This window comes from uncultured Bacteroides sp. (assembly GCF_902472605.1).
Classification (GTDB): domain Bacteria; phylum Bacteroidota; class Bacteroidia; order Bacteroidales; family Bacteroidaceae; genus Phocaeicola.
Map to the genome: position 1 here is coordinate 1 of NZ_CABROP010000004.1, position 57,671 is coordinate 57,671.

General features: G+C 46.3%; 44 protein-coding genes (1 of these 44 running past the window's edge). 35 read left to right on the forward strand and 9 right to left on the reverse strand.

What is annotated here, in order from left to right; genetic code table 11:
- Positions 1–211 precede the first annotated feature (211 nt).
- Positions 212–1,051: a type II pantothenate kinase gene (gene coaW, locus RDP42_RS01590; protein ID WP_308762247.1), complete on the forward strand. Its 840-nt coding sequence runs from the start codon at positions 212–214 to the stop codon at positions 1,049–1,051.
- Between the two features lie 354 nt (positions 1,052–1,405).
- Positions 1,406–2,536: an ATP-binding protein gene (locus tag RDP42_RS01595; RefSeq protein ID WP_308762248.1), complete on the forward strand. Its 1,131-nt coding sequence runs from the start codon at positions 1,406–1,408 to the stop codon at positions 2,534–2,536.
- A gap of 185 nt (positions 2,537–2,721) precedes the next feature.
- Here RDP42_RS01595 and RDP42_RS01600 read toward each other — a convergent pair whose 3' ends face one another.
- Complete coding sequence (locus tag RDP42_RS01600) at positions 2,722–4,878, reverse strand: tetratricopeptide repeat protein (RefSeq protein WP_308762249.1); 2,157 nt, start codon at positions 4,876–4,878, stop codon at positions 2,722–2,724.
- Positions 4,879–5,207: 329 nt separating this feature from the next.
- On the opposite strand from RDP42_RS01600, the gene RDP42_RS01605 reads away from it, so the two are divergent.
- The 23 genes from RDP42_RS01605 to RDP42_RS01715 all read left to right on the forward strand — a co-directional run bounded on the left by RDP42_RS01605 (position 5,208) and on the right by RDP42_RS01715 (position 39,708).
- Complete coding sequence (locus RDP42_RS01605) at positions 5,208–5,837, forward strand: hypothetical protein (protein ID WP_308762250.1); 630 nt, start codon at positions 5,208–5,210, stop codon at positions 5,835–5,837.
- A 31-nt stretch (positions 5,838–5,868) separates the two neighbouring features.
- A complete protein-coding gene (locus RDP42_RS01610) occupies positions 5,869–6,429 on the forward strand; it encodes an RNA polymerase sigma-70 factor (RefSeq protein ID WP_308762251.1) in 561 nt (186 codons plus the stop codon).
- Positions 6,430–6,431: 2 nt separating this feature from the next.
- On the forward strand, positions 6,432–7,400 hold the full coding sequence (locus tag RDP42_RS01615; RefSeq protein WP_308762252.1) for a FecR family protein: 969 nt from the start codon (positions 6,432–6,434) through the stop codon (positions 7,398–7,400).
- Positions 7,390–9,825 carry a TonB-dependent receptor gene (locus RDP42_RS01620; RefSeq protein WP_308762253.1) on the forward strand — a complete coding sequence of 812 codons (2,436 nt, stop codon included), beginning with the start codon at positions 7,390–7,392 and terminating at the stop codon, positions 9,823–9,825. Before RDP42_RS01615 ends, RDP42_RS01620 begins: the two co-directional genes overlap by 11 nt.
- An 88-nt stretch (positions 9,826–9,913) precedes the next feature.
- Positions 9,914–13,294 carry a transcription-repair coupling factor gene (gene mfd / locus RDP42_RS01625; protein WP_308762254.1) on the forward strand — a complete coding sequence of 1,127 codons (3,381 nt, stop codon included), beginning with the start codon at positions 9,914–9,916 and terminating at the stop codon, positions 13,292–13,294.
- Between the two features lie 137 nt (positions 13,295–13,431).
- On the forward strand, positions 13,432–14,715 hold the full coding sequence (locus RDP42_RS01630) for a histidine-type phosphatase (protein ID WP_308762255.1): 1,284 nt from the start codon (positions 13,432–13,434) through the stop codon (positions 14,713–14,715).
- Positions 14,716–14,876: 161 nt separating this feature from the next.
- Entirely contained in the window at positions 14,877–17,531 is a 2,655-nt protein-coding gene (locus tag RDP42_RS01635) for a TonB-dependent receptor domain-containing protein (protein WP_308762256.1), read from the forward strand.
- 40 nt (positions 17,532–17,571) lie between these two features.
- Positions 17,572–18,987: a hypothetical protein gene (locus RDP42_RS01640; protein ID WP_308762257.1), complete on the forward strand. Its 1,416-nt coding sequence runs from the start codon at positions 17,572–17,574 to the stop codon at positions 18,985–18,987.
- 126 nt (positions 18,988–19,113) lie between these two features.
- Complete coding sequence (locus RDP42_RS01645) at positions 19,114–20,058, forward strand: metallophosphoesterase (protein WP_308762258.1); 945 nt, start codon at positions 19,114–19,116, stop codon at positions 20,056–20,058.
- A 341-nt stretch (positions 20,059–20,399) separates the two neighbouring features.
- The gene (accC, locus tag RDP42_RS01650; RefSeq protein ID WP_308762259.1) at positions 20,400–21,911 is read left to right on the forward strand and encodes an acetyl-CoA carboxylase biotin carboxylase subunit; all 1,512 of its coding nucleotides are present in this window, start codon (positions 20,400–20,402) and stop codon (positions 21,909–21,911) included.
- Positions 21,912–21,935: 24 nt separating this feature from the next.
- Positions 21,936–22,457, forward strand: a complete 522-nt coding sequence (locus tag RDP42_RS01655; RefSeq protein ID WP_022354532.1) for a biotin/lipoyl-containing protein — start codon at positions 21,936–21,938, stop codon at positions 22,455–22,457.
- The gene (locus tag RDP42_RS01660) at positions 22,454–23,986 is read left to right on the forward strand and encodes an acyl-CoA carboxylase subunit beta (RefSeq protein WP_308762260.1); all 1,533 of its coding nucleotides are present in this window, start codon (positions 22,454–22,456) and stop codon (positions 23,984–23,986) included. Before RDP42_RS01655 ends, RDP42_RS01660 begins: the two co-directional genes overlap by 4 nt.
- 108 nt (positions 23,987–24,094) lie before the next feature.
- Positions 24,095–25,000, forward strand: a complete 906-nt coding sequence (locus tag RDP42_RS01665) for a DMT family transporter (protein ID WP_204474298.1) — start codon at positions 24,095–24,097, stop codon at positions 24,998–25,000.
- On the forward strand, positions 24,988–26,616 hold the full coding sequence (locus RDP42_RS01670; RefSeq protein WP_308762261.1) for an AAA family ATPase: 1,629 nt from the start codon (positions 24,988–24,990) through the stop codon (positions 26,614–26,616). Before RDP42_RS01665 ends, RDP42_RS01670 begins: the two co-directional genes overlap by 13 nt.
- Complete coding sequence (locus RDP42_RS01675) at positions 26,543–27,913, forward strand: VWA domain-containing protein (RefSeq protein WP_308762262.1); 1,371 nt, start codon at positions 26,543–26,545, stop codon at positions 27,911–27,913. The genes RDP42_RS01670 and RDP42_RS01675 overlap by 74 nt, the downstream gene beginning before the upstream one ends.
- 1,016 nt (positions 27,914–28,929) lie before the next feature.
- The gene (locus RDP42_RS01680; protein WP_308762263.1) at positions 28,930–29,967 is read left to right on the forward strand and encodes a WYL domain-containing protein; all 1,038 of its coding nucleotides are present in this window, start codon (positions 28,930–28,932) and stop codon (positions 29,965–29,967) included.
- 95 nt (positions 29,968–30,062) lie between these two features.
- Positions 30,063–30,650, forward strand: a complete 588-nt coding sequence (locus RDP42_RS01685; RefSeq protein WP_308762264.1) for a hypothetical protein — start codon at positions 30,063–30,065, stop codon at positions 30,648–30,650.
- A 63-nt stretch (positions 30,651–30,713) separates the two neighbouring features.
- Complete coding sequence (locus tag RDP42_RS01690; protein ID WP_308762265.1) at positions 30,714–32,717, forward strand: class I SAM-dependent DNA methyltransferase; 2,004 nt, start codon at positions 30,714–30,716, stop codon at positions 32,715–32,717.
- Between the two features lie 2 nt (positions 32,718–32,719).
- Positions 32,720–33,604, forward strand: coding sequence for a protein adenylyltransferase Fic (fic, locus tag RDP42_RS01695; protein WP_308762266.1), 885 nt, complete (start codon positions 32,720–32,722; stop codon positions 33,602–33,604).
- A gap of 5 nt (positions 33,605–33,609) precedes the next feature.
- The gene (locus RDP42_RS01700) at positions 33,610–34,917 is read left to right on the forward strand and encodes a restriction endonuclease subunit S (protein WP_308762267.1); all 1,308 of its coding nucleotides are present in this window, start codon (positions 33,610–33,612) and stop codon (positions 34,915–34,917) included.
- Between the two features lie 94 nt (positions 34,918–35,011).
- Positions 35,012–38,746, forward strand: coding sequence for a DEAD/DEAH box helicase family protein (locus RDP42_RS01705; protein ID WP_308762268.1), 3,735 nt, complete (start codon positions 35,012–35,014; stop codon positions 38,744–38,746).
- 118 nt (positions 38,747–38,864) lie between these two features.
- On the forward strand, positions 38,865–39,485 hold the full coding sequence (locus RDP42_RS01710) for a hypothetical protein (protein WP_308762269.1): 621 nt from the start codon (positions 38,865–38,867) through the stop codon (positions 39,483–39,485).
- A gap of 1 nt (position 39,486) precedes the next feature.
- Complete coding sequence (locus RDP42_RS01715; RefSeq protein ID WP_308762270.1) at positions 39,487–39,708, forward strand: DUF2188 domain-containing protein; 222 nt, start codon at positions 39,487–39,489, stop codon at positions 39,706–39,708.
- Between the two features lie 73 nt (positions 39,709–39,781).
- Here the strand turns inward: RDP42_RS01715 and RDP42_RS01720 are convergent, their stop codons facing one another.
- Both RDP42_RS01720 and RDP42_RS01725 read right to left on the reverse strand, forming a co-directional pair.
- The gene (locus tag RDP42_RS01720) at positions 39,782–40,195 is read right to left on the reverse strand and encodes a hypothetical protein (RefSeq protein WP_308762271.1); all 414 of its coding nucleotides are present in this window, start codon (positions 40,193–40,195) and stop codon (positions 39,782–39,784) included.
- Between the two features lie 326 nt (positions 40,196–40,521).
- Complete coding sequence (locus RDP42_RS01725) at positions 40,522–41,175, reverse strand: DUF1349 domain-containing protein (RefSeq protein ID WP_204474283.1); 654 nt, start codon at positions 41,173–41,175, stop codon at positions 40,522–40,524.
- A gap of 136 nt (positions 41,176–41,311) precedes the next feature.
- Between RDP42_RS01725 and RDP42_RS01730 the strand changes: the two genes are divergently transcribed.
- Both RDP42_RS01730 and RDP42_RS01735 read left to right on the forward strand, forming a co-directional pair.
- Positions 41,312–42,076 (forward strand): LuxR C-terminal-related transcriptional regulator, encoded by a 765-nt coding sequence (locus RDP42_RS01730; RefSeq protein ID WP_308762272.1) that lies wholly within the window; start codon positions 41,312–41,314, stop codon positions 42,074–42,076.
- Positions 42,077–42,116: 40 nt separating this feature from the next.
- The gene (locus tag RDP42_RS01735; protein ID WP_308762273.1) at positions 42,117–43,895 is read left to right on the forward strand and encodes a glycoside hydrolase domain-containing protein; all 1,779 of its coding nucleotides are present in this window, start codon (positions 42,117–42,119) and stop codon (positions 43,893–43,895) included.
- A gap of 82 nt (positions 43,896–43,977) precedes the next feature.
- Here RDP42_RS01735 and RDP42_RS01740 read toward each other — a convergent pair whose 3' ends face one another.
- Together RDP42_RS01740 and RDP42_RS01745 are read right to left on the reverse strand one after the other, a co-directional pair.
- On the reverse strand, positions 43,978–44,574 hold the full coding sequence (locus RDP42_RS01740) for an OmpH family outer membrane protein (protein ID WP_204478766.1): 597 nt from the start codon (positions 44,572–44,574) through the stop codon (positions 43,978–43,980).
- A 38-nt stretch (positions 44,575–44,612) separates the two neighbouring features.
- Positions 44,613–44,843: a hypothetical protein gene (locus RDP42_RS01745; protein WP_204478764.1), complete on the reverse strand. Its 231-nt coding sequence runs from the start codon at positions 44,841–44,843 to the stop codon at positions 44,613–44,615.
- 142 nt (positions 44,844–44,985) lie between these two features.
- Here RDP42_RS01745 and RDP42_RS01750 point away from each other — a divergent pair, with 142 nt between their 5' ends.
- Entirely contained in the window at positions 44,986–46,443 is a 1,458-nt protein-coding gene (locus RDP42_RS01750; RefSeq protein WP_308762274.1) for an aminoacyl-histidine dipeptidase, read from the forward strand.
- A gap of 5 nt (positions 46,444–46,448) precedes the next feature.
- The gene (locus RDP42_RS01755; protein WP_374046895.1) at positions 46,449–47,459 is read left to right on the forward strand and encodes an endonuclease/exonuclease/phosphatase family protein; all 1,011 of its coding nucleotides are present in this window, start codon (positions 46,449–46,451) and stop codon (positions 47,457–47,459) included.
- Between the two features lie 35 nt (positions 47,460–47,494).
- On the opposite strand, the gene RDP42_RS01760 is transcribed toward RDP42_RS01755, so the two are convergent.
- The 4 genes from RDP42_RS01760 to RDP42_RS01775 are packed head-to-tail and all read right to left on the reverse strand — an operon-like array spanning position 47,495 to position 51,493.
- On the reverse strand, positions 47,495–48,850 hold the full coding sequence (locus RDP42_RS01760) for a dipeptidase (RefSeq protein ID WP_204474270.1): 1,356 nt from the start codon (positions 48,848–48,850) through the stop codon (positions 47,495–47,497).
- An 11-nt stretch (positions 48,851–48,861) separates the two neighbouring features.
- Positions 48,862–49,941: a chorismate synthase gene (gene aroC, locus RDP42_RS01765; RefSeq protein ID WP_308762276.1), complete on the reverse strand. Its 1,080-nt coding sequence runs from the start codon at positions 49,939–49,941 to the stop codon at positions 48,862–48,864.
- A gap of 27 nt (positions 49,942–49,968) precedes the next feature.
- Positions 49,969–50,898, reverse strand: a complete 930-nt coding sequence (locus tag RDP42_RS01770) for a TPM domain-containing protein (protein ID WP_308762277.1) — start codon at positions 50,896–50,898, stop codon at positions 49,969–49,971.
- 13 nt (positions 50,899–50,911) lie between these two features.
- Complete coding sequence (locus RDP42_RS01775; protein WP_308762278.1) at positions 50,912–51,493, reverse strand: LemA family protein; 582 nt, start codon at positions 51,491–51,493, stop codon at positions 50,912–50,914.
- Between the two features lie 105 nt (positions 51,494–51,598).
- Between RDP42_RS01775 and lepA the strand changes: the two genes are divergently transcribed.
- The 6 genes from lepA to rsxC all read left to right on the forward strand — a co-directional run.
- Positions 51,599–53,380 (forward strand): translation elongation factor 4, encoded by a 1,782-nt coding sequence (gene lepA, locus RDP42_RS01780; RefSeq protein WP_308762279.1) that lies wholly within the window; start codon positions 51,599–51,601, stop codon positions 53,378–53,380.
- Positions 53,381–53,663: 283 nt separating this feature from the next.
- Positions 53,664–54,266, forward strand: a complete 603-nt coding sequence (locus RDP42_RS01785; RefSeq protein ID WP_308762280.1) for a sigma-70 family RNA polymerase sigma factor — start codon at positions 53,664–53,666, stop codon at positions 54,264–54,266.
- Between the two features lie 122 nt (positions 54,267–54,388).
- Complete coding sequence (gene ilvA / locus RDP42_RS01790; protein WP_204474253.1) at positions 54,389–55,585, forward strand: threonine ammonia-lyase; 1,197 nt, start codon at positions 54,389–54,391, stop codon at positions 55,583–55,585.
- Between the two features lie 144 nt (positions 55,586–55,729).
- Entirely contained in the window at positions 55,730–56,155 is a 426-nt protein-coding gene (locus RDP42_RS01795) for a SoxR reducing system RseC family protein (RefSeq protein ID WP_303912227.1), read from the forward strand.
- A gap of 17 nt (positions 56,156–56,172) precedes the next feature.
- Positions 56,173–57,129, forward strand: a complete 957-nt coding sequence (locus RDP42_RS01800; protein ID WP_308762281.1) for a Fe-S cluster domain-containing protein — start codon at positions 56,173–56,175, stop codon at positions 57,127–57,129.
- 33 nt (positions 57,130–57,162) lie between these two features.
- Positions 57,163–57,671: the start of an electron transport complex subunit RsxC gene (gene rsxC, locus RDP42_RS01805; RefSeq protein WP_308762282.1), read on the forward strand. 829 nt of this gene lie beyond the right edge of the window; 509 of the gene's 1,338 nt are visible here — the first part of the coding sequence; the start codon lies at positions 57,163–57,165; its stop codon lies off the right edge, out of view.

A 57,671-nucleotide genomic window follows, 5' to 3' on the forward strand; every position in this document is an offset into this window, starting at 1 on the left:
TCGTTTTTTACGCATGTCGCTAAATAAATTGTGTCAACTTATTTAGTACACTACAAGGTGAAAAAAGGATTTTCACGTTCTTTAAAGGAGAAAGTTCATGAGAATTTAATCTAATTTTTTATTAAAAAAAGAAGGCGACGTACTTACTTTCACGAAAAAAGTTTGTAGACTTGCGTCCATATTGTGAAAATTAAGATTTGGAACTAAAGTTATGATTATAGGAATCGATGTAGGAGGAAGCACCACCAAGATTGTCGGTGTGAAAAACGGGTGCATCAACCATCCCATGTTTGTGAAAGCGGCCGACCCGGTCACTTCCTTGTTCGGGGCTTTTGGCAAATACATATACGATCACTCCATTTCGCTCTCGGAGGTGGAGCAGGTGATGCTCACCGGAGTGGGAAGTTCGTACATCCAACAGCCTTTATACGGGTTGCCCACTACCCGTACGGACGAGTTTATCGCCAACGGACTGAGTGCGCAGTATGCCACCGGGCTGGACAAGCTGATGGTGGTGAGCATGGGCACAGGTACTTCGTTTGTACGGGTGGAGAATGAGGAGATTCGCCACGTGGGCGGTATCGGCATCGGAGGCGGTACCTTGATGGGCTTGTCGCGTCTGTTGCTGCATACGCAGGACATTCTGTGGGTGTCGGAACTGGCAGAGAAAGGTGATTTGCGGAACGTGGACTTGCAGATTCAGGACATTTGCCGGACATCCTTGCCCGGTCTTCCCTTGGATGCGACGGCTTCCTTGCTGGGCAAACTGGACAACAATGCCTCGCCGGAAGACCTGGCCTTGGGCTTGATGCACATGGTGTTGCAGTCTATCGGGCAGGCAGCCGTGTTGTCGGCTATGGAGATGGGAATCCGCGATTTCGTGCTGATAGGCAACCTGACGCAGCTTCCCCAGTGCCGTCCGGTATTTGAAACCATCGGGCAGATGTACGACGTGCGTTTCATCATTCCGGAATATGCCGAATACCAGACCGCGATAGGTGCGGCGTTGGCTTATATCAAAAAAATAGAAACCAGTCTGGTAAGGGAATGAACCTTATCGGGCTGGTTTCGGTCTTAACCTAAAACGGTTGAAAATTCTCCTTTTATCCTTGCTAAGTAGGGCACAAGAAGGTTTTTGAGGATTGTCTTGTGCCGCTGAGTTAGACTCTGTTTGGCCTATAAAATATAATTTTGTTCCAAGAAGCTCGATGGAGATTGAAGTTGGCAAACTTTTAGTTTCTAAGAGAGTCTATTATACCTGGGATATTTGATTATTATTTTATAAAGTGATAGTTGATAATGAGATAGATTCCTTGTTTCGTTAGCGTAATATTTTTATTAGTAATAAAGTTGTTAGTAATAATGATATTTCTTATCTTTGCTTTAGAATAAAATTTGCGTACACATGGAAAATAAACCTTTTACATTCGGTGTTGCAACTTCCGGAGATAATTTTACTGATCGGAAAAAAGAGACGGAACGTTTGTTGTTGAACTTTCGTCATGGCGTAAACACGGTGCTGATTTCTCCTCGCCGTTGGGGCAAGACCTCATTAGTGCAGAAAGTATGTCATCTGGCTCAATCCGATCAGTTGAAGGTTGTATATCTTGATATTTTTTCTTGCCGTAGCGATAAGGATTTCTATGATGCATTCGCTTCTGCAATCCTCAAACAAACTTCTTCAAAATTGGAGGAGTGGATTGAAAATGCCAAACTGTTTTTGGCGCGTATCACTCCCAAAATCTCAATCGGGACTGATCCTATGACGGATTTTTCCATATCACTTGAAATAAATCCCAAAAGTAACGATATCGATGAAATCCTGCAACTTCCTGAGAAAATAGCTCAAAAGAAAGGGTGTAATATTGTTGTTTGCATTGACGAATTCCAACAGATTGCAGAATTTAAGGATTCCAAAACTTTTCAGAAACGTTTGCGCTCGGTTTGGCAGTTGCAGAAACCTGTATCCTATTGCCTTTTCGGGAGTAAGAAACATCTGATGAATGAACTTTTTGAAAAGAGGAGTTATCCATTTTATAAATTTGGAGATGCAATTTATCTGACAAAAATTGGTACACGAGATTGGATAGAATATATTTGCAGTCGGTTTGAAGTGACTGGTAAACAAATTTCAGAAGAGTTGGCTGAAAAAATTTGCCAAAGAGTGGATAATCATTCTTCGTATGTACAGCAGTTAGCATGGTTAGTATGGATTCATACAGATAGAGTTGCAACAGAACAAAATTTAGAGGCTGCATATCAGGATATCATCGACCAGAATACTCCCTTGTTTGAGAAGCAGACTGAGAGTTTGACAACTTATCAAATGAATTTTTTGAGAGCTGTTATAGATGGAATTCACAGTGAGTTTACTACGCAGGAGATTCTACATAAATACCAGCTTGGTTCATCAGCCAATGTCAGTATCGTCAAGCGGGCTTTGGTTAAGAAAGAACTTATAGAAATTGAGAAGAGCCAGGTCGTGATTCCAGATCCGATTATGGTGGTATGGTTAAAACGAGAATTAGGAATGTAATAAGGAGGGAACGTGGGTTATATAACTAATACATTTCAGGCCGATATTCGCGAAAATGAAATATTTGAACAGTCGCCTGAGTTACTTTCAATATTGTTGATGGATCGAACTGTAAGTTCAGAAAATTGTCAAGTCAATATTTCCTAGGCGACTGTATGTTTTATTAAGTTTATGGTACGCTATTTTTAGCGAAGAATATCCGCAATCAGGTAAATCTGACTTTCCGCCACCTTTTGTGATTCCAGGGCCGCTTTGTCGGCCAGGAACAAGGCGATGAAGTCCTCTTCCGATTCACATCCGTCCTGAGCCTTCCGATAATGGGTGAGCGCCTGGGGAATGTTTCCCATGGCCAGGTAGACGTGTCCGGAGTTCAGCCAGTCGTTCACCTGCGGAGTTTCCAGTGCAAGCAGTTTCTCGTAGATTCGGAGTGCCTCTTCGTATTTACCGGACATGAAATAGCACCAGCCGATGGCCCGGCGTGCTTTCTCCGGATGAGTTTCCATGAATTCCACCTTGTAGAATACCTTAATAGCTTCCGGATAGTTCTTGAGTGCTGTAAGGCATTGTCCGGTCTGCATCAGGAGGTGCAGGTTGTCAGGGTCGGTCTCCAGTACTTTCCGGTAGAAGGTGGCCGCCTGCGCATACTCTCCCGACAGCTTGTAACATTGCGCCAGTTGCTTGAGGGTCCATGTATGGTTGGCTTTCAAGGCATCTGCCTGCAAGTAGGCTCGGATGGCCTTCTCGTAGTTCTTGTCTTTCTGATAAGCGAATCCTAATTTCTGCCAGGTCTCGGCGTGGGCCGGATCTTTTTCGGCCAAGGTTTCATACAGGTGGGCCGCTTCCGTCATGTAGCCTTTGGAGAACAGGTAGCCGGCAATCTGTCCGTGATATTCCCCTTTCAGGAGCAAGGGGCGCAACAGGTCGTTGTTCCAGAAATCCAGCTGGTCCTTGAAGATGTCGTGCATCTCCTGTTTGAATCTCCACAGCTTGTAGAACCGGTACAGGTTGTGGATGTATTGCCGCTGGAGGGCATTGAGCTTTTGTTCTTCCAGCATCTGGTTCAGCTCGTTCTGGGAGGGCATTATCTCGTCTCCGCTCAGCTTGGAACGCATGAGGGTCTGCTGGTCCTGAGGCAGTGACTGCAAGGCCAGGCAGAAGGAGAATTTGTCGGAGTCACAGAATGCCGGAGAGTTGACCATCAGGCCTAACAGGGACTTTTCATTGAGGGGAGTCCCTTTGTAGATTTTGTACAAGTCGGGCACTTTCAGGCTGAACAGATAGAACCAATGTGCCGCTTCCTGGAAGAACGGGAAGGTCTTCAGTTGGGAGAAAGCCATCATGTAGGTATCGGCACCTTCCATCTGCAGTTCCCCGAGTTCGTGTATTTGCTGGTTCATCTGCTCCATGTCTTTTTTCCATTCCGGATTCAGGTCTTCCAAGTCTTCCATATCGATGACCTTCAGTTCCGGATCGCGAAGTTTCGGGTTGCGCATGATGTGAGGAATGATTTCCTCTCTCATCTTTTTATCGATTTTCTCCGTTTCGCGGGAAAGAAGGAAAATAATCTGTATGTCGTGCAACTGTTTCAGGGTCGTGTCATCGTCTTTCATCAGTTTCAAGGCAGAAACCAGTTCCGGATACAGGCGCACACGGTCTGACTGGAAATAAGTGGCCAGGGCGATACCCGTCAAAGCCCGTTGCGTGACGGTCGGTTCCGGATCTTGCTGATAGGCAAAGAGCAACAGCAGGAATTTCCGCTGGTCGAAAAGTTGCAGCAGGCTCAATGTGATGGCGCTGACCATCACCGCCCGGTCGTTGGCGGCCATGGAGGAACTGGACAACAGCTCGCGGGCCTCCTGAAGTTCTTCTTCACTCCATTGGGTGGAAACCCATATCTTGTTAAACAGTTCGTCGACGGTGTTCTGGTGCAGGGTATAGTTCTGCAGCACCTGGTTCTCTTCCTCCGGAGTCTGTGGAGTGAAGGACGGCTGCTTGGCTGCTTCCAGCATGAAACCGATTTCCTTGAAGGAATGGGCCGGCGTCTGGGCAAATTTCCGGAATTTGTCGGCAAAGTAGCCGTAGGCCTTTTCCTGCTCTTTCAGAAAATAGGTTTTGTCGGCCAGCTCATATCCCTTGCATAGCAGTTGCTGGTAGATGGCTTCACGCTGAGGGTCTTGCGTACCCATCTCCGTATATTGAAGCATATAGTGATAAGTGGTCTGCTGGGCTTCAATCTGCGACTTCAGTTCCCAGTTGTTGAGTGTCTCGGCAGCCTCCTTGATTTGGGCAAAAGCTTCTTTTAATCTTTTCTCGTTTAAAAGTTGAATGATTTCCTTGTGCATGATTTCTTTTCTGTCTCTGTCCTTTTGAGACAAAAGTAATAATTATTTCTTGTTTTTCGCTTTTTGAGGGGTGATAAAAGAAAAAACAGCACTTTTTTGAGAATTTATTTCCATCTGATATTGAGGATGTTATGGATGTGTTCGGCACTTTTTCTCCGGAAAAAGGAATTTTTTTTCTTTTCCGGATAGGGGTTTTCTTTCCAGGCTGCGTTATGAAGACGAAATCACCTAGCTAAGTGGAACAACAGAAAAACTAAACGCAAGACTTTTCAAGGATAGGATTTGAATAAGAATTGCATATTATTTAATGATTAAAAAAACTGGAACTTATGAAATTTAAATTTATTGCATTATCTTTGTGTGTGTTGGCAAGTGTAAACCTGGTAAGAGGACAAGAACATAGTAAAAATTTCACACCGTCTGAAAACCGACATGACATCCGTTTGTCAGTGAGTGACGGTCTGACACAAGGTTCGGTCGACGTATTGGGCATGGGATTGCTGGATGCAGTGACTGGCAGCAAGCGTACGGATTCAAATTATAGTCTGGTGTATGGCTTGGGTTACCGTTACTCGCTGGGACGTTTCAGAGTGGGTGCTGATTTGGGATTTTCCAAGTCGAACAGCAAGCTGACTTTGGCGGGAGAAACAAATCCTTCTTTGAAAGAAAGCGACGTGAACTTCCTGGTACTTCCGGCGGCAGAGTTCGTGTACTTTAAAAGAGGCTTGGTGGAATTGTATGGTTCTGCGGCTGCCGGTGTAAACTTGTGCCGTCACAAGGAAAACGCATTGACCGATGCCGGAAAGATGGCAGTGAAGAAAGCCGACCTGAGCACCTCTTTTGCCTATCAGGTGAATCCGATTGCGTTGAGAGTAGGTAATGACCGTGTGGGAGGTTTTGTGGAAGCCGGACTGGGACACAAAGGCTTTGTGACAGCAGGTGTAAGCTTGAAATTTTAACCTTAAACAGTATATTGACTGAATCACGAGAATGAAAGCCAATAGAAAGGACATATTCAAATCCCGTTTTCAGGAACATTATTCAAGGCTATGTCATATAGCCTATGGATATGTTTCTGACGCGGATGATGCGGAAGACATTGTGCAGGAACTCTTTATCAATGTGTGGAACAAGCAATTGGACGACATGCCGGAAAAAGAGTTTGCGGCCTACCTGACCACTTCCGTAAAGAATAGCTGCATCTCCTTTCTTCGCAAACGGAGGGAAGATACGGTGTCGATTGACGACCATCCGGCTTCTGCCAGCTGTCTGCCGGATGATATGCCGGAAGAGGGAGAACGTTCTCCCGAAGACCTGTTGCAGGCGGCATTGGCTACCTTGCCTCCCAAATGTAAGGAGATTTTCTTATTGGCCAAGCTTCAGGGCTTGAAGTATCGTGAAATAGCCGGAAAACTGGCTGTGTCGGAGAAAACCGTGGAGAATCAGATGACAAAGGCCATCAAGTTGCTGCGTGTCTATGTGGCTGAACATGGTTTTCTGCTGGCTACGGTCGTGGTTTCCATTTTATCCATGATTCTAAATCGTAAATGAGTATGAACAAGGAAGAAGATATAAATGAATTGCTGGCCCGTTATTTTGCGCATGAATCGTTGACTCCTGTTCAGCAGAAGGCTCTGGATAAGTGGAGGACGGCGAACAGTCAGGAGTTTGAGCGAATGCGAAAACTGATGGAGACACCGGTAAAGACCGCAGAGGATATCCGTTTCGATGCCGAGAAAGCCTGGCAGAAAATCGAGCCTCAGTTGAAGGAACGTCCAAAGACGGTGGCCTTCCGGCGGAAGATGACCTTCGTGTGGTCGGCGGCTGCGTGCTTGCTGCTTTTGTTGGGAATCGGGACTTTCTATTTTTTCCGTTCGGGTGTGGAAGACAATTTCATCCGCTATGCCAATGCCGGCACGACGGAAAAACAGATTCTTCTGTCCGACAGTTCGGAAGTCATCCTGTATCCGAATGCTACTTTGGCTTATCGTTTTGCGGATAAGAAAGAAGGGCGTCAGGCTAAACTGCAGGGCAAGGCTTTCTTTCAGGTGAAAAAGATGCACGGGATACCTTTCAAGGTAGAGACGGACTTGTTGAACGTGGAAGTGCTGGGTACTTCGTTTCTGGTCGATGTGGCCCGTAAAGAAAAGGCCGGAGTCTTTGTGAAGACCGGAAGGGTACGGGTGGAAGCTTCCCGTCAGGAAGTGGTGATTGAGGCCAACGAGAAAGCTGAACTGAAGAACGGCGTGCTGCAGGCAGACACGATTGCCCGTCCGCAGGAGCTGTTTGGCGCAGACAGGCAGGAACTGGTGTTTGAGAGAACCCCGATTACGGAGGTGGTCAAAGTGATTGCCGAACAGACGGGTATCCGGATTGACTTGGAGAAAGGATTGGAAAAGAACCTGATTACTACCCGCATCCAGCTGACGGAAACGGATATTGCCGGAGAACTGGCTTTCCTTTGTGGATGCAAGTATGAAACATTGGTAGAAGGAAAACATTACAGGCTTTATGAAAAGTAGAGGACTGTTGCTCCTCTGGGGAATGATGAGCGTGCTCGGATTCCTGCAGGTGAGGGGACAGGAAGTCAAATCAGACCATACGGTAGCGGAAGAGTGGATGCAGGTTCCTGCCTCTTCCGCTACCGTATTGCAGTGGTTTGGATGGATTGAGAAACAGACAGGCCTCGTCTTGTCATACAATGCGGCACAAATCGACCTGGAGGAAGTGTGTCGGGTGACCCGGAGCGGAAAAAGAACTGTACAGGAACTGCTGGACGAAATTCTTTCGGACTATCGGGTGCATACCGCCTTCGTACCTCCCCGGAAACTGGTGATTCAGGCGCAGCGGATAGAAAATTATTATGTCCGCGGCACGGTGTGCGAAGAGGGGAGTGGAGAACGGTTGTACGGGGCCGTGGTGACCTTGGAAGACAAATCGGGCAAGCAATGGAATACGATCTCGAATGACAACGGTGTCTTCCGCCTGTATGTACCGGAAGGAACGTACACCTTGAAAACTTCTTATATGGGATATACGCCTCAGAGTCGTGCAGTCAGGGTGAGTAGGGATTGTTTTGTTCGTACGCAACTGAAACCCTTGCTCTTTGAGATAGAGGAGGTGACGGTAAAGTCCGGAAAACGGGAAAATGAGCTGACGGAACTGACGCCTTCCAATCTGCTTTCTTTTAGTGGAAATGACTTGTTCGCCCAAATCTGGATTCTGCCGGGAGTCACTTCTTCTTTAGCGGGCAATAATTTGATGGTCGACGGAGGAGGTTACGACGAGAACCAGCTGCTGCTGGACGGCATACCTATCTTCCATCCGGGGCATCTCAACTCGCTGCTGCCCGTCTTTAATGGCGATGCGGTGAAAAACATGGTGTTTCATAAGGGCTTTTTCCCGACCCGGCTGGAGGGCCGGATTTCCTCGGTGACGGAAGTCAATCTGAAAGAAGGGAACAAAGAGGAACATGTGCGTACGCTGACATTGGATATGCCGGCAGCTTCGGTGATGCTGGAAGGACCGATTCTTAAAAACAAACTGTCGTATATGGTGAGTGCACGGCGCAGCTGGCTGGACTTTTTTGACGGCCTGCTGTCGGAAGACAACCGCTTGAACCATTCCATGTACGATTACAATGCCAAACTTTCGTATAGCTTTTCTCCGGTTAGTAACTTGAGCTTCCTGGCCTACGGGGCACGCGACGATTATCATCTGCCCATCAAGGAGAATGGAGAAGATGCCTCGGTGCTGCGCTGGGACAATCAGGCTTATCAGCTTTCGTATGCCACGCAAAAAGGCAACCTGGGAAATACGACGTCTGTCTTTTATTCGGCACACACCAACCGGGCCTATATGGGAGAAATAGGTTATGAGGCGGAAAGTTATGTGCATAGCGGCATCAAGTCGCTGAATGCCGCCACCGATTTCAGCTATGCGTATGAGAATCTTTATCATGCCCGTTGGGGAGTGAAATATGCGTATGAGATTTATGACCTGGTCTCCCAGCGGGAAGACTTGGCGGTGCGTCATGAGCCCGTGAGCCAGGTCTCGGTGTATTATGACAACTTGTTGCGTATCTCTCCTGGGTTTTCCGTGCAGGTGGGTGTGCATGGCGTAGGCTATTATCCGCAGCACAGCCGTTCGTATTATAGCATCCAGCCCCGGTTGTCGGTGAAATATTTCCCGTCGGAGAAGAACCTGCTGTATGTGAATTTCTCGAAGATGGAGCAGTTCTATCATTTCCTCCGTTTTGACAGCTTTGCCTTGCCGACCGATTTCCGGATGCCCAGCATTGACGGGTTCAAGCCTCGTTCGTCCGAGCATTATGAGGTGGGATGGAAACATTTTCTGGAAGGCGGACAACTGGAGCTCTCGGCTTTCTACAAGACGAGAAGGAATGTGCTGGCCCTGCGTCCGGATACGTGGCTGGAAGGAGAGGAGTGGTCGCAGTACCTCATGACGGGAAAAGGAGAGAGCTACGGGGTGAAAGGGTATTTCTACCAGCGTTGGAAACGATGGAACCTGCAACTCTCGTATGCGTATTCCCGGAGCAAGGAATGGTTTGGCGAGATGCCGGAAAGGGGCAGGATGCCTTCGCTGTATGATGTGCCTCACCAGCTGGCAGGTGCTGTTTCTTATCAGTGGACGAAACGCTCGTCCTTGTCCGTGGGCGGCATGTTGCGTTCAGGAAAGGTCATGCAGCTGGATGAGAATTTCGAGTTGCTGCCTGCCGGAGAATTCCGGAAAAGACGGGAGCCGCTCAACTATCGGGTGGACGTGGGATACTCCTACCGGAAATCGTTTGGCGAAAAACTGTTTCTGCTGCGTCTGGGAGTCTATAATCTGGTGGGAAATCCTTCGGAAGAGGACATCCTGAACTTTTATTCCGTGCATTGGCGCGGCAATTTTCTACCCTACGGAAGTGTCAGCTTTAAGTTCTGACGGGTGAGCCTTTGTGCCATTCTTTGCCTTTTTTGTGTGCATATTCAGGCAAGATTTGCTATTTTTGCAACGTCTTATGGAGTGAAAGATGAGTATAAAAGAACTGCAAGATATTTATGCCAAACATCCGAACGTCACGGGTTTGGCTTCTTTGTGTAAGGATAAGAGCGTAAGAAATGTATTTTTAGAAGGCATGCACGGGTCGTGCGCTTCTTTGTTCGCCTCGGTGTGCATCCAGTCGGTACCGGGTATTCATGTGTTTATTCTGAACGACCTGGAAGAAGCCGGGTATTTTTACCATGACATGGTGCAGGCGAACGGCGATGCCGATATTTTGTTCTTCCCCTCTTCTTACCGGCGGGCCATTAAATATGGTCAGAAAGATGCGGCCAACGAGATTCTCCGTACCGAGGTGTTGAGCCGTCTGGAGCGGCAGGAGCCGGTGACGGTGGTCACTTATCCGGAGGCGCTGGCCGAGAAAGTGGTTTCCCGCAACCAACTTTCCGAGTCCACCCTGACGCTGAAGGTGGGACAGCAGGAGGATACGGGAAAACTCATGGAGAAGCTGTCCGGTTGTGGCTTTGAGCACGTGGACTATGTGTACGAACCGGGACAGTTTGCCTTGCGAGGCAGTATCCTGGACGTGTATTCCTTTGCTTCGGAATATCCATACCGAATCGACTTTTTCGGCGATGAGATTGACAGTATCCGTACGTTTGAGGTAGAGACTCAGCTGTCGAAAGAGAAGAAAGATTCGGTCAGCATCGTACCGGAGTTGTCGGCCTCGGAGAGTTCGGAGATTTGTTTCCTGGATTTTATGTCGAAGGAAGCCATTCTTTGGGTAAAGGATTTGCTGTGGGTGCGTGAGCGCATTCAGGCGGTACACGATGAAACCGTGTCGCCACAGGCATTGAAAGCCTACGAAGGGGAGGAGCAGACCGAATTGCTGGAACTTCCCAAAAAACTGATTGACGGGGCTGAGTTCACGGTGCGGGCCCTCGAATTTTTCCGGATTGATTTCGGACACAAGGCAGTCGGTACTCCGGAGGCACGGATTACCTTTGAAACGTCTGTGCAGCCTATCTTCCATAAGAATTTTGACCTGGTGTCCAGCTCTTTCACGGATTTCCTGCAAAGAGGATACCGCTTGTATATCTGTTCCGACAGCGCCAAGCAGACGGAACGGTTGAAGGATATTTTTCAGGAAAGAGGCGACCAGATTACGTTTGAGCCGGTGGACCGTACGTTGCACGAGGGCTTTGTGGACCACACTCTTCGGATGTGCATCTTTACAGACCATCAGATATTCGACCGTTTCCATAAATACAACCTGCGTAGCGACAAGGCCCGTAGTGGAAAGGTGGCGTTGTCACTGAAAGAACTGAATACGTTTGAACCGGGAGACTATGTGGTACATATCGACCACGGTATCGGCCGTTTTGCGGGACTGGTACGTATTCCGAACGGGAACACTACGCAGGAGGTCATCAAACTGGTGTATCAGAATGACGACGTGGTGTTCGTGTCCATCCATTCGCTGCATAAGATTTCCAAATACAAGGGCAAGGAAGGTGAACAGCCGCGTATCAGCAAGCTGGGAACCGGCGCCTGGGAGAAAATCAAGGAACGGACCAAGACCAAAATCAAGGACATTGCCCGCGACCTGATCAAGCTGTATTCACAGCGTAAACAGGAAAAAGGATTTAAATACAGCCCCGACAGCTTCTTGCAGCACGAACTGGAGGCCAGCTTCCTGTACGAGGATACGCCCGACCAGCTGAAGGCGACCCAGGAGGTGAAGGCGGACATGGAGAGCGACAAGCCGATGGACCGTCTGGTGTGCGGTGACGTGGGCTTCGGAAAGACGGAGGTGGCCATCCGGGCGGCTTTCAAGGCGGTGGCCGACAACAAGCAGGTAGCGGTGTTGGTACCGACTACGGTGTTGGCATTCCAGCACTACCAGACCTTTAAGAAACGTCTGGAGGGGATGCCTTGCAAGGTGGAATACCTGAGTCGTGCGCGTACGGCCAAAGATACCAACCGCATCTTGAAGGAGTTGGCCGAAGGAAGCATCAATATCCTGATTGGTACGCACAAGATTATCGGGAAGAGTGTAAAATTCAAGGACCTGGGACTGCTGATTATCGATGAGGAGCAGAAGTTCGGGGTAAGCGTGAAAGAAAAACTCCGTCAGATAAAGGTAAACGTGGATACCTTGACCATGACGGCCACGCCGATTCCGCGTACGCTTCAGTTCTCACTAATGGGAGCCCGTGACTTGTCGGTCATCCAGACTCCGCCGCCCAACCGTTATCCGATTCAGACAGAGGTGCACACGTTTAATGAGGAAATCATTACCGAGGCCATCAACTTTGAGATGAGTCGTAACGGACAGGTCTTTTTCGTGAACAACCGGATTCAGAACCTGGCGGAACTGAAGGCCATGATCCAGCGGAACATCCCGGACTGTCGGGTGTGCATCGGACACGGGCAGATGCAGCCGGAGGAACTGGAAAAGATTATCTTCGACTTTGTCAACTACGACTACGATGTATTGCTGGCGACCACCATCATTGAGAGTGGCATCGATATTCCGAATGCCAATACCATCATCATCAACCAGGCACAGAACTTCGGATTGAGCGACCTGCATCAGATGCGTGGCCGTGTGGGACGAAGCAACAAGAAAGCTTTCTGCTACTTGCTGGCTCCTCCGTTGTCGTCTTTGACTCCAGAAGCCAAACGCCGTTTGCAGGCCATCGAGAATTTCAGCGATCTGGGAAGCGGCATTCACATTGCCATGCAGGATTTGGACATCCGTGGAGCCGGTAACATGCTGGGAGCTGAACAGAGCGGTTTCATTGCCGACTTAGGTTATGAAACTTATCAGAAGATTCTGAACGAGGCGGTGACCGAGCTGAAGAACGAAGAGTTTGCCGATTTGTATGCGGATGAAATCAAGGCCGGCGAAGAGAAAATCAGCGGCGAAGAGTTCGTGGATGAATGTACCGTGGAAAGCGACCTGGAGTTGCTGTTCCCGAATGAATACATTCCGAGCAGCAGTGAGCGTATGCTGTTGTATCGGGAGTTGGACAAGCTGGAACTGGACAAGGATGTGGAGGCGTTCAGGGCCCGGCTGCTCGACCGCTTTGGCAAGATTCCTCCCGAAGGGGAAGAGTTGCTGCGCATTGTGCCGTTGAGGCGGCTGGCCAAGCGCTTAGGCGTGGAGAAAGTGGTGTTGAAGGCCCAGCGCATGACCCTCTTCTTTGTCAGCAACCTGGACAGCCCGTATTATCAGAGTATAGCTTTCGGAAAGATTATTGCCTACATGTCAAAGAATCCTCGTTACTGCAATTTGCGGGAACAGAACGGCCGCCGCAGCATGGTGGTTTCCAAGGTGACCAACGTGCAAGATGCCGTCGGCATTTTGCAGGAAATTGTCAGCATGGAGGGCGAAAAGGCCCGGTAGGTCCCGGTTATCTCAATCGGGTGACAGTGTGATTGCATTTTTGTTTCAGTAAGCTTGGGGTGATTCTTTTTCGGGCTGGAAGGAAAGGACCGAGAGGAATAAACGGCTATTTTTATGCCTCAAACTAAAAAAGGCTTATGAAAAAAATAGGATGGATACTGCCGTTCCTGGTTTTCCCTTTGTGCATGCAGGGGCAGACGGCGCGTGAAGAGATTGATGAGAATCCGGCACTGGCGGGAGGAAAATACTATGCTTATGAGGCACCCGATGTGCAGCTCACCCCTGCGCCCGCAGGTTATACACCTTTCTATATTTCTGTGTTTGCTCGTCATGGCTCGCGTTATCTGACGAAGGAAAAGAAATATACACAGCCTTTGTCGCTTCTCCTTGCAGCGGATGAGGCCGGGGTGTTGACTGCAGACGGAAAGCGGGCTTTGAAAGTGGTGGCTGCCTTGGCGCAGGAAGCGGAAGCCCGTTATGGCGAGCTGACGCCGAAAGGGGCGCGGCAACATCGGGAGCTGGTCAATCGCATGTACCAGCATTATCCGGAGGTCTTCACTGACGGTGTGCATGTGGATGCACGTTCTACCTATAAAACGCGTGCCTTTCTTTCCATGGCAGCGGGTTGTGTGGAATTGAAAGGGTTGAATCCGAAGCTGCATATCACCACGCAGGCCAGTGAGGCAGATGCCTATTATATAAAGTACAAGAATCCTTTGTATGAAGCGCAGCATCTGGAGAACAGTGACTCGGTGTATCGTGTGGCAGATAGCGTGTATGTGCATCCGGCACGTTTGATGAAACAGCTGTTTCGTGATTCTTCTTATGTGGAGGCTCATATCCAGCCGGTGAAGCTGATGACCGATTTGTTTGAACTGCACGGCATCAGCCAGAGTAGCGACTGTCAGCCGGATTTGTCTTTCCTGTTTACTCCGCAGGAACGGTATGACTTGTGGCAGCGCAACAACTTTGAATGGTACTATGAGAAAGGAGCTTCCCCATTGAGTGACGACTGCATGTACAAGATCGAAAAAAATCTGTTGGAGAATTTCATTGAAACGGCTGATACCGTGATTGCTTCCCGAAAGAATGGGGTGACATTGCGTTATGGGCATGACACGAACTTGGCTCCTTTGGCGGTACTGATGGGCATCAATGACTTGCAGGCTTCCACGGCGGACTGGCAGCGCATTGCAGATACGTACCGTACCTATCGTATCATTCCGATGTGTGGAAATGTGCAACTGATATTTTATCGAAAGAAAGGGGTGAAAGAGGTGCTGGTCAAGGTACTGTTGAACGAACGTGAGGTGAAATTGCCGCTTTCCAGTGAGAGTGCTCCCTATTATGCTTGGAAAGACGTACGGAGTTATTGGAAAAAAGTAGTGGACGGTATCCGGCTTCCGGCAGAAGTGAAGTAATCCGAAGTTATTATCATATTGTATAGAAGAGGTATTTCTTTTTGAAAGGGATACCTCTTTTTTATGCACGTATCTCTTGTCTAAATGTAACAAAAAAGAAATTTCTATGCAATAAGGATGAAAATAGGATAGGATACTTTTGCGGCAAATAAGAAAAGGAAATGAAAGCAAGTATCGTTTTGGCGTTGTTGTCACTGATGTCTGCAGGTGTGCAGGCCAGTGTGGTAAAAGGAAAGATTAAGGATGCACAGACAGGAGAGGAGATTATAGGTGCATCGGTCATGGTAAAGGAAGAGCCCGGAAAGGGGGCGGTTACCGGACTGGACGGCAGTTTTAATCTGTCTGTCAATCGGGATAAATATACATTGGTGTGTTCTTATGTGGGGTACAAGAAATATGAGGTGACCATCACCCCGGACAAGAAAGAAATCGTGATTCCACTGAAAACCGATGATGTGGCACTGGATGAAGTCGTGGTGGTGGCTTCCAATCCAGGGAGAACGGAAGCTGGCGCACGCGGCATTGAACGTCAGGCCATGAATGTGGTCAACGTGATGAGTGCCAAGGCCATCGAGCTTTCACCGGATATCACCGTAGCGAATGTGATTCAGCGTATGTCGGGCGTGACCATCGAACGGAATAGTAGTGGAGAAGGTCAGTATGCGATTCTGCGGGGTATGGACAAGCGTTACAATTATACCTTGATTAATGGGGTGAAGATTCCGAGTCCGGACAACAAGAACCGTTTCGTGCCGCTGGATATTTTCCCGTCGGAAATGCTCGACCGTCTGGAGGTCACCAAATCATTGACCGCCAATATGGAAGGCGATGGAATCGGAGGAGCGGTCAACCTGATTATGAAGGATGCACCTACGGAACGTCAGTTTACCGTGAATTTGTCGACCGGTTACAATGCCATGTATTTCGGGCGTGACTTCCAGTCGTTCAATCATGGGGCCATCGTCAAACAGTCACCGTATGAACAGATGGGGATGCCGGAGGACAACCGGGTGACTATGGATAATTTCACAACCGATAACTTACGGATGAGCTGGAAAAAGCCTTTGCCGGATTTGACTGCCGGGATTTCTTATGGCGACCGTTTCTTTCAGAACAAACTGGGTGTGATGCTGGCCGGAAGTTTCCTGAATACCTATCGCGGCAAGGAAAGCCAGTTGTATTATCAGCCGGGCACCACTCACAACGGCATTGAGTATCGTAATTACTCTTCCCAGCAGACCCGTATCGGGGCGCATGCCAAACTGGATTATTATATCAATGAACATCATAAGCTGACCTGGTACAACGGCTACATGGATATGCGTGAGGCGGAAGTGCGCGACGGGCATGACGACAAGGAAGGAGCCGTACGTATGAAGTGGAATCACCAGTATATCATCAATTCTACCTTGAAAGGTGAACATTCCTTTTTGGACGATGGAGCACTTCGCCTGAACTGGTCGGCTGTGATTTCGAAAGCCTACAGTGAGACTCCGGACAATGCGGAAATTTTCTTGCAGGGCACCCACGTACAGACTTCTGGGGCGGCAACCCGGCGTTGGGAACACAATTCAGATAAAGATAAGGCGGGGTATGTAGACCTGATGTACAAGCTGAAACTGGACGGCGGTTCTGTCTTTGATTTCTCTGTCGGAGGTATGTACCGTGACAAAAAACGGGACAGTTTCTTCAATGAATACACTTTCAATTCGGCTACAGGCGTGAAAGACCCGCAATATCAGGGAGAAGACTGGAATAACTACGATGAGATTCTGTTTACTCCCTTGAAATACGGTAACATCAGTGACCCGTTGAACTACGATGCTTCCGAAAAGATTGGCGCAGGCTACGGAATGGTGAAATATACCTATCGGAAATGGGAATTCATTGCGGGAGTACGTGTGGAACATACCAATCAAGGATATGTGTTGAAGTTTCCGACCGAGAATGAAGATCCTGAGGGAAACCAGAAGTATACAGATGTGCTGCCCAGCTTTCATGCAAAATATGGAGTACATAAAAACGCTAACCTGCGTTTCTCGTATGCCCGGTCTATCAACCGCCCCAGTTTCTTTGAGATTGTGCCTTACAGCATCATCAATGAAGACTACAAGGAAAAGGGTAATCCGGATTTGAAACATACCGTGGCCGACAACATCGACCTGCGTTATGAATATTTCCCGAAATCATCCGAACAGTTTATGGTGGGCATGTTCTACAAACGGTTGCAGGACCCGATTGAATACGGTCTGTTGAACGAAGGACAGGATACTTACTACAAGCCGATGAACTTCGGAGATGCGACCAATCTGGGCGTGGAAGTGGATATCATGAAATGCTTCAACTGGTTCGGCATCAAGGCCAATTATACGTACACTCACTCCACGATTACGACCGAGAAGCGTATCATGGATGGCAACGATGTGAAGACGGTTTCGCAGACCCGTCCGTTGTTCGGACAGGCGGCCCATGTGGCGAATTTATCGTTGCTTTTCAAAAGTACCAAATATGGTTGGGAAGGACAGATTGCCGGAAGTTACACCGGAAAGCGTTTGAGCGACATCTCCAATTGGTATAACGATGATATTTGGGAAGACGGCTACATGCAGCTGGATGCATCTGTGGAAAAGAGCTTCAAGAACGGTATCAGTGTGTTTGCCAAGGCTTCCAATCTGCTGGACACTCCTTTGTTGCGATTCATTCAAAGTGGTCCGCAAACCGCAAGTGTAACCTCGGAACGGAAAGATGGGAATGTGATAGAACGGAAAGAATGGCACGGACAATCGTTCATGTTAGGAATCAGATACAAACTATAATCAGATATAAATATTAACTAGTAACTAAATTGATTACAAAATGAGACTGAAGAATTATTTGCTGGCAAGTACAGCATTGGTAGCGTTGTCATTTATGGCCGCTTGTACGGAAGAAGATCCTATTGCGAATGGAGACGGTACCGAGAATACAGATGGAAATGATGAAAACAATGGTGGAAACAGTGAGGAAACCAATGACAATGTCATTGTTTGGCCTGCTGATACCATCGTGAACCTTACAGACCACTATACTGTGCCCGAAGGAAAGAGTCTGGTGATAAAAGAAGGAGCACAAATCATTGTAAGTTCAGACGGAGTAGGAGCCAATCACGCACCGATTGAGTTTACTGTCAATGGTAATTTGTACTGCGAAGGTACGGCTGAAAAACCGATTTTATTCTCTGTCCCTGAAAGTGAACGTACCAATGAAAATATTTTTGAAGGCCTTTGGGGTGGAATCGTGGCCAGCGCTACTTGTGAAGAAATGCTGATTGACCATACCATCATTGAATACACGGGAGGTCAGGTAATTGAAGGCTCTCCTGCAGCAAGTGCTGAAATCTATACAGCCGGAGATGATGCCTATCCGCAGATTACTACTAACAACATTAACGGACGTTATGTGATTACCAATTCCATCCTGCGCAACGGATGGTCAGATGGTATTTACCTGATGGGAGGAAATGCCATTATCGCCAATAATATTTTTGCAGCCAACGGATACGACGGGGCAGAAGCGGTCAATGTGAAAGCCGGTTGTGTGGCCGATGTGGCAGGCAACGTGATGTTCAGCCCGAATACCAACGGTTTAAAACTGTCCAGTTCCGGTCAGAGCGAAGAACGTGGAATGGCCAAAATCCAGGCGTACAACAATACCGTTATCAATGCCGGATGGCGTCGTGACGGTGAAAAAGGTGGTTGCGTATATGTAGAAAAGAATGCTTTGGCCAATGTCTTCAACAACCTGATGGTCAACTGTAAGTTCAGAGCCATGACTCCGAGCTTTGACATCCCGAACAATGTGGATGAAGGCTATAACGATCAGTCTGTCATTGATTATAACTATTATGCTTCCGGTACGCAGAAGAGTGAGGTAGTATTTACGGAAGAATCTGGTGTGGCTTATTCTTGGGAAGGATATGCTTACGCACATGAAAACTACAATGAAGGTGTGGTAGACGCACACAGCGTGATTACCAAGACTGCAGAAGAATGTGCGGCTAATGACCCGAAATTCGTCAACTTCCCGATTAATGACGTAGCTTTGACAGATTATGTGTACGATGAGGCATGGGACTTCCAGGTAGAAGCGGGTTCTCCGGTACTGACGGGTGCATATGACGGAAACGATGCGGCACTGGCTCCGTATTTTGGCACAGAAGGCCTGAGTGTAAACGGTCAGACTTATACTTCGCCGAAAGTAGAAGCTCGTTTCGGTGCCTATGGCGCAAAATAATAAATTCCTTTTCTAGGTTTTGTTAAGGCAGTCAGAGTGACTGCGTTTTCCTCAATTGAATAAGTCCGGACAAAATGTTTCGGGCTTATTCTTTGAAAATCTCAATTCATTTAATTTGCTTGATTTATGATTTCATTGAAGAAACTTTTCTGGACCTGCTGTTTGTCCTTGTCTGTATTGGTGGCGTTTGCGCAGGATACTTCTGCATGGAAGGCGTTGGAAAAGCCGGTAAACTTTCTGCTGGCCAATGACTTGGGCCGCAACGGTTATTACGACCAGAAGCCTATCGCCGAACTGATGGGGCAGCTGGCGGAGAATGTAGATATCGAGGCTGTGGTGGCTGCAGGTGATGTACACCATTTTGAAGGTGTCCGCAGTGTGAACGACCCGTTGTGGATGACCAACTACGAACTGATATACAGTCACCCGGAACTGATGATTCCCTGGTATCCTATCTTGGGAAACCATGAATACCGTGGCAATACCCAGGCGGTATTGGATTACGCGCAGGTGAGTGCCCGTTGGGAAATACCGGCCCGTTATTATACGAAAGTGTTGGAGAATGACGATGTGACCGTGCGTCTGGTCATGATTGATACCGCTCCCTTGCTCGACAAATATCGGAAAGATGTGGAGAAATATCCGGATGCCTGCCGGCAGGACATGGACAAGCAGCTGGCATGGATGGATTCTGTGCTGACCGCCGCCAAGGAAGACTGGGTGCTGGTTGTGGGACATCATCCGATTTTTGCCGATACTGACAAGAGCGACGCCGAACGTCTGGACATGGAAAAAAGAGTAGACACTATTCTGCGCAAGCATAAAAATGTAAATATGTACCTGTGCGGTCATATTCATAACTTCCAGCACATCCGCAAGCCGGGAAGTGCCATCGATTACGTGGTAAACTCTTCCGGTTCGTTAAGCCGTAAGGTGAAGGCCGTCGACGGAACCCAATTCTGTAGCGGTGAATCTGGTTTCTCTTTGGTCTCGGCCGATAAGAAAGAATTGTGCCTGCACATGATCAATAAAGACGGAAAAGTGATTTATACGGTCCGTCAGACTCGATAAACCGGTGGGTTTAGGCTGTTCCAGACCTGCAAAATGAGAATTTATAAAATATTTTAGGAATAAAAATACATATTCTGTATTCCGTTGTTTTGTAAACTCGACTTTACGTTATAGTCTGTTTGAACATAATTATTTCCTCATTTGTAGGTATTTTGTGGGGAAAAGGTAGCGTTTTGGCAAAAAAAGAGGCATTCATTGGAAAGGTGTCTCTTTTTTTGCTATTTTTGCACAGTTTTTAGGTTATCTGTGCACGAATGATTTTTTCAGCGTGTGGATAATCAGCTAATTGGGTGGTGTGAGAACGACCCGGTATCATAGAAATCATAATTAAAACATAAAGCATGATACACAAAGTATTGATCGCTAACCGTGGTGAAATTGCTGTGCGCGTGATGCGTTCTTGCCGTGAAATGGGCATTCGTACCGTCGCAGTTTTTTCCGAAGCCGACAGAACGGCTCGCCACGTACTTTATGCGGATGAAGCTTGTCTGATAGGCCCTGCTGCGTCACGCGAAAGTTATCTGAACATAGATAAGATTATCATGGCGGCCAAACGTCATGGAGTGGATGCTATTCATCCGGGATATGGATTCCTGTCTGAAAATTCAGAATTTGCACGTCGTTGCCGTCAGGAAGGTATTATCTTTATCGGTCCGGATCCGGAAACGATGGATGCCATGGGAGACAAGATCTCAGCTCGTAAGCACATGATTGCAGCCGGTGTACCGGTCGTTCCGGGAACTGAACAACCGTTGCAGAGTGTGGAAGAAGCCAAGGAAATCTGTAATCAGATAGGCTATCCGGTCATGTTGAAAGCTTCCATGGGTGGTGGAGGTAAAGGTATGCGTCTTATCCACAACGAAGGGGAAGTGGAAGAAGCTTACAATACAGCCCGTTCGGAATCTATGTCTTCTTTTGGTGACGATACCGTTTATTTGGAAAAGTTCGTAGAAGAACCTCATCATATCGAATTCCAGATTTTAGGTGATAACTTCGGTAATGCGGTACACCTGTTTGAGCGTGAATGTTCTATCCAGCGCCGTAACCAGAAAATCGTGGAAGAAACTCCTTCTCCTTTCGTCACTCCTGAATTGCGTCAGAAAATGGGTGAGGCAGCTGTGGCTGCGGCCAAGGCAGTGCATTACAAAGGAGCCGGTACCATCGAATTCCTGGTCGACAAGCACCGCAACTTTTATTTCCTGGAAATGAATACCCGTTTGCAGGTAGAGCATCCGATTACGGAAGAAGTGGTAGGCGTGGACCTGGTAAAGGAACAGCTTCGCATCGCGAACAACGAACCGCTGCACTTCAAGCAAGAAGACCTGAAGCAGCGTGGACATGCCATTGAATGCCGTATCTGTGCCGAGGACTCTGAAAACAACTTCATGCCTTCTCCGGGTGTCATCCGTCAGTTGATTGAACCGAACGGTATCGGTGTACGTATCGACAGCTATGTGTACGAAAGCTACGAAATTCCTATCTATTATGACCCGATGATCGGTAAGCTGATTGTGTGGGCTACTACCCGTGAGTTTGCCATCGAGCGTATGCGCCGCGTGTTGTACGAATACAAGATTACCGGACTGAAGACCAACATCAGTTACCTGCGTCACATCATGAATGTGCCCGACTTCGTAGAAGGCCATTACAATACCCTGTTCATCCCGAAGCACCAGGAAATGCTGCGTAAATGGGCCGGACAGAAGGAGGAAGAAACCGAAAACATCGCCATGATTGCCGCTTACATCGACTACCTGATGAACCTGGAAGAAAACAAGTCGGCTTCCAGCGATAACCGTCCGATCAGCCGCTGGCGTGAATTCGGCCTGAAGAAAGGTGTATTGCGAATCTAAACGTATTTATTAAAGTAGAAGATTATGGAAATACATATAGGAGACAGAGTTGCAGACGTAACCTTGGTCAGCAAGGAAGGCAATAAGGTACAGCTGACCATCGACGGAGTGCCTTACGATGTGGACATCGTGATGGCCGAAAACGGAAGTTGTTCCATTCTGCACGAAGGAAAGTCGTACAACGCCGAACTGATTCGTAAGGAAGGCGGAAAGAGCTACACCGTCAATGCACATTACCAGTCATACAACATCGACATCATCGACTCTCAGGCCAAGTACCTGCGCATGCGCAAGGGTGCCGAAGAGAAGCAGCAGGACAAGATTGTTTCTCCGATGCCGGGCAAGGTAGTCAAGATTCCGGTAAAGGTGGGCGACCGTCTGCAGGCTGGTGACATCGTGGTAGTGATTGAAGCCATGAAGATGCAGAGTAACTACAAAGTGAACAGTGAATGCGTGGTGAAGGAAATCCTTGTGAACGAAGGAGACTCCGTCAACAGCAATCAGGTAATAATGACGTTGGATGTAATTAAAGAAGACGAACAATGACAACAGCAGAACAATATAAGAAATTTGAGGAGCTGGACAAGCTGGCTTCTCAGGGCGGTGGTGTAGAACGCGTGGAAAAACAGCACGCCAACGGTCACATGACAGCCCGCGAACGTATCGACATGTTGCTCGACAAGGGTACGTTCAATGAAATCGACAAGTTCGTAATCCACCATTGCACAGACTTTGGCATGGACAAGAAACATATCCCGGGCGACGGTATCGTATGTGGTTACGGTAAGATTGACGGTCGTCTGGTCTATGTATATGCATACGACTTCACCGTGTATGGCGGTACGCTGAGTGCAACCGGTGCCCAGAAAATCGTGAAGGTACAGGAACTGGCCCTGAAGAACGGTGCTCCGGTCATTGCCTTGAACGACTCAGGTGGTGCCCGTATTCAGGAAGGTGTAGGCAGTATCTCCGGTTACGCTTCCATCTTCTATCAGAACACCATTGCTTCGGGTGTGATTCCGCAGATTTCGGCCATCTTAGGTCCGTGTGCGGGAGGTGCTTGCTATTCTCCGGCCCTGACCGACTTCATCTTCATGGTGAAGGAAAAGAGCCACATGTTCATCACCGGTCCGGACGTAGTGAAAGCCGTGACCCACGAAGAAGTGGACAAGGAAGAACTGGGTGGTGCCTATACCCACAGCAGCAAGAGCGGTGTGACACACTTCCTTTGCGACACCGAAGAAGAAACCCTGATGAGCATCCGCGAACTGTTGAGCTTCCTTCCTTCCAACAACATGGAAGATGCCCCGATGATTCCTTGCAACGACGACATCCGTCGTGCCGATGAATCCCTGATGAGCGTCATTCCGGACGACCCGAACATGCCGTACGATATCAAGAACATCATCGAGCCGGTGGTCGACAACCAGTACTTCTTTGAAGTGATGCCTCACTTTGCCAAGAACATCGTGGTCGGATTTGCCCGTCTGGGCGGACGTTCTGTAGGTATCGTGGCCAACCAGCCTGCTTACCTGGCCGGTGTGCTTGACATTGATGCCTCTGACAAGGCTTCCCGCTTCATCCGTTTCTGCGACTGCTTCAACATTCCTATCGTGACATTCGAAGACGTACCGGGCTTCCTGCCGGGATGTACACAGGAACACAACGGTATCATCCGTCACGGCGCGAAGATTGTGTATGCTTACGCAGAAGCTACCGTGCCTAAGATTACCGTCATTACCCGTAAGGCTTATGGAGGTGCTTACATCGTGATGAACAGCAAGCCGATTGGTGCCGATGTGAACTTCTCTTACCCGACAGCCGAAATCGCCGTAATGGGTGCCGACGGTGCCGTAAACATCCTGTACCGTAAGGCTACTCCGGAAGAGAAAGCCAAGGCAGTGGAAGAATACAAGGAAAAATTCTCCAATCCTTACCGCGCGGCCGAGCAGGGTTACATCGATGAAATCATCTTGCCGAAAGATACCCGTTACAAACTGATTCAGGCATTGGAAATGACTCAGAACAAGAGCCAGAGCAATCCGCCGAAGAAACACGGTAACATGCCGCTGTAATCAGCTGACGATTATTCAGTAAATCCACATAAGAAGCGAAGAATTCCGCCGGTCATTCGGGAGGGTTCTTCGCTTTCTTGTATAGTTATCACATTAGATTTTATCCTTATGAAGGAAGCATTTATAAAACTGCATCTTTCCATTCTCATTGCCGGAGGGACGGGCGTGTTCGGGCGACTGATTTCCTTGAACGAAGGACTGCTCGTATGGTACCGGATGATGTTTGCCTCCGTGATGTTCTTTCTGCTGCTTTCGTGCTTGAAGAAACTGCGGAAGGTTTCTTTCGGCGATGTGGCAAAGATTGCCTCCGTGGGACTGCTGCTGGCCAGCCACTGGATTTTCTTCTACGGCAGCATCAAGGCCTCCAACGTGTCCATCGGTGTGGTCTGCCTGTCGGTGATGAGCCTCTTTACGGCCATCTTTGAGCCCCTCATTAACCGTCACCGTATCTCTTTGCGGGAGATATTGTTCAGCTTGGTGGCCGTGCTCGGCATCGTGCTGATTTTCCATTTCGATACCCGCTACCGGACCGGTATCTGCATGGGTATCATCTCGTCGGCCTTGGCTTCGCTGTTTACCATTGTCAACAAGAAGGTGGCCGTGAACTACACCTCCAGCACCATGCTGATGTATGAGATGTTGGGCGGTTTCGTGGGCCTGTCGTGTATCCTGCCTTTCTACCTCCATTATTTCCCTGTGGCCTCCATTCTGCCCGGTACGAAAGACTTGGTTTACCTGCTCTGTCTGGCGTCGGTCTGTACCGTCGGACTCTATATCCTCCAGATTCAGGTGCTCAAGGTCATTTCCGCCTTTACGGTCAACCTGAGCTACAACCTCGAGCCGATATACAGCATCATCGGCGCCATGATTATTTTCCAGGAAGCCAAAGATTTGAATTTCAGTTTCTACTTGGGACTGGGACTAATTGTGCTGTCAGTCGTGCTCCAGACCCTCAACGTGCTGTCGAAACAACATAAGTTTTTCCCCTCACTCTACGTCAAATGGAAGCATTGAGAAACCGCATTGAGAAGTTGCTGGAAACCCTGAACGAGCGGGTGTACGGCAAGGAAGAGGTCATGGCCCTGGCCCTGTTGTCGGCCGTGGCCGGAGAGAGCATCTTCCTGCTGGGCCCTCCGGGAGTGGCCAAGAGTATGGTAGCCCGTCGGCTGAAACTCATGTTCCGCGGAGGTACCGCGTTCGAATACCTCATGTCGCGTTTCAGTACCCCCGACGAGATTTTCGGTCCCGTGTCCATCGCCAAGCTGAAAAACGAGGACACCTACGAGCGCATGACCGAAGGCTATCTGCCTACCGCCACTGTGGTCTTTTTAGATGAAATCTGGAAAGCCGGTCCCGCTATCCAGAATGCCCTGCTGACCGTCATCAACGAGAAAATCTACCGCAACGGACAGTTCTCCGTGCAGGTGCCCATGAAGGGGCTGATTGCCGCCTCGAACGAACTTCCCGCTTCGGGCCAAGGACTGGAAGCCCTGTACGACCGTTTCCTGGTGCGCAAGCTGGTGGGCGGCATTGAAGACCTGTCTGAATTCGACCAGATGATTCTGACCGCCGATGAAAGCGAGCCGGAAATGGATGAGCAGCTGGCCGTGAGCGACGAAGAATACCGTCGGTGGCAGGAACAGATGAAGGCCATCGGTCTGCACTATTCCGTCCTGGAAGTGATTCATTCCCTCAAGGACAAATTGGAAGACTACAACCGTCAGCTGGAAAATGCCGATGTACCCGCTTCGCCCGCCTTGTACGTGTCTGACCGTCGTTGGAAGAAAATCGTGCGCCTGCTGCGGGCCTCTGCCTTCCTGCAAGGAAACACCGAGGTGCGCCTGTCCGACTGCCTGCTGATGGTACACTGTCTGTGGAACGAGACCGGACAGATAGACTGGGTGCGCGATGCCGTGTTGACGGCAGTAGGCGAGAGCGTGCGCGGCTATGTGCTGAACCTCTCCGGCATTGAAGCCGACCTGCAAGCCCTGAAGAAAGAACTCGATTCGACAGGAGCCCTGCGCGAGCGGGCCGATGCCGGACTGCAACTGGTCGACTCCTATTATTACCAGGTGGAGCGCGTGCGCTTGGCCGGACGGTTGCTCCTCTTCGCTTCCGACTACCAGCAGCTGGACGATACCGGCAAGCAGTTCTACTTGCATAAAGACAAGTACAAGACCGACTGTTACGTGTTGAAGAAATACGATCCCTCGATGCGTGGCAAGGTATCCCCCTCGAAAGTCTACACCCTTCGTCGGGGCCGCCGTTCGGTATTCATCAACGATTATGAATACCCCTTGCTGTGTACGCCCGACTGCACCGCTCTGCCCGCCATGGAAGTACAGTCGCACGAAGACCTTCCCGCCCGCTTCAGTCGGCTGGAACAGCAGCTCAGCCACGTGGAAGCCCATTGCGGCGATTGGGTGAAAGAAGAAGCCGACTATTGCGCGAACCATCTGTTTGTCGGACGAAAAGAAAAAGAAGCCATGAGCCGGATACTGGGCGAGCCGACGAAAGCCCTGTTCCGCTATCGGAACGAATTGGAGGAAATGAAACATGCATACCGGAAAGAGAACGAGGAATATCCGTCTGAAAGACCTGAAAACAGCCTATTTGGAGCAACTTCGTGAGCGGAGCCGGGTGCGGATGGAAGAATACCTTCAGGGACGGACGGTATTAGAGAGCGAGCTGGAGGAATGCGTGTGGGACTATTACCGCAAGACGGTGCCTTCGCTTCAGGAATTCTATTCCCGCTATACCTCCGAATGGGAAGTTTTCTATGCAAACGAAACCCTTTCGTCGGCCGATTTCCTGACCTTCCTGCAACGGATGGAAACGGCTTTCCGCAAGCGCTATACCTTGGCCGAGCTGGATGTGTCCTATTACATCGGTCGCCTGTCCCAGCTTCCCGAAGGGAGCGAGGAACGCGCGGCCTTGCAGGAACTCTTCTTGGACAAGTGGCACCACCTGCTTTCGGTGAAGGAATACGACTACCAGTACCAGCACCTCTTCCGCCTGTGCGACGGGTTCGCCCTGCTGGACAAGTCGTTCGGCCTGAAAACGGAAGGCAACCTACGGGGCTCGCGCGTGAAATGGTTGTTGCGGAACCATCCGGAACTCTATCAGAAAGTGGTGCCCTACGAGAAAGCCATGGAGCAGAACCGCCAGATACGCGAGCTGGTGCGTTGCCTGGGGAAGAACGTGGACGGACGGAAAGAAAGCTTCGACTCCCTGTCGGGACTTCGGGCCGACAGCCTGATTCATCATGCCGCCCAAAGCGACGTGGAAGGAGTGACCTTGGGCGACGACCTCAACAGCCTGCTGCCCGTGGAGTATTGCTACCTCACGGACGAGGTGCTCTATCCCTTCTTCATGCAGCGCTATGTGGAAAAACGCTTGCAACAGTTCGATTCCTATTCCCGTGAGGACCGTTCCGACCGTTCGCCGGAGAAGAAGAAAGTCAGTGCCCAAGGGCCTTACATCATTTGTGTGGATACCTCCGGTTCCATGCGCGAAGGGCGCGAACGCCTGGCCAAGTCGGCCGTGCTGGCTATCGCCCGACTGACGGAAGCCACCTCGCGGAAATGTTACGTCATCAACTTTTCGGAAGACATCCAAACTCTCTTGGTACGCGATTTGAAGACCGATTTCCCGGTGTTAGTGGACTTCTTGCAACGTCGCTTTGACGGAGGTACCGATGTGCGTCCGGCCTTTGCCGAAGCGCTGATGATGTTGCGTACTCACGGCTGGCACCGGGCCGACGTGGTACTGATTTCCGATTTCGAGATGCCCCCTCCCGATGACGCGCTGCTGGCCGACATCCACCGTGCCCGTTTGCGGGGTACTTCTTTCTATGCGTTGGTATTCGGTACCCATCCGGAAACGGACTACCTTCATGAGTGTGAAAAGTACTGGGAGATGTATTGAATGGGAAAATCACTTTGTCCTTGTTTTTCGTTTCTTACTGAATATAAGATTTAAAATGCGAAATTCTGCTTTCTTTCTGAAGGATGGAATTTCGCATTTTTTTGTATATAGCTGTGGGTTACCCCTCTCAGAAGGCTTGTAGAGGGGGTGCTTCCTGTATAAAAACGGGTATTCGGATGAATCTGGAGAAGAAAATGCGGGAAAATTGGTCTGAAAAGCCGAATTTGACGCCAAAATACCGAAGGGTTTGGACGAAAACCCCGAAGCGTTTCAGGAAAAACTCTTTGACGTTTGAAGGAAAACGCAAGGGTGTTTGAGGGCAAATGTACTTGTGTTTTTGGAAAGTGGTTTTTAGGGCTGCTGGAGGAGGTTGGAAAATGTGGATTTTGGGGGTGTTTTTTTGCGGAATGGGAGGCCTGGAGTGTGAAAATGGGGGTTGCTTTTTGTACGTGTTTGCTTGTGTTTTGTGGAGGATATGTGTGGTTTATTTCTTATTTGTGTGATAGCGGTTGTTATTTATTTGAATATTGTTTCTTTTTGAATTTGTATAAATGTTTTTCCTTGTTAAAAAAGGAAGCATGGGGATTGGAGCGGTTAAATTAGAAAATTTGAGTGGGGGATAGGAGAGATTGACATTTTGTTAGGTTGGGGTTTTTGAAGCACATTTTTGATGAAATAACAGCTCGTTTTCTACTTTTAAACTCTTAATGTTAAACTTGATTTTAATCAAAGTAATAGTTTTTCTTATTGAAATCACAAATAATTATCACTTCAAAATTAACAATTCATTCTATTTAAGCAAAATAAGGGAATATACTGGATAGTAAAAAGGTTAATAAACAATCATTTTGACTAATAACACGGTGTTTTGGTATCTTTACACATAAGGTATATAACATTAAAATACTATCTGATTTTCAATTCTTATAAAAAGCATCTATATTTGTAACAATTGAGTTATATCATCCATAACAATATGGTAAAGTATTATTTTCATAACAGTAATCTCAATAATAATGGGAACCAATCAACATGCAGTAATACGCTATCAAGCATTAGACAGATGCTTTAGTAACTGGGGTAAAAAATATTTTATTGAAGACTTAATAGAAGCATGTAATAATGCCATTTATGAATATAGTGGAAATATAGATGGAATTAAGCGCCGTCAATTATTTGAGGATATCAAATTTATGGAAAGTGAAGCCGGATATTCTATTCCATTGGATAAAATAAACGATGGCAAGCGGAAATATTATAGATACAGCGATAAAAATTTTTCCATAAACAAGAAACCTTTAAGTCAAACAGAAGCCGAGCATTTGAAAGAGACAATTTTAATGCTTAACCGTTTTAAAGGACTGCCTCAATTTGAATGGATGGAAGAAGTTCTGACTCGTTTAGAGGACACTTTTAAATTAAAATCCAATGTTGACAGTGTTGTTGCTTTCGAGCATAATCCATATCTAAAAGGTATTGGATATTTTACTTCTCTATTTGAGGCAATTATAAATAAACAACCATTAAAAGTAGAATATAAAGCGGCTTTTGGAGAATCCAGAAGCTATATTCTTCATCCCTATTTCCTTAAACAATATAATAATAGATGGTTTCTTTTTGGCTTATCAGATTCAAAAATAATGAATATGGCTATAGACAGAATTATTGGCTTCGAAATAACATCTATACCATACATCGAAAATAAAGACATTGATTTTATGGAATATTTTAGTGATGTGGTTGGAGTTACCGTTCCTGCAAATTGCGATATTGAAACCATAATATTAAAAGTAGACAGAAAACGATACAATTATATAGAATCTAAACCATTCCATGAATCACAAACAGAGCTTAAACATTTAAGTGATGAAAACCATGTTGTTATAAGATTAAAATTGATTCCAAATTATGAATTCGAGACCCTTCTATTAGGATTTGCTGATAGTATAGAAATAGTTGAACCACAATCATTAAGAGAAAAAATCTCGGAAAGAGCAAAGAATATCATCGAAAAAAATAAGTGTTGTGCAGATATACTGCACAACAAGATATAACCTTTGTATCGTAAAAATTTTTAATCTAATTTTTGTTCTTATGAATAACGCAAAGGAAATGCCTAATTACAGAAGTATAGCAATTCATTTAATCAATGCTTGCAGAAATTTTGTTGATGCATATCATTCGTAAAATATTAGAATGGGTTATGACATATTGTAATAAGAGTGGAGTATTACCCATACAGTTCAACGGAACAAATCTTGCTGAATGTAGTAAATTTATGGGTAATAATACAATGCAAGAATTCGTACCGGTTCATGTACAACGAAGTTTTCACTCTTGTGTAGAAATAGCCAACAATGGTTCACACAGATTAGCTATTGATACAATTGTAGGTGCTGGCTCTGCTCCATATCTTATTCGCAGTACGGTTTTTGAGCTATTCAATATAATATACTGGTGTAAAACTCTTCCTACAAGCGAAAATGAAATAAAGAATCTTAGACAAAAAACATCTGTATTTATGTCTACTGAAGGTTCTGAAGAAATCATTGGTTTAATAGAGCAGGATGAAAACAGGAATTACCATTGTAAAGATTGCCTTCTTAAATACAATGAAATGCATCCAGAAGATATTGGTAAAAAAATAAAAATTAGCAAGCATTCTCCAAATACAAACGAACGTACAAAAGAACTATATCATTTCTTTATCACAAGAAAAGATATTGAATTTTTATAAAACAAGTGCAGTTCTACTGCACAATAAATTCGTACCTTTGAAAAGTAATTAAAAAACAGAAATATGAGCGGAGAAGACTTACAGAGACAGACCTCTATCAATATACAGGAAAAAGCAAACTTAATCTGGGCTATTGCAGATAAACTGGTGGGATTATACAAACCTCACGAATACGGAAAGGTAATCCTGCCTATGTGCGTAATAAAACGTTTTGAAGATACCCTTGCACCAACAAAGGACGCCGTTATCAAGATGAACGAAGAACTTGAAGCAAAAGGCATAACCGTAAAGAAAGGCTTTCTTGAGGCGGCAGCCAAACAGAAATTCTATAATACCAGCAAGTTTACTTTCGATATATTGCTTGCCGATGCGGATAATATCAAAGACAACTTTGAGAATTACCTCAATCATTTCTCTGAGAATGTGATTGATATAATTAACCGCATGGACTTCTATAACGAAATCAAGAAGATGGACGACAACAATCGTCTTTACCTCGTCATCAAGGAGTTCTGTTCAGCCAAAGCCTATCTTGGAGCCGATGTAGTTTCGGCTGTGGATATGGGCTACATCTTTGAAGAATTAGTCAGAAAGTTTTCCGAATCGTATAACGACCAGGCAGGAGCACACTTTACCGCACGCGACATTATATACCTAATGAGCGAACTGCTGGTAGGTGACGATGAACAAAAAATGGAAGATGAAGGCATTGTGGCATCCATCTACGATATGGCAATGGGAACCAGCCAGATGCTTGCCTGTCTTGATGAGAGATTCCGCAAAATAGACCCCGAAGCCGAAATCACATGCTACGGTCAGGAACTCAATCCGCAGACGTATGGTATTGCTAAAGCCGATATGCTTATCAAGGGCGGTAATGCCGACAATATGCGCTTGGGCGATACGCTGGGCGATGACCAGTTCAAGGATTATCAATTCGACTACGTCATATCAAACCCACCTTTCGGCATTGACTGGGAAGCATCCGAAAAGCGTGTGAAAGCTGAACACGAGCTGGGCGAAGCAGGACGTTTTGCTCCGGGACTGCCGGCAAAGGGTGACGGACAGATGCTGTTTATGCTCAACGGTGTGGCAAAGCTGAAGGAAGAAGGACGTATGGCCATTATTCAGAACGGCTCTCCTTTGTTCAAAGGCGATGCCGGAAGTGGTGAAAGCGAAATACGGGGTTATCTGCTGGAGCATGACTGGCTGGAGGCCATCGTGCAGTTGCCAAACGACCTGTTCTATAATACAGGAATCGCTACCTATATATGGGTAGTGAGTAAAAACAAATCGGAAGAACGTACAGGAAAGGTTCAACTTATTGACGCAAGCAAATGCTTTGAGAAACTGCGTAAACCTCTCGGCAACAAGCGTGTGGAAATCACCACAGTCTGCCGCGAACTTATCATGCAGGCTTATCACGATTTTACTGATTGGGAATATACCTCCGAACTTAACCCGGAACTGAAAGTGGAAAGCAAGGTGAAGGATGTGGAAGACTTCAAGTTTACCAAACTAATCATCAACCGTCCTTTGCGCTTAGAGTATAAGGATATTCATTTTGACGAGACCACTGCTGAAAACTATAAAGAAGCCGACAGAGCTTTATTGAAAGAAGTTGCTGCATATTGGGAAAACAATATGCCTAATTATGTGGGATTCCCGGACATCACTTTCTTCCTCGAGTTGAAGAAAGCTAAAATCAAAGTTCCTCAGGGAAAGGTTGCTCTATTGAGAAACTATTTCGGTAAGCGAAACTCCAATATGATGGAGGCATACATAAAACCTGTAGACCAAGAAAGCGGGTTTGCTCCCGATCCGGAACTGAAGGACAGCGAAATTATCCCTTGGAAAGAGGATATTACGGAATACTTGGACAAAAATGTTCGTCCGTATGCCCCTGACTTCTGGTACAACGAATCCGAAAGCAAAATCGGTTATGAAATACCTCTCACCCGTGAGTTCTATAAATACACTCCGCTCTCACCAAGTTCTGTGATATTTGATGAACTGAAAAAGTTGGAAGAAAAAGAATCGGAACTGATGTCCAAGATATTAGGATAATTATGACCAAGATAAATAAAATATCCATCCGTTTCTTTGATGACAGAGAAGTACGTGCCATTTGGGATGACGAGAATTCCAAATGGTGGTTTTCTGTACTCGATATTGTTGGCGTGCTAAATGCCCAGGATGATTATACCAAGAACAGAAACTATTGGAAGTATCTGAAGAACAAGCTGAAGAAAGAGAATAATGAGTTGGTTAGTGTCACTAACCAACTGAAACTAATGGCTTCGGACGGGAAGCATTATATGACAGATGTCCTTGATAACACAGGGGTTCTTTCTCTTGCAGCATGTTTCCCTAATACCAAGGCAGCACGGTTTGTGGAATGGTTTACCAACAGTGATGAAACCATAGACGGGCGAAGCAAATCGAAAGCTTACGCTCTGTTTGAAAGCAGTCTGATTGACAGCATTGAAGTAGGAACCATAAAAGGTTTGCAGCAGATTCATGCTTATTTGTTTGGCGGACTATACGACTTTGCCGGACAGATACGTACGGTAAACATAGCCAAAGGAGGATTCCAGTTTGCAATGGTTCAATATCTTCAAGCTACATTGGAACAGATAGAACGTATGCCCGAAACAAGTTTCGATGAAATAATAGACAAGTATGTGGAGATGAACATAGCCCATCCTTTCCGTGAAGGCAATGGACGTGCCACCCGTATTTGGCTTGACCTGATGCTGAAAAAAAATCTTAAAGTTTGTGTGGACTGGAGCAATGTAAACAAGAAATCTTATCTGGATGCCATGACGCACAGTGTGGCTAATGCTGATGAACTGAAAGCACTTCTGCGCCCTGCACTTACCGACAAGATTAATGACCGGGAAACCTTTATGAAAGGTATTGATTACTCATATTATTACGAACAGGAAGATTGATGTTTATGGAAAATAGATACGATAAATATAAAGATAGTGGTATTGCTTGGATTGGGGAGATTCCGGAGCATTGGGAAGTGAAAAAAGGAAAAAATCTTTTTAAAAAGGAAGAAAGACCTGTAAGAGACAATGATGAAATTATAACTTGTTTTAGAGATGGAGAAGTTACTTTACGCTCTAATCGTAGGACTGATGGTTTTACAAATGCAATGAAGGAAGTTGGTTACCAAGGTGTACGTAGGGGTGATTTAGTTATTCATAATATGGATGCTTTTGCAGGTGCTATTGGTGTATCCGATTCTAATGGGAAATCTACTCCGGTTTATTCTGTTTGCACCCCTAAAAACAATACAGATGCTAATGTTTACTATTATGCTTATTTACTTCGTTCATATGCTTTAGGAGGGGTTATTCAATCTTTAGCAAAAGGAATTAGAGAAAGATCAACTGATTTTAGATATAAAGAATTTGGAGACCTCTTTTATCAACAACCTCCTCTTTCCGAGCAACAATCCATCGCCACCTACCTTGACCAGAAATGTAGCGAAATAGACGAATTGATAACTCTGCAAGAGGAAATGATAACCAAACTGCAAAGCTACAAGCAATCTGTCATTACTGAAGCTGTAACCAAAGGTTTGGATAAGAATGTTCCTCTAAAAGATAGCGGTATTGAATGGATTGGGGAGATTCCAAAGCATTGGAAAGTGAAAAGATTAAAATTCTCTTGTAATGTTTTTGGTCGTATTGGTTTTAGAGGGTATAAATCTGATGATTTAGTTTCAGAAGGAAACGGAGCTATAACTCTAAGTCCATCAAATATGAAAGACATGAAAATGGATTACACAAATAGGACATATTTGTCATGGAAAAAGTATTATGAATCTCCCGAAATAATGATATCAAAAAATGATATACTTATGGTTAAGACTGGTTCTACATATGGAAAATGTTCATTTGTTGATGATATACCTATGGAATGTACAATAAACCCACAGATTGTCGTTTTTAAACAACACAAGGATTATCCAAAGTTTCTGGCATATAGTTTTCAAACTAAAGCTACAAGAGCGTTTGTTGAAACATCTGTTGTTGGAGGTACAATTCCAACTATAGCACAAGAAAAAATTATGAATTATTTCTTTGCATTTCCACCTCTCTCCGAGCAACAATCCATAACCGATTACCTCGACCAGAAATGCAGTGAGATAGACGAGCTAATCTCCATCAAGCAACAGAAGATAGAGAAGCTGAAAGACTACAAAAAATCATTGATTTTCGAGTGCGTAACCGGGAAAAGAAAAGTAAGTTAATCTCAAAGTGCCAAAGAAGAGGAGCCAAAGAGCCAAAATGGCACTTTGGATTGTACTTTGAATTGTAAATATAAGATTAAAGACAGATATAACCATGAATACCACAGACTTAAAGGAAAAGAACTTTGAAGCTGATATAGAACGATACCTTATCACAGAGGGCGGCTATATCAAAGGTAATCAGGATACATACGACAAGGACAGGGCTATAGATATGCCTGTGCTTATCTCTTTTATAGAAAAGACACAGCCTAAGCAGTGGAAACGCTATGTAACGAAGTATGGCGACAAGGCTGAGAAACAGCTGTACCGTGTGTTTCAGGATGACGTTTCGCGCTACGGACTGATTTATGTGCTGCGCAAGGGCATAAGCGATGTGGGTATAAATATCAGATTCTGTTATTTTGCTCCGGCTTCAATGCTGAATGATGAGCTTGTGGCGAATTACGATGCGAACATTCTCACGGTGACACGCCAGTTTGCCTATTCCAAGCTGAACAAGAACACCATCGATATGGTTCTCTCGTTGAATGGTATTCCGGTGGTGGCACTCGAACTGAAAAACCAGATTACAGGTCAGAATGTAGAGGACTCAAAACGTCAGTGGCGTACGGACAGAGACCCAAAAGAACCGCTGTTTCATTTCAACAACAGAATATTGGTATACTTCGGAGTTGACCTGTATGAAGTGGCTCTTACTACCGAGCTGAAAAAGGAAAAGACTTTTTTCATCCCTTTCAATCAAGGCTCAAACGGAGCAGGTGAAGTGGGGGGTGCAGGAAATCCCGAACGTGAGGACGGCGGATATGTAACTGCCTATCTGTGGGAAAAGGTTTTGCGCAGGGATATGCTGCTTTCCATTCTTCAGCGTTATATCTCTTGCCAGGAGGAAGAAAAACTGAAGATTATTATAGACAAGCATGGCAGGGAGAAAGAGATTACGGAAACCTCGGTAAAGATTATCTTTCCTCGTTATCATCAGTTGGATGTGGTGGAAAAGTTAGTGGCTGATACTTATTATTCAAATGTGTTGCAAAGCCGTTGCAAAGAGGAAGCAAGATATGATTTGGCTGCCGACGAAAAGACACAATACTATTCCCTGAAGAAGCCGCACGGGAACAATTATCTCATTCAGCACTCGGCAGGTTCGGGAAAATCGAACTCTATCGCATGGCTCACTTATCGCCTTGCAGGACTCCAGAATGCGGAGATGAAGAATATGTTCAACAGTGTGTTTGTCATCACAGACAGACGTGTACTGAACAAGCAGCTCCAGAGTACAATCTTAGGCTTCGACCATATAGACGGGCAGATAGAAACCATTACCGATTCTGACAACTCGGAGAAACTGGCAAGAATCATCAATGACGACAATACGAGAATTGTTATCACTACCCTACACCGTTTCCCGGTTATCTATAAAGAACTGACAAGCCGTAGCGGCAAGAGATACGCCATAATAGTGGACGAGGCTCATTCTTCACAGTCGGGCAAGAGTGCGGAGAAACTGAAAGCTGCACTTGCCGATACAGACGAGGCTTTGCGCGAATATGCAGAAATTGAAGAGATTGAGGCTGAAGAACTTGAGAAGAAGAAGGATGCACTTATGGAGGATTTGCTGGTTCAGGGACAGCACAATAATCTGTATTTCTATGCGTTTACAGCCACTCCAAAGCCTAAGACGCTGCAGACATTCGGTGAGTTGGCCGAAGAAGGCGAAAATCCTGAAGACAACAAATATGTGGCTTATCATAATTATTCCATGCTACAGGCTATAGAAGAGGGATTCATCAAGGATGTACTGAAGTATTATACCACTTATGACACTACTTACGAGATTGCAAAGCGTATAGAATCTGATCCTTCTTACGAGGAAACGCCTGCCACACGTGCTATAAAGGCTTTCCATGATAATCATCAGCATGTAATAGCTCAGAAAACGGCTATCATTGTGGAGAAGTTCAGGGAGGTGACACTGAATGCCATGCTTGGAAAGGCAAAAGCTATGGTGGTATGTTCTTCGCGTGCTCATGCGGTACGTTATTTTCTGGAAATTAAGAGGTATTGTCAGGAAAACAATATTACTGATGTAAATCCTATGGTTGCTTTCTCCGGTATGGTATCGTATGAGGGTGTTGAATATACCGAAACAAAGTTGAACTCCACTGACGGAAGAAACATCTCGGAAGCCAAATTGCCTTTGTATTTTGCTTCGGATTTGTATAATATGCTGGTTGTCGCAGACAAATATCAAACAGGATTCGACGAACCTCTGCTGCATACAATGTTCGTTGACAAGAAACTGAAGGGCGTAAAGGCTGTGCAGACACTCTCGCGTCTGAATAGATGGCAAAAGGACAAGAAGGATACATACGTGCTCGATTTCTGCAACAAGCCGGAGGATATTAAGAAATCGTTCGAACCGTTCTATAAAGGTACAGAGTTGATAAAGCCTGTGGATGTGAACTATGTATATACTTTCAGAAAGGACATACAGATGTTCCAGCTATGGACAGAGGGTGACGAACAGAAATTCTATGATTTGTTGCAAAATATCAACAAACAGAAAGATCGCCTTGGAGCTTTGTCGAATGCGTTTAAGAATACTATTGATAGATATGGAGCATTGGACGAAGAGAAGCAGTTCGAGGTAAGGTCGAAAATCAAGAACTTTGTCCGTTTCTACTCTTATATGGCACAGATAGCAAGAACATACGACAAGGAACTGTACAAAGCATACGTATATGCTGACTACCTGTACAGACTGTTGCCTAAGAACGCCAAAGAAAGAATAGACCTGAACAAACAGATTATGCTGGTAAACTCCAAAATATCTGAAGGAGAAACAGTTTCCATTCATTTGGGTGACGACAATAAACCGATAAAAGGTGAAAATCCTAAAGCAGGGAAACTGAAGAACGACAATGAGGATTTGCTGAGCCGTATCATTGATAAAGTAAATATCATGTATCAGGGACAATTCTCAGAAGCAGACCGTGTTATAGTAGAATCCATCTACGATAAGATGGTCACTACAGCCAAAAAGAAACTGACCAAACAGGCGAACAATACGGATGAAAAGCAGTTTGAGGAAAGTATTTTCCCTCAGATATTTGATGAAGTGGCAAGGGGTTGTTATGTGGAACAGATGGACTCTTTCGCCAAGTTGTTTGAAAACAGTGATTTCTACCGTAATGTCATGACACAGATGGCAAAGGTGATGTATGAAAACTACAAGAAAAAGGAAGATGACCTACCGTTTATACCGGAACTATTCAAGCAGAAATTGCTGTTAGATGTAGAAAGTGAGTTTGCTGACTTGAAGCAGTTCCTTCCTGATTTTAATTCTGTAGCATCGTGCTTTATTGATGTATTGAAAGTTCAAACTACATCTTCTATTGATGGAGCAAACGAGCTGTTACTTGATTCTTTTAACAGACTTTACTGTCTGGAAGGAATGAAACTGGTAGACAAAAGAAGGCATTTCAATACCATTGTGACAAAATATGAAGTGTTCCTGAAAAAAGTATATTATTTGTTGAACGGCAAGGAAATGGTAAATGACAAGGATGAGAACAGTATGCCTACATTTATAAATTGTATATTCTCACTCAGCTGTCTGAGAGGTCTGAAAAACAATACAGATGAAAGGTATCATAAATTCTATGATTATCTGGAATTAGTAAAGCAATGGAGAAACAGCGAGTCGCATAATGCTCCGGATGCTTCAATGAAAGAACTTAATTCTGCAATCCACATTGTTTCTACTATGTATCTTTGGGTTATTGCACAGAATATGAAAAATCTGAATTTTGCTATAGGCAAGTAATAGTTTGTCGACTATCCAACAATAAGAGGAAGTTTGTTAATTCAGATTTCCTCTTATTGTGCATATAGACTGCACAGTAGTATCAGAACTTTGCATCATAACATTAAATATAGCGTTTATGAAGAAGTTTTTTATTACAGTAATTGCTGCTGTCTCTATGACATCGTGTGGATTTGGTCCTTACCTTACTTATAATGTGGGACTATCAAATGTTGAAGCACCAGCTGATGCAAAAAAACAGTATGGTGAAACTAAAATTGTCAAACTGGATGTAGATGGTAAAACCAACTACAAATATGAGGATGACTATATAGATATTTCCTGGTTCGTAGGTAATAGCCAGTTTGCATTTGAATTAAAAAACAAGTCGAATTATTCCATAAAACTTCCTTGGGATGATGTCGCATATATAAGTACATCTGGACAAGTTGGAAGAGTTATGCATAGTGGGGTTAAGTATATTGATAGAAATAACTCACAACCAGCAAGTGTTATCCCAAAAGGAGCAACTTTAAGTGATATAATAATGCCTACAGATAATGTTTATTATATAAGTGGACAATATGGTGGGTGGAAAGAAGGTGATTTATTTAATTTTCCAATAGACAAAAAGAATGTTGAGCAGTCAAAGCTTCCGTATATTGGTAAAACCGTAAAAGTTCTTTTTCCTATCATTATTGAGGATATAAAGAATGAATATGTTTTTGAATTTAAGATTAACGATATAACAGTTAAGTAATATGGGAAAAAATCAACATGTAGTAAAAACATCCTCAGGTTGGGGTGTAAGAGGGGAAAACAATTCAAGGATAACCAAGAATTTCAATACTCAGAAAGAAGCTATAAATAAAGCAAGAGAAATTGCGATTAATCAGAAGTCAGAAGTATTAATTCACGGCGAGAATGGGAAAATACGTGAAAAGAATAGTTATGGAAATGATAATTATCCTCCAAAAGGATAAGACTATCTTAATAGCAGCGAATGAACTTAAGAGAATGTTCATTCGCTGTATTTATATCACTCACAAAAACATCTTATTGCTCAATATACAATGTATTGAATGCATCCAGGAATTGTATATTAATTGTTAATGATCTATTTACATCATTATTTTTAGGTTGTATCTCGATTTTTAGTGTGTCATTGTTCTTATTTACAGCAAACCAGTTTCCTTTATATTCTAATGTGGGTTGTTCAGGTTCAAAATTATAAAAATATACTACAGAATCACAATCAAGTATCTCTGTAATATAGAACCCAGGGTAGTTGATATTTTTTAGTACAAACACTCCACCATTAGCGTCTACTTTGATTTTGTTATTCTCAAAATTAGGTATACTATGTTCCCACTTCATTGGTTCGTCGGGCCCAATATTATTTTCATCTTTACAAGAGACGATTGACATGATAGCAAAGGCTAACAACAGAAGAATGTGATGTTTTTTCATAATTAAGATTTTTTTATTGCTAAATGTAATGAAAAATATTGAGATATGTATCGAGGAATATAGTCTATTTCGTACTATTAATATTTTCTTTTAGAGCGATAAGCTATTTTCATTTTACATGATTTACTTTAGAGTGATATTGAAGAAATCGTGTAAACTATCCTGTCTGGATATTTCAAGGTTTATTCGTATTTACGTAGAGAGACATTCGGTCCCCAAAGATTAAACAACGCAAAGAAAGATGATGGTCATAAATAATGGAAATTCAAAAAAGAAAAAGGTTGCCTTCCGCTTGAAAATTTGGAAGACAACCTCTTTTTCATTTCTTATTCCGCATTCTTTTTCAGCCATTCCTGTCGGCGGAGGTCAGGCAGGTGCTTTACCTTGAAGTTTTCGAAGGTGGCATTGAAGCCGTTTCCGTCCGGGCTGGCCGCCATGAGACCTACCATGACAGGGACGTGGTCCTGCAACCAGGCATTGCGCATCATGACATATTCCTTGTCGTCGAAGGAATAGAAGATTTCCACGGCATCCAACCGTCTGACAGCCTTGATCCATATGTAAGGTACCGGCTTGTCCAGCGTGATGACGCTCCAGTCGGAAGTCTTGTGGGTGACGACCGTGCTCAGGTTGAACTTGCCGTCCACAAACTCAATACCTGTCTTGATGTAGTTTTCATGGTCAATGCGCAGCATCAGTCCGGCCTGGTCGAAACGGGTCTTGTAGTCGCCGGTCACTTTCACCTTGACTTCAAACTCTCCTCCGTAGGTGGTGTAATAGAAAGGAGCGTCGTCCACGGTAAAGCCATAGTGTGAAATCCGCCAATAGTCACTCTGCGGGGTGACAAACATGGTCAGGGCTTGATTTTCAATTTTCCATTGTTCAGGTTCGTTGAACCATTGCATTTTTTCCAGTGTCTGGGCCATTCCGGCTTGAAGCGATGCGCCGAGTGCCAGGCCCAAGATGAGTTGTTTTTTCATATCAGATGAAATTAATTAGGTTCCTAAATTGGTGAAAAGTTTTCCGAGTGATTCGTTAATAATCATTTTTCCTCGTTATCTTTGCAAATGTAGTGCGTTGGAAACGAATGCACAATGATGATTAATAACCATTTTCATGGACATAGTAGATAAATTGAACAGCCGTTTTTTGACGCAGAGTCTGGTTCCGCAGGGAGACGGGCTGCCGGTGGCGGAGCTGGAAAAGTACAAGAAGATTGCTTCCGGTTATGCGGAAATGGAGAATGCGGTGGCGGTATTGAGCGACATGCATACCAATATCAGCTATGTGTATTATGGGCATTTTGCTCAGACTTTGGGATGGAAGCAGGTGCCTGGCGCGGAAGACCGGATTGATTCAATTTGGGAAGAGGCTATCCTGAAGCAGATGCATCCGGACGATTTGCACGAGAAATATTTGCAGGAGCTCCGTTTCTTCCATTTCGTGCGACGTCAGCCGAAGATGAAGCGGGCCGAGTTCTATCTGGCCAGTAAGTTGCGCATGAAGGACGGGGCCGGGAACTATCAGTTTGTGCTGCACCGGTTGTTTTATGTGTCTTCACCTGTGGAGAACGGATTGTGGCTGGCTTTGTGCGTGTATACGCCTTGGCTTCCGATGTTTTCCGGAAAGAGTGTGGTGGTCAATTCCCTGACTGGCGAGGTGATGGAGCTGGCTCGTCGGCATGATTCGCAGATACTGTCTTACCGGGAGACACAGATTCTCCGATTGATAGCTAAGGGGATGATGAGCAAGGACATTGCCATCCTGCTTTCCATCAGCATCAATACGGTGAGCCGGCATCGGCAGGAGATTCTGCGGAAACTTCAGGTGAAGAGTTCCATAGAGGCCTGTCGGGTGGCGAAGGAGCTGGGAATAATGTAAAGGAATTCGATAGTGTATACTAACCTAAATATAATAAGAAATGAAAAAAATGTTGATTTTATCGGTGCTGCTTGCATGCGGCCCGGCCTGCTTTTCGCAGCAGGTTGAGAAATTCCCTTTGGGAGATTATGAGGAACTGACGGATACGAAGCCTCACGACGGGGTGGAAGTGTGGAACAAGATGAAGGCTCCGGTCCAGTTCTGCTGGGGTACGACGGACGTGCGTTACAAGAAACTGGATGTGCCGGATGCGAAGCAGACCGGTACGCTCCGTCTGAAGGCCTGGAAAGGAGAACGGGTGAATGCACAGGCGGTGTTGTGGACGCAGAAAGACCTGGAAGGGGCGGAAATGACGGTCAGTGAGTTGAAGAACGGGAGTTCGGTGATTCCGGCTTCGGCAGTGCGGACTCATTTTGTGCGTTACGTGATGACCGATGAGTTGAATAAGGACGGAAGCGGAGGATGTGGTGTCCGTGAGAATAAGGCGGAGTGGGATTCTTCGATGGTAGCCGATGTGCTCGATATCGTACGGGTACGGGAAGTGAAGGCGCGCACTACGCAGCCGGTGTGGCTGAACGTGTGGGTGCCCGCGGAAGCAAGACCGGGAAAATATAAAGGCACGCTGACCGTTTCCGGAAAGAATTTCGAGGCAATGAAACTGCCGTTTGAGATTGAGGTGGTGAATCGCACATTGCCGGCTCCTAAGGACTGGGTGTTTCATTTGGATTTGTGGCAGAATCCGTATGCCGTGGCGCGATACTATCAGGTGCCGTTGTGGAGCAAGGCGCATTTTGATGCCATGCGTCCCATCATGAAGATGCTGGCCAATGCGGGGCAGCGTTCCATTACTGCCAGTATCATGGAGAAGCCTTGGGCCGGGCAGACGGAGGACGCTTATCATAGCATGATTTTCCGGATGAAGAAGCTGGACGGCACGTGGGTGTACGACTATACGGTGTTCGACAAGTGGGTGGAATTCATGATGAACGAAGTAGGTATCAAGGACTTGATCAGCTGCTACACGATGATTCCGTGGGCGTTGAGCTTTGACTATTTTGACCAGGCTACCAATCAGGTACAGTTTATCAAGGCTGCACCGGGAGATAAAGCATACGCAGAATACTGGGGTACCTTCCTGAGAGATTTCGCTCGTCACCTGCGTGAAAAGGGTTGGTTTGAAAAGACGGCTATCTCTATGGACGAGCGTCCGATGGAAGCCATGCAGGAGGCTATCAAGGTAATCAAGGCAGCCGATCCGGAATTCAAGATTACACTGGCCGGAAACTATCACGAAGAGATTCAGGGCGATTTGTATTACCTCAGCATTCCTTACGGAAACCAGTTCCCGGCAGAAGTGAAAGCGGAACGCGAACGCAAGGGACAAATCAGTACGGTGTACACTTGCTGTACGGAGGCGTTCCCGAATACGTTTACTTTCTCGGCGCCGGCGGAAGCTGCATGGACGGCGTTGCATGCGGTGGCAGGAGGATATGACGGTTATCTGCGTTGGGCAGTGAACAGCTGGCCGATGGATCCGTTGCGTGACTCTCGTTTCCGTACGTGGGCGGCTGGGGATACGTACAGCATTTATCCGGGTCCGCGCAGCAGCATCCGTTTTGAACGGTTGGTAGAAGGTTTGCAGGATTGTGAGAAAATCTATGTGCTGCGGAAGGAACTGGAAGCCAAGGGAGCTACCGGAAAACTGAAGAAACTGAACGCCAAGCTGTCGGAATTTACTCCGGAAGGTTGGATTAAGACGAACAAGAAATCGCCTGCCTTGATGGTGAAAGAAATGAATGCGTTGTTGAATGAGATGTAACCACAGGCGATAAGTCGCCATAAAAAAAGTCCGGTCGAAAGGGCCGGACTTTTTTATTTATATAATAAAAATAGTTAGAAAATTATTTCTTGGTGCTCGGGTTGTAGCGTGCGTTCAAGCCGTCTACAATTTCCTGTGTGATATCCAGTGATTTGTCAGCATACAGCAGGTTGTCCAACTGGGTGTTGCTGATGATCAGGCTGTAGCCTTTTTTCTGGTTGTATACTTTCAGGAATGAATTGATAGAGTCGCGGAGCTGCAGGCTGTTCTTCTGGTTTTCTGCCTGAAGATCTGCATAAAGCTTTTCCTGCAACTGCTGCAGGTCACGCTGTTTCTGCAACAGACGGGCATTTTCCTGTTCTGCACGTTCGCGGCTGGCAAATCCGTTGTTTTCCAATTTACGCTGGAACTCTCTCATTTCTCCGTCCAGTTCTTTTGCTTTTTCATTCAGAGTGGTACGGATGTTTTCTTCTTTCTGAATCATCAGTTCGTTCAGGTCGTTCCAGAAGCGGTATTTTGTCAGCAGGGAATCTACCTCTACATAAGCGATTTTCATATTGGTACCTGCTACTGCCGGAGCAGCTGTCTCAGTGGAAGTTCCCTTCTTTTCTGTACATTGTGTAAACAGGAGTACTACGGCAAGCGCCAGAAGTCCCTTCAATACATTCGTTTTCTTCATAATGATAGTGATATCGTTTTTTAGTTAATTATTAGCGTTTATTCTGCTTCGGTATGAACTGGCTGTCTTTCCGGAATGGCATGAGGATTGAGGTGCTGGGCCTCACGGTCTTGTGACTGTACACATCCGATTCCTCTTTTGCGCATAGCCTTGCTGCCGCTTACATGGGTATTTGGAAAGCGTCCGTTTTTCTTGAAAATTATTTTTACCGATAATAGCGCTATGCAGATAGCAACTATTAACAAAGTTATCAGAAGAGTCTTGAGCATTTCTATTAATTTTGTGCTGCAAATATAAAGTTTTTGTCCCGATTCCTTCGGGTTTTGTCTTTAAAAAAGCCTTTTACGTAGGTGAAAACGGCTTATTTAACTTTTGTTTGCATGAGTTTTAAACGTTTATAGAGATACTTTTATGGAAAAGAAAGATTTACAGCCGGCATCAGTTTTTCATTATTTTGAAGAAATCTGTCGTGTGCCGCGTCCTTCAAAGAAAGAAGAAAAGATTCGGAAGTTCCTGGTGGATTTTGCCCAGGCACAAGGGTTGGAACATAAGGTGGATGAAGCAGGCAATGTGCTGATCTGTAAACCGGCTACGGCGGGTATGGAACACCTGAAGAAGGTAGTGTTGCAGTCGCACATGGACATGGTGTGTGAGAAAAACAACCAGACGGTACATAATTTTGAAACAGATCCGATTGAAACGTATATCGACGGAGAATGGCTGAGAGCGAAAGGTACCACGCTGGGTGCGGACAACGGCATCGGAATGGCTACGGAACTGGCGGTACTGGCATCAAAGGATATCCAGCACGGACCGCTGGAATGTTTGTTCACCGTGGACGAGGAAACCGGACTGACTGGGGCATTTGCCTTGAAGGAAGGTTTCATGAGCGGAGACATCCTGATTAACTTGGATTCAGAAGACGAAGGAGAACTGTTTATCGGATGTGCCGGAGGAGCCGGTACTACGGCTGAATTCCCGTGCCCGATGACGGCGGCTCCGGAAGGTTATTTCTTCTTCAAGGTGACCATCAAGGGATTGACTGGCGGTCATTCAGGGGATGACATCAACAAGAACCGGGCCAATGCCAACAAGTTGCTCGACCGTTTCCTGGTGATTCTGATGAAGCAGTACGACTTGCGTCTGAGCCTGATTGACGGAGGTAATTTGCACAATGCCATTCCGCGTGAGGCACATGCTGTGTGTGCGGTGCCGATGGCCGACAAGGAAAATGTTCGGGTAGCCCTGAATATGTTCCTGGCAGATGTAGAAAATGAGTTCTCGGTTACGGAACCGAACCTGGTCATGGAACTGGAATCGGAAACGCCTTGTGCGGAAGTGATGGAAAAAGAAGCGATGAAGCGCTTCCTGCTTTCATTGTATGCCGTACATCACGGAGTATATGCCATGAGTCAGGACATTGAGGGACTGGTGGAAACTTCTTCCAACTTAGCTTCTGTGAAGATGCGCGACGGCAAGATTGTGGTAGTAACCAGCCAGCGTAGCTCTATTCTTTCTTCTCGCGAGGATATGTCGCAGATGGTACGTGCGGCCTTTGAACTGGGTGGAGCAACTTGCGTCACTGGGGACGGTTATCCGGGCTGGAAACCGAATCCGTCGTCTGCTATCTTGAAAGTGGCAGTGGAAAGCTACAAACGTCTGTTTGGAGTGGAACCGAAGGTGAAGGCTATCCATGCGGGACTGGAATGTGGCTTGTTCCTGGAGAAATACCCCTCGTTGGATATGGTTTCTTTCGGACCGACTTTGCGTGGAGTACATTCACCTGACGAGCGTATGCTGATTCCTACGGTAGATAAGTTCTGGCGTCACTTGCTGGATGTGTTGGTTCATATTCCGGTTCGTGTATGAGAAAAATGATTTATAGTTTGCTGGGGATGGTGTGTGGCTTGTGGGCCACACCGCTCCTGGCACAGCAGACATTCCGGGTGATGGAATACAACGTGGAGAACTTGTTCGATTGCCGTCATGATTCGTTGAAGCAGGATACGGAGTTCTTGCCGGGTAGTGTACGGAATTGGACATATTCTCGTTTCCAGGACAAGCTGGATAAGATTGGAAAAGTGATTCTGGCAGCCGGGAAAGAGCAGGTGCCCGATTTGGTCGGTTTGTGTGAGGTGGAGAATGATTTCTGTCTGAAAAGTCTGACCCGTTATTCCTCTCTTCGGGAGGCGGGATATAAATATGTGATGACTTCTTCGCCCGATGAACGTGGCATTGATGTGGCGCTGTTGTATCAGCCTGCTTCGTTTCGTTTGCTGACTTCACAGAAAATTCGCATTCCTTCCGACTCGTTGGGAATGCGGCCTACACGGGATATCCTATATGCTTCGGGGCGTGTGGCCAGCGGGGACACCTTGGATGTGTTTGTCTGTCATCTTCCCTCACGTGTGGGAGGAGCCCAGAAAACAGACTCGTACCGTTTGTGGGTGGCTCGCAGGGTTCGCCAGGCAGCCGATTCGGTGATGGCTAAGCGTCAGAACCCCCGTCTGATTATTATGGGAGATTTTAATGATTACCCTGATGGTAAGTCGTTGCAGGAAGGGCTTCGGGTATCTGTGCTGGATGAACATCCGGAACAGGGTGCCTTGTATAATCTGATGGAAAATCAGCCGGACGGGACTTACCGTTACAAAGGGGAGTGGGGCGTACTGGACCAGATGGTGGTAAACGGTGGTTTGCTGCAACCGGATGCACGTACCCGAACTTCAAAGGAAAAGGCTGCTATCCTGCGTTTCCCTTTCTTGTTGGAAGAGGACAATGTGTATGGAGGGGAGATGCCTTTCCGTACGTACAAAGGAAGACGGTATCATGGAGGATACAGTGATCATCTTCCGGTATTGCTGGAACTGACGGTGGAGGAATAAAACGAAAAAGGGTGACCTGAAGTCACCCTTTTTTGTTATTTATATTGCAAGTGGAATTCCACTACTGCCTCTATTCCTTTTCTGAAAATATCGAGCGAGAAGTTTTCATTCGGGGAATGAATGGCATCGCTCTCCAGTCCGAATCCCATCAGGATGGTCTTGATGCCGAGTATCTGTTCGAAATCGCTGATGATAGGGATACTTCCTCCACGGCGAACGGCCAGCGGTTTCTTGCCGAAGGCTTTTTCAAATCCTTTTTCGGCTGCCTGATAGGCCGGATGGTGGATGGGGCAGACATAGCCTTCACCGCCATGCATCGGAGTGACTTTCACCTGTACATAGTCGGGGGCCTGCTGGGTAAGATAGTCTACAAACAGCTGGGATATTTTTTCATGCTGCTGGTGGGGTACCAGACGGCTGGATACTTTGGCGTAGGCTTTGGAAGGCAAAACCGTCTTGGAGCCTTCACCGGTATATCCTCCCCAGATACCGCAGATATCGAATGACGGGCGGCAGCTGTTGCGTTCCAGCGTAGAATAGCCTTTTTCGCCTTTCAGGGCTTTCACGCCGATGGCTTCCATGTATTTCTTTTCATCGAACGGAATCTGGGCAATCATGGCGCGTTCGGCAGCCGGCACTTCTTCTACATCATCATAGAAATGAGGGACGGTGATACGTCCGTCGGCATCAATGACTTTGGAAAGCAGGTCGCAGAGTACATTGATGGGGTTGGCTACGGCACCGCCGAAATGGCCGGAATGAAGGTCGCGGTTCGGACCGGTCACTTCAATTTCCCAGTAAGCCAGGCCTCTCAGTCCGGTGGTGAGGGAGGGAAGGTCTGCACCTAACATGCTGGTATCGGATACCAGGATAACATCGGCTTTCAGCAGTTCCTTGTGTGCTTTCAGGAAGGCATTCAGGCTGGGAGAGCCGATTTCTTCTTCTCCTTCAAAGATGAATTTCACATTATGGTGAAGCAGGCCTTCGCGTACGAGGTATTCGAAGGCTTTGACTTGAATCATCGACTGCCCTTTGTCGTCGTCGGCTCCGCGGGCCCAGATATGTCCGTCGCGTACTTCCGGTTCGAAAGGCGGGGTTTTCCACAATTCCAATGGTTCGGCGGGCATCACGTCGTAGTGGGCATATACCAGTACGGTAGGGGCATCGGGGCTGACACGTTTTTCGGCGTACACCAGCGGATGTCCTTCCGAGGGCATTACCATGGCTTCGTCGGCTCCTGCTTCGAGCAGCAGTTGGCGCCAGCGTTCGGCACAGGCCAGCATGTCTTCCTTGTGTGCGGGCAGAGCACTGATGCTGGGGATACGGATGAGGCTGAACAGTTCGTCGAGGAACCGGGCTTCGTTGGCTTGTATGTATTGTTTGATTTCCATGAGGTTTTTATTTATAAATGGGTTGTCTTGTTGAGCAAGTAATAATCGAGGATGGTCATGGCTGCCATGGCTTCTACGATGGGGACTGCACGCGGCAGGACGCAAGGGTCGTGACGGCCTCGGGCTTTCAAGATGGTTTCATTGCCGTGAATGTCGACTGTGGGCTGTTCCATCAGTACGGTAGCAACCGGTTTGAAGGCCACCCGGAAGTAAATGTCCTGTCCGTTGCTGATACCTCCCTGGATGCCTCCGGAGCGGTTGGTGCGGAAGCCGATTTTGTCGCCGTCGCGATAGAAGATATCGTTCTGCTGGCTGCCTTTCATTTCCATGTGCCCGAAGCCCTGTCCGTATTCAAAGCCTTTGACGGCATTGATGCTGAGCATGGCATTGCCCAAAGCGGCATGCAGCTTGCCGTAGACCGGCTGTCCCAGTCCGATGGGGCATCCCTGAATGACACAGCTGATGACGCCACCGATGGTATCGCCTTCGCCTTTGGTCTTGTAAATGTAGTCTGCCATTTGCTGTGCCAGTTCCTGGTCGGGGCAGCGTACGGGGTTATTTTCGATGGTGCTCAGGTCATATGCCGTGTAATCTTTGTCGAGTTTGAAGGTGCCCACCTGTGAGGTGAAGGCCGTAATGCGGATGCCCAGTTGTTTCAAGGCCAGTTTAGCCAGTGCCCCTCCCACTACGCGGGTGATGGTTTCACGGGCAGACGAACGTCCGCCTCCCCGATGGTCACGTATGCCGTATTTCTGTGTATAGGTGAAATCGGCATGCGAAGGACGGAATACGTCTTTCATGTTGTCGTAATCGTTGGAATGCTGGTTGGTGTTCCATACGACAAATCCGATGGGGCATCCTGTCGATACGCCTTCGTAAATGCCGGAAAGGAATTCCACCTCATCGGCCTCTTTGCGGGCCGTAGTAATGGACGATTGTCCCGGTCGGCGACGGGCCAGTTCCTGTTGAATGAAATCCATATCGATGGCGATGCCTGCGGGAAATCCGTCGATGACGCCTCCTATAGCTTTTCCGTGTGATTCACCGAAGCTGGTGAGACGGAAGATGTTTCCAAAAGTGTTGTTGTACATGGTTGTATAGTATAATTGTGATTGTAATCAGAATTTGCTTCCGGCACCTCCGCCGCCAAAGCTTCCTCCTCCGAAACTTCCACCGCCGAAGCCGCCTCCAAAGCCTCCGCCTCTTCCGAATCCACCGCCAAAGAACGGTCCGCCCAGGAAAGGTCCTCCGTTGCCACCCCGATGGTGGAAATCGTCATCGTTGACTTTCCGCTGGACGTGGCGCACATGACCGCAATGGCTGCACAAGTAAGTCACTTCTTCAGTTCGTACACTTCCTACACGGGAAATAGTACGGACGGAGACTTGCTTCAGGGTATGTTTGTGGCAGTTGGGGCATTTGTTCCGCTGGCGTACCGAATACCAAAGCAAGGCCGGCACCAGAATGAAACAGCATCCCAATACAAGGAAGAGCAGGAGGTTGTCGGATTCTCCTTCGGGAGGAGTGGGTGAACCGGAACTCTTGTCCAGTATCTGGCGTACAGCTTGCACGCCTGCCACCATCCCGGCATCCCAGTTGCCTTTGCTCAGGTAAGGATTCATGTAGCGGGTTTGGATACGTTTGCAAATGGCATCGGGAAGGATACCTTCCAGACCGTATCCGGTAGCAAACTGGATGCACCGTTCTTCGGTGACCAGCAGGATAACCAGTCCGTTGTCTTTGCCTTTCTGGCCGACGCCGTTTTTCTCACCCAACTGGTAAGCGAAGTCAAAGCAGTCGCCTCCTTCTATCTGACGGACAGCCACGACCAAAGTCTGGATACCGGTCTTTTGCTCCAAGGCAAAAAGAGTGGTGTCCATGGCGGCTACGGCGGCCTCACTTAGTACCCCATCGGGGTTGCTGACGTATCGAGCCCGGTTTTGCAAGTGTACCATGGGAATCTCTTCTACCTTGTAGCCTTCCGCCTGCAAGGGGCAGAGGGAGACAGTCAGCAGGAAGAATATTCCCAGCAAGAAATAACGTTTCATGTGTAAGCCCGGTTTAGAACTTAACTTCCGGAGCTTTCTCACTGCCTTCTTCGGCTTCGAAATAAGGACGTTTTTCAAATCCGAACAGGCCGGCTACGATGTTTTTCGGGAAACGGCGGATGCTCGTGTTGTATTCGCGGGCCGTTTCATTGAATTTGCGACGTTCTACGCTGATACGGTTTTCGGTTCCTTCCAGTTGGGCTTGCAGCTCCTTGAAGTTTTCATTGGCTTTCAGTTCCGGATAGTTTTCTGTCACAGCAAGCAGACGGCTCAATGTACTGCCTACGGCACCTTGGGCCTTTTGATAAGCTTCAATCTTTTCCGGAGTCAGATCATCGATGTCGATGGTCATCTGGGTAGCTTTCGCTCTGGCGGAAACTACGGCGTCGAAGGTTTCTTTTTCATGAGCGGCATATCCCTTGACAGTGTTGACCAGGTTTGGAATCAGGTCGGAACGACGCTGGTATTGGTTTTCCACGTTGCTCCATGCCGTGCCTACGGTTTCTTCCTGAGTCACTAAAGAGTTATACGAGGTAACGCAGTAAATGACGATAACAGCGACTACTGCGATAAGAATAATCCATGTTTTTTTCATACGGGTTAATGATGTTTTATGATTAGTTTCAATGGCAAACATACACAAAAATCTCTTTTTTTGCCTATCTTTGCACAATAATTTTGATAAGTTGTAATATTATATATGAAGAATATCCGAAACTTTTGCATTATTGCACACATTGACCATGGGAAGTCCACTTTGGCCGACCGCTTGCTGGAATATACGCAGACCATCAAGATTACGGAAGGACAGATGCTGGATGATATGGATTTGGAACGCGAGCGTGGTATCACTATTAAGAGCCATGCCATTCAGATGGAGTATACTTATAAAGGTGAAAAATACATTCTGAATTTGATTGATACTCCGGGGCATGTGGACTTTTCTTACGAGGTGTCTCGTTCCATTGCGGCGTGTGAAGGTGCCTTGCTGGTAGTGGATGCTTCGCAGGGTGTGCAGGCACAGACCATCTCAAACTTGTATATGGCGTTGGAACATGACTTGGAAATCATTCCGGTGATGAACAAATGTGATATGGCAAGTGCAATGCCGGAAGAAGTGGAGGATGAGATTGTCGACTTGCTGGGATGCAAGCGCGAAGAGATTATTCGTGCCTCCGGAAAGACAGGATTAGGTGTGGAAGAAATCTTGCAGGCCGTCATCGAGCGGATTCCGGCTCCTCAGGGAGATGAGAATGCTCCGTTGCAGGCGTTGATTTTCGACTCCGTTTTTAATTCCTTCCGAGGTATTATCGCGTATTTCAAGGTGGAAAACGGTATCATCCGGACCGGCGACAAGGTGAAATTCTTCAATACAGGAAAAGAATATGTGGCAGACGAAGTGGGTGTCTTGAAGATGGACATGGTGCCACGAAAAGAACTTCGTACCGGTGATGTAGGCTATATCATTTCGGGTATCAAGACCTCACGGGAAGTGAAGGTGGGTGATACCATTACGCATATCGACCGCCCGTGTGACAAGGCCATCGACGGATTTGAGGAAGTGAAACCGATGGTGTTTGCCGGGGTGTATCCGATAGAGGCGGAAGATTATGAGAATCTGCGTGCTTCATTGGAGAAACTTCAGTTGAACGATGCGTCTCTGACTTTCCAGCCGGAATCGTCTCTGGCATTGGGATTCGGATTCCGATGCGGTTTCTTGGGATTGCTTCATATGGAGATTGTACAGGAACGTCTGGACCGCGAGTTTGACATGAATGTCATTACTACGGTGCCGAACGTATCTTATATGGTATACGACAAGCAGGGTGGAGTGCAGGAAGTGCACAATCCGGGCGGTATGCCGGATCCTACCTTAATTGATCACATTGAAGAACCTTATATTGACGCTTCCATTATTACGGCTACCGACTATATCGGTCCGATCATGACGCTTTGCTTGGGCAAGCGTGGCGAGTTGGTAAAACAGGATTATATTTCCGGAAATCGTGTGGAACTGCATTACAAGATGCCGTTGGGAGAAATTGTGATTGATTTCTACGATAAGCTGAAGAGTATCTCCAAAGGATATGCTTCGTTCGACTATCATCAGTCGGGTTTCCGTCCTTCCAAGCTGGTGAAACTGGATATTTTGCTGAATGGAGAATCAGTAGATGCGCTGTCTACCTTGACTCATTTTGACAATGCCTACGATTTGGGCCGTCGGATGTGTGAGAAATTGAAGGAATTGATACCTCGTCAGCAGTTCGAAATTGCCATTCAGGCAGCTATCGGTGCCAAGATTATTGCACGTGAAACCATCAAGGCAGTCCGCAAGGATGTAACGGCCAAATGTTACGGAGGTGACGTGAGCCGTAAGCGTAAGCTGTTGGAAAAACAGAAACGAGGGAAAAAACGTATGAAGCAGATTGGTACGGTAGAAGTGCCGCAGAAGGCGTTTTTAGCAGTGTTGAAGCTCGATTAATTGATTTTTGCATAGGAAAAGGCATCAAAAAGAAAGATTATCTTCTTTTTGATGCCTTTTTTATTTGTCGAATCGTAATTTTTCATGTAAAATATTGTGTAAAAATTGTTGTATATACAAATTAATATCTTATATTTGTTATCAAAATAAAAGATTTTTAAATAATTGATTAGCCTTAGGTCTTCTTGAATTGTTCTTTAAATCTATTATTTGAAATTCACTTTTTTGTTAACCTTCTTACTTTTTGGGTGAGACTGAAAGAGTAAGATTAAATGTAAGAGAAATGAAAAATCACACTCATTTTTCCGGTTCCGGTGAAGATATTTCAGAGGAACCAAGTGAAGAAGAACGGAGAAGAAAGATACTTTTCCGTCAATGTATGCATATCGTGGAAACATATGTAAGTTCTCATGTCCGAAATTCGGATGATGTCTCTAACCTACAACAAGAAGCCTTGTTGCGAATTTGTGAAGCTTTTTCTTTATCACACTATGATGAGCGTGGGCATTTTGAATCATGGGCATTGACTGTTACGATGAATGTGGTGCGTGATTTTTATCGTAGAAAGCAACGGTCTCCGGTAATGGTTTCTTCTGATAAAGATTTGATTATCTTAATTGAAACGGAGGCCTCTCAATCCTCTAATCCTCTTCTGTTGGAATCCTATTATGAAAAAGAGGAAAAAGCGGTTTTGGAACTTTCATTGGACGACCAAAGTTTGATTCACGATATTATCTATTATAAAATGAGTTTTCGTCAGGCAGGGGAAAAAAGGGGAATCAGTAAATCGGCTTGTTTCAAGCATTATCAAAAAATTTTAGTTGAACTTCGAAGAAAGTTTATAGATGAGGGCATGGACTTAAAGTCGTTTGATGATAATTTGTAAAGTGAAAAGCATTCAGATGGTTTTTTCTATCTGAATGCTTTTTTTCTTATTTATCGGATTTATTCTTTTAAAATCCAATGTTTTTGTACATTTGCACGTGAAAACAATAAAAGAATATCATTATGTTAACATTGGATTGTATTTATCGGGCTTCATTTGCCTTGAAAAATGTAATACGAAGAACAGATTTGATTTATGCTCCTCAAATAAATCCTGAGAGCCAGATTTATTTGAAGCCGGAGAATCTGCAATATACCGGGTCTTTTAAATTGAGAGGGGCATGTTATAAGATATCTCGTCTGACAGATGAAGAAAAAGCAAAAGGTGTAATTGCCTGTTCAGCAGGAAACCATGCTCAGGGAGTGGCTTTGGGAGCTACCAAGCATGGCATAAAATCTTTGATTTGCCTGCCGGAAGGCGCTCCGATTTCAAAGGTGGAGGCTACCAAACGTTACGGGGCAGAGGTTTGCCTGGTTCCGGGCGTATACGACGATGCGTATAAGAAAGCATTGGAACTAAAAGAGGAAATGGGATATACTTTCATTCATCCTTTTGATGATGAATACGTCATTGCCGGTCAGGGTACCATTGGTCTGGAACTGTTGAATCAACTTCCGGATGTGGATGTGGTGATTGTTCCGGTAGGAGGTGGCGGATTGATATCAGGTGTAGCCTATGCCTTGAAATCATTGAAACCGAGTGTGAAGGTCTATGGTGTGCAGGCACAGGGGGCACCGAGTATGCTGCGGTCTATCGAACATGCCAAACGTGAGTGCTTGGCTTCAGTGGCTACAGTGGCCGACGGCATTGCAGTGAAAGAACCTGGAGAACATACATTTGAACTGTGCAGCAAATACGTGGACGGTATTGTTACAGTAACTGAAGATGAGATTTGTGCGGCTATTCTGGCATTGATGGAACAGCAGAAACTGATTGCAGAAGGAGCGGGAGCCGTTTCGGTAGCAGCTGCGATGTTCAATAAGGTACCGGTGGCTGGAAAGAAAACCATTTGTGTGGTTTCCGGAGGTAATATCGATGTGACGATTTTGAGCCGTGTGATTAGTCGGGGATTGAATATGTCGGGCCGTTCTTATACGGTGACACTTGATTTGCACGACAGACCGGGAGAACTGATGGGGGTAGCTGCCGTCATCGCCCGTCTGGGTGGAAACATCATTTCCGTTTTGCACGAACGGAATAACAATACTAGTAATGTGACCGCTTGTTTCCTGCGTTTAGTGATGGAAACACGTAATGCGGAACATATCGCACAGATTCGGAATGCATTGCTGGAGGCGGGATATTCCATCGTGGATTGAACAAAAGGTGCTGGGGTGGTTTGTCTTGAGTAAGACCACCCTTGTAAATTTACTTTTTTTAAACAGAATTTCTCCGTTGGCGTTACCAACGAAACAATATTTATCGTACATTTGCCACACATTTGTAATGTGTGGTTTACAAAAATGGCTAATACAGTAAAACATCTAGGTATTGTGGAAAGCATCAACGGTTCTTACTTGAAAGTAAGGATTGTACAGACGTCTGCCTGCTCTTCATGTAGTGTCAAAGGGCATTGCAGTGCGGCAGAGTCGAAAGAAAAACTGATAGATGTATACAATAAGGACGGGCTGGATTGTCAGGTTGGCAGTCAAGTTACGATAAGCGGAGCGACATCATTGGGTATGAAAGCAGTTATGTGGGCTTTTGTTTTTCCCTTTGTGGTGTTGCTCGTTTCACTTTTTATATCCATGTCTGTGACGGGAGGTGACGAGGCCGTTTCCTCACTGGTGTCCTTGTGTATGCTGATACCTTATTATCTGATACTTTTCTTGTGCCGGGAGAGATTCAGACGTACTTTCGTCTTTGTTCTGGAATCAATTAATAATTAATAAACTAACTTTATATTATGAGTTTAATTTTAGTTGCAGTGATTTCATTGGGTGCCATCGGCTTGGTTTCGGCCGTTATCCTGTACGTGGCTTCTAAGAAGTTTGCTGTGTATGAAGATCCGCGCATTGGACAGGTGGCCCAGGTGCTTCCTCAGGCCAACTGTGGCGGATGCGGTTTTCCGGGATGTTCCGGTTTTGCCGCAGCTTGTGTAAAAGCCGGTTCCTTGGAAGGAAAAATGTGTCCGGTAGGTGGTCAGCCTACAATGGACAAGGTGGCAAGCATCTTGGGATTGGAGTCGGTAGCTTCTGAACCGAAGGTGGCAGTAGTAAGATGTAACGGTACTTGTGCCAACCGTCCAAAACTGACTCAGTATGACGGCGTTCGTTCTTGTGTGGTAGCCAATACGACCTTCGGAGGCGAAAGTGGATGTACGTTTGGCTGTCTGGGATGCGGTGACTGTGTGTCTGCTTGTCAGTTTGATGCCATTCACATGAATCCGGAAACCGGTCTTCCGGAAGTGGATGAATCGAAGTGTACTGCCTGCGGTGCCTGCAGTAAGGCTTGTCCGCGCCACATCATCGAAATCCGTCCGAAAGGAAAGAACAACCGCAGAGTGTACGTACAGTGCGTCAACAAAGACAAAGGAGCTGTGGCCCGCAAAGCTTGTGCGGCAGCTTGTATCGGTTGCGGAAAGTGCGTGAAAGTCTGTCCGTTTGAAGCCATCACGTTGGAAAACAACCTGGCCTACATTGACCCGGCCAAATGTAAGTCTTGCCGTAAGTGTGAAATGGAATGTCCGCAGCACGCCATCGTAGCTGTGAACTTCCCGCCGCGTAAACCGAAGGCTGACACTCCGGCTGCTGACAAACCGGCAGTGGAGAAGCCTGCTGCTCCGGTAAGTCCGGATGCTGCAAAGAAGGTTAGTCCGGCTGAGACTCCGGCTACAGAAGCTCCGAAAAGCACAGAAGCTTAATCTTATAATTGTATAATACTAAATAACATAACAGTGAAGACATTTAGAATTGGTGGAGTTCATCCAGCAGAAAATAAATTGTCAGCCGGAAAAGCCATTGAAACGCTTGCGCTTCCCAAGCAAGCGGTATTTCCGTTGTCCCAGCATATTGGAGCCCCAGCTACTGCCATTGTAAAGAAAGGCGACGTAGTGAAGGTCGGTACCAAGATTGCGGAAGCGGGAGGCTTTGTTTCGGCCGCTATCTTCTCTTCCGTTTCCGGCAAGGTGAACAAGATAGACAGTGTGATTGATGCAAGTGGTTATCGTAAACCTGCCATCTTCATCGATGTGGAAGGTGACGAGTGGGAAGAATCGATTGACCGTAGTACGGAGTTGGTCAAGGAATGCAACCTGACTCCGGAAGAAATTGTCGCTAAAATTAAGAATGCCGGTATCGTCGGTATGGGTGGTGCCTGTTTCCCGACACATGTGAAACTGACTCCTCCTCCCGGATGCAAGGCTGAATGTGTCATTATCAACGCCGTGGAGTGTGAACCTTATCT

What these genes read in the sequence shown, in the direction of transcription:
- RDP42_RS01620 (WP_308762253.1), top strand. Translation starts at nt 7,390, where the DNA reads ATGAAAAGTAGAGGACTGTTGCTCCTCTGGGGAATGATGAGCGTGCTC.
- RDP42_RS01665 (WP_204474298.1), top strand. Translation starts at nt 24,095, where the DNA reads ATGAAGGAAGCATTTATAAAACTGCATCTTTCCATTCTCATTGCCGGA.
- RDP42_RS01730 (WP_308762272.1), top strand. Translation starts at nt 41,312, where the DNA reads ATGGACATAGTAGATAAATTGAACAGCCGTTTTTTGACGCAGAGTCTG.
- RDP42_RS01700 (WP_308762267.1), top strand. Translation starts at nt 33,610, where the DNA reads ATGGAAAATAGATACGATAAATATAAAGATAGTGGTATTGCTTGGATT.
- RDP42_RS01715 (WP_308762270.1), top strand. Translation starts at nt 39,487, where the DNA reads ATGGGAAAAAATCAACATGTAGTAAAAACATCCTCAGGTTGGGGTGTA.
- RDP42_RS01710 (WP_308762269.1), top strand. Translation starts at nt 38,865, where the DNA reads ATGAAGAAGTTTTTTATTACAGTAATTGCTGCTGTCTCTATGACATCG.
- RDP42_RS01750 (WP_308762274.1), top strand. Translation starts at nt 44,986, where the DNA reads ATGGAAAAGAAAGATTTACAGCCGGCATCAGTTTTTCATTATTTTGAA.
- RDP42_RS01705 (WP_308762268.1), top strand. Translation starts at nt 35,012, where the DNA reads ATGAATACCACAGACTTAAAGGAAAAGAACTTTGAAGCTGATATAGAA.
- fic (WP_308762266.1), top strand. Translation starts at nt 32,720, where the DNA reads ATGACCAAGATAAATAAAATATCCATCCGTTTCTTTGATGACAGAGAA.
- RDP42_RS01675 (WP_308762262.1), top strand. Translation starts at nt 26,543, where the DNA reads ATGCATACCGGAAAGAGAACGAGGAATATCCGTCTGAAAGACCTGAAA.
- RDP42_RS01760 (WP_204474270.1), bottom strand. Translation starts at nt 48,850, where the DNA reads ATGGAAATCAAACAATACATACAAGCCAACGAAGCCCGGTTCCTCGAC.
- RDP42_RS01595 (WP_308762248.1), top strand. Translation starts at nt 1,406, where the DNA reads ATGGAAAATAAACCTTTTACATTCGGTGTTGCAACTTCCGGAGATAAT.
- RDP42_RS01635 (WP_308762256.1), top strand. Translation starts at nt 14,877, where the DNA reads ATGAAAGCAAGTATCGTTTTGGCGTTGTTGTCACTGATGTCTGCAGGT.
- RDP42_RS01670 (WP_308762261.1), top strand. Translation starts at nt 24,988, where the DNA reads ATGGAAGCATTGAGAAACCGCATTGAGAAGTTGCTGGAAACCCTGAAC.
- RDP42_RS01610 (WP_308762251.1), top strand. Translation starts at nt 5,869, where the DNA reads ATGAAAGCCAATAGAAAGGACATATTCAAATCCCGTTTTCAGGAACAT.
- RDP42_RS01655 (WP_022354532.1), top strand. Translation starts at nt 21,936, where the DNA reads ATGGAAATACATATAGGAGACAGAGTTGCAGACGTAACCTTGGTCAGC.
- ilvA (WP_204474253.1), top strand. Translation starts at nt 54,389, where the DNA reads ATGTTAACATTGGATTGTATTTATCGGGCTTCATTTGCCTTGAAAAAT.
- accC (WP_308762259.1), top strand. Translation starts at nt 20,400, where the DNA reads ATGATACACAAAGTATTGATCGCTAACCGTGGTGAAATTGCTGTGCGC.
- RDP42_RS01685 (WP_308762264.1), top strand. Translation starts at nt 30,063, where the DNA reads ATGCTTGCAGAAATTTTGTTGATGCATATCATTCGTAAAATATTAGAA.
- lepA (WP_308762279.1), top strand. Translation starts at nt 51,599, where the DNA reads ATGAAGAATATCCGAAACTTTTGCATTATTGCACACATTGACCATGGG.
- RDP42_RS01720 (WP_308762271.1), bottom strand. Translation starts at nt 40,195, where the DNA reads ATGAAAAAACATCACATTCTTCTGTTGTTAGCCTTTGCTATCATGTCA.
- RDP42_RS01660 (WP_308762260.1), top strand. Translation starts at nt 22,454, where the DNA reads ATGACAACAGCAGAACAATATAAGAAATTTGAGGAGCTGGACAAGCTG.
- RDP42_RS01615 (WP_308762252.1), top strand. Translation starts at nt 6,432, where the DNA reads ATGAACAAGGAAGAAGATATAAATGAATTGCTGGCCCGTTATTTTGCG.
- aroC (WP_308762276.1), bottom strand. Translation starts at nt 49,941, where the DNA reads ATGTACAACAACACTTTTGGAAACATCTTCCGTCTCACCAGCTTCGGT.
- RDP42_RS01690 (WP_308762265.1), top strand. Translation starts at nt 30,714, where the DNA reads ATGAGCGGAGAAGACTTACAGAGACAGACCTCTATCAATATACAGGAA.
- RDP42_RS01735 (WP_308762273.1), top strand. Translation starts at nt 42,117, where the DNA reads ATGAAAAAAATGTTGATTTTATCGGTGCTGCTTGCATGCGGCCCGGCC.
- RDP42_RS01745 (WP_204478764.1), bottom strand. Translation starts at nt 44,843, where the DNA reads ATGCTCAAGACTCTTCTGATAACTTTGTTAATAGTTGCTATCTGCATA.
- RDP42_RS01645 (WP_308762258.1), top strand. Translation starts at nt 19,114, where the DNA reads ATGATTTCATTGAAGAAACTTTTCTGGACCTGCTGTTTGTCCTTGTCT.
- RDP42_RS01770 (WP_308762277.1), bottom strand. Translation starts at nt 50,898, where the DNA reads ATGAAACGTTATTTCTTGCTGGGAATATTCTTCCTGCTGACTGTCTCC.
- RDP42_RS01640 (WP_308762257.1), top strand. Translation starts at nt 17,572, where the DNA reads ATGAGACTGAAGAATTATTTGCTGGCAAGTACAGCATTGGTAGCGTTG.
- RDP42_RS01740 (WP_204478766.1), bottom strand. Translation starts at nt 44,574, where the DNA reads ATGAAGAAAACGAATGTATTGAAGGGACTTCTGGCGCTTGCCGTAGTA.
- RDP42_RS01600 (WP_308762249.1), bottom strand. Translation starts at nt 4,878, where the DNA reads ATGCACAAGGAAATCATTCAACTTTTAAACGAGAAAAGATTAAAAGAA.
- RDP42_RS01680 (WP_308762263.1), top strand. Translation starts at nt 28,930, where the DNA reads ATGGGAACCAATCAACATGCAGTAATACGCTATCAAGCATTAGACAGA.
- RDP42_RS01605 (WP_308762250.1), top strand. Translation starts at nt 5,208, where the DNA reads ATGAAATTTAAATTTATTGCATTATCTTTGTGTGTGTTGGCAAGTGTA.
- mfd (WP_308762254.1), top strand. Translation starts at nt 9,914, where the DNA reads ATGAGTATAAAAGAACTGCAAGATATTTATGCCAAACATCCGAACGTC.
- RDP42_RS01630 (WP_308762255.1), top strand. Translation starts at nt 13,432, where the DNA reads ATGAAAAAAATAGGATGGATACTGCCGTTCCTGGTTTTCCCTTTGTGC.
- RDP42_RS01795 (WP_303912227.1), top strand. Translation starts at nt 55,730, where the DNA reads ATGGCTAATACAGTAAAACATCTAGGTATTGTGGAAAGCATCAACGGT.
- coaW (WP_308762247.1), top strand. Translation starts at nt 212, where the DNA reads ATGATTATAGGAATCGATGTAGGAGGAAGCACCACCAAGATTGTCGGT.
- RDP42_RS01785 (WP_308762280.1), top strand. Translation starts at nt 53,664, where the DNA reads ATGAAAAATCACACTCATTTTTCCGGTTCCGGTGAAGATATTTCAGAG.
- RDP42_RS01775 (WP_308762278.1), bottom strand. Translation starts at nt 51,493, where the DNA reads ATGAAAAAAACATGGATTATTCTTATCGCAGTAGTCGCTGTTATCGTC.
- RDP42_RS01725 (WP_204474283.1), bottom strand. Translation starts at nt 41,175, where the DNA reads ATGAAAAAACAACTCATCTTGGGCCTGGCACTCGGCGCATCGCTTCAA.
- RDP42_RS01755 (WP_374046895.1), top strand. Translation starts at nt 46,449, where the DNA reads ATGATTTATAGTTTGCTGGGGATGGTGTGTGGCTTGTGGGCCACACCG.
- RDP42_RS01800 (WP_308762281.1), top strand. Translation starts at nt 56,173, where the DNA reads ATGAGTTTAATTTTAGTTGCAGTGATTTCATTGGGTGCCATCGGCTTG.